Source organism: Exiguobacterium sp. s57 (assembly GCF_018617685.1).
Taxonomy (GTDB): Bacteria; Bacillota; Bacilli; order Exiguobacteriales; family Exiguobacteriaceae; genus Exiguobacterium; species Exiguobacterium marinum.
Map to the genome: position 1 here is coordinate 1 of NZ_JACSKR010000002.1, position 57,671 is coordinate 57,671.

Here is a 57,671-nt window from a genome sequence, read left to right on the forward strand (position 1 = left end):
CCCAAGTCGCGATGCGGCTCCGGGATTGCCTGCGGAAAGCGTGGGCGCCGGAAAGGCGAGCGATATTATTCATGTTAGTCAACAGCCTGAAAGGGACGCTCAGGCGTCCCTTGTCTGTGTCGTATAGCTAGCAATCCATGTTTCAAGTTCTTGAAGCGGCAACGGTCTAGAGAAATAGTACCCTTGCATCTCATCACAGCCGAGTCCACGTAATGCCTCCCACTGCTCAAGCGTTTCGACGCCTTCACAAACCGTCTTCAAGTTCAATCCGCGTGCTAAGTCGACGATGGATTCAACGATAACGTTCCCGGTCGGGTCGTTCTCTGTCACTTGAATGAACTGCCGATCGATTTTGATCTCATGAATCGGATAGTGCTTCAAGTAGACGAATGCTGAGAACCCGGTCCCGAAGTCATCGATGGAAATGGAAAATCCTTCTTCGCGGAAGGCGATGAAACGGTCGATGACGTGTTGCTGGTTTTCCATCCCAACGCTCTCTGTAATCTCAAGAGTCATGTAACTCGTACAGATTCCTTCTTCACGTGCGATTTGGGCAAATTTTTCGACGACCCCTTCAGATAAGAAATGACGCGCCGATAAGTTGAGCGCAAGCTCGTAGCGGTCTCCACGATTATGCCACTGTTTGAGCTGGCGACAGGCCGTTACGAACGCCCATTCTTCTAGGTCGATGATGAGCCCCGTCGATTCGGCGAGCGGAATGAAGTCGAGTGGCGGGACGAGACCACGCTCCGGATGATTCCAGCGCATCAATCCTTCGAACCCTTTCAATTTTCCAGAATCAGCAATAACTTTTGGTTGATAATATAATTCAAACTGTTCTGACAGGACTCCCAATCGTAGGTTCATCTCTAGCCTTAGGCGATCTGATGCTTTCTGTGCCATCTCCTCTTCAAAAAACGCAATGACTCCCCGCTTCCCATTCGATTGACCCGCAACAACCCGAGTTGTATGAATCATGTCTAATGTGGAGCGACCTTCAATTTCGATCGAGATGAACGCGCTCGTCGTCAACACAACATCTAATTCATTAATTCGGTATGGAAGACGTGTCACTTGCTCACATAAGTGTTCCGCAAGCGTATGCACTTTCCTCCGTTCCCCGTAAGGAATCCAAATGACAAATCCAGATTGAGACGTTCGAGCCATTCGAGACTCATCGACCACCTTGCGCAATCGACTCGCCATTTCTTTGACAATCAAATCAGACGCTTCAGAACCGATAGCATCTTCAATCGATCGAAAATCATCGGCTCGAATATAAAGAACAGCACCGAGAAAACCTTCCGTATGAAGACGAAGTGAATCGATTTCATCGACAAACGCGTACTTATTCATCAATCCCGTTAATTCATCCGTATAGGCCAGTTGATGAAGATGTTCATCAACTAACTGGCGGTCGAGTCGAAAGTAAAGGATTGCGATAAAGTCCGCAAGCGTGCTCACAATTAATTCTTCAAGATAGTTCCACTTCCGCGGTAAAAATGTTTCGCAACAAATCACACCTTTAGCGCGATTGTTCGCGTAAATCGGAGCATCGAGCATCGAGTAGATACGCTGACCTTCCACAAAATACTCTGTGTATAGTTCCTTCACCCACGGGTGACTTCGAACGTCCTCGAACGTGAGGACCCGTTCTGTCTGAAGCGCCTCAAAATAGTCCGCTGCGAGTTCACGATGAACCGACAACTTCGGATAATGTGTACCTGATTCGTGAGAATAGGCGACTTGGCACGAAATGGATTGATATGATGTGTCAAAATGCCAAATTGACACTGTATCGACCGCCAGCATATCAGCGACGATCTCACACATATATCGAATCGCCTCCTGTACGGTTTTCTCGGTCACAATCGGCATTCTCACGAGTTCGAACAGTTTCTCTTGATGTTTACGATATGTTCGGTTTGAAAAGTTCTTCTCGATCATCAGTCTGCCACCTCACCAAATTTATTTTGACCTAATGATAGCATGAAACATCACACGTCACGTTTTCCAAAATTCAACAGAAAGTCAATACTTCCTCCTTTTTCGAATCCGTTAAATATCCATTTATACCCATTTATAAATTATTGACCTCCTTTTCAATAAAAGGACGTGAATTGACCTTTTGCCCCATTGCTTGCTCATTTCGTCTCACCGTACAATAAACTTGTATTGTCTCACTTGTTGAATGGTTTCATTCTCACTCTTTGAAAGGATGTGACGCTATGAATTCAAAGTCTGGTCTCACTTACTCATTCGCGGCTCTCGCAGCGGTAAGTATACTTACCCACGCGGACGAAGCTGCGGCTGCGACCACGCATACGGTACGTTCTGGTGATACATTATGGTCCATCAGCCGTTCCTACGATGTATCTGTCGCGACGGTTAAATCTTTGAACGGACTATCCTCTAACAATATTCGCGTCGGTCAGACACTACGTCTCACAGGAAATGCGTCTGCATCGACAGGCGGTTCATCGTTGACCGCTGCGAGTACGAATCGTGTCACGACGACGCATGCGTTGAACATGCGACTCGCCGGAGGAACGTGGCACCGCGTCCTCTTGACGATTCCAAAAGGCAAAACGCTCACCCCGATTCAATCAAAAGGATCGTGGACGAAAGTCAGTTACGGCGGACAGACCGGGTGGGTGCATAACGACTATTTACAAAAAGCTTCCACGTCAAGCGGAGCAGACACGCCTTCGACTGTCACACCGAACGCGGCGACGGCCCAAACGAAAGTAAACTTGAATCTTCGCTCGTCGAAGTCAACAAAGACGACCGTGGTGCTCACGATTCCTAAGGGCAAGACGGTCACCGTCTTAGCTGTCGAAGGCTCATGGTCGAAAGTAAAGTACGGGACAAAAACTGGATATGTCGCCAATACATATTTAACGACATCTGAATCAGCGACATCTACGTCACCGAGTACAGAACAATCCATCAACCAACAGTTCACCACGACCGCAAACTTGAATGTTCGGCAAGGTGCCGGCATCGGCTACGCCCTCGTCACGTCCATCCCGAACGGCACGGTCGTCCAGGCGACGAAACAGTCAGGTAGCTGGTACTATGTCACGTATAATGGTAAATCCGGATACGTGAGCGCCGGTTATTTAAAGCAAACGACCACGACACCGAGTGACCCTGCCCCCAATGAAGGAGATGCCGGTGCTGGCAATGCCACTGTTGATTACATCGTCAACACTCCCTCTTTGAACGTCCGTTCGAGCTCTTCAACGAGTGCGACGATCATCGGTAGTGTCAAAGCGGGACAGACGTTGCGCGTCGTCGAGTCTTCAAAAGGTTGGCTACAAATCTATTACGGGAATACGGTCGGCTTTGTTGCCTCGGCCTATGTGAAAACGGTCCCGAAAGGCTCGGCAGAAGGTCCGGCTTGGGTCGAAGGTTCCTATGACGCAAACTCGTACTATACGTACTATCCGACTTCGATTCGGTCACAGGCGAGCGAGGCGAGCAGTACGGTCGGTTCGACACTCCGCGGAGAACTGTTGAACATCATTGGAGAGACGGCTACGCACTATCGGCTCTCTTCAGGATTTGTCGCAAAATCAGCCGTCACAGAAATCAAAGGACAAAGCGCTCAGTCGACACGACTTTCGACCATCCAGGTCGCTAAACAGTATGTGGGTACACCATACGTGTGGGCATCTTCTAGCCCGGCCAACGGCGGATTCGATTGTTCAGGTCTCATCTATTATGTATTCAATCAATCCGGTGTCAGCATCCCACGTACGAACGTGGCCAATTATTGGAGCGGCGCTTACTTCGGAGCACAATTACCGAAGTCGTTCGTCCCGCAGCCCGGTGATCTCGTCTTTTTCGAAAACACATATACCGCAGGACCATCGCATATGGGCATCATGATTAACTCTGATACATTCATCCATGCCGGTTCATACGGATTAGGTTATAACCAAATCAGTAAAGAACCGTATTGGCAATCACGCTTGATCGGTTATAAGCGCCCGTGACTTTAGTCACGTTAATAAACCCGACAAAAGTCGGGTTTTTCTTTCGTTTTGCAGGAATTTCATCCCGTGACCCGAAATCGGAGTATGATGAAGAAAAAAAGGAGGTGCCGGATGGGCCAATCCCGTTTCGCGAAAATTCCATACCGTATCTACACGATGGCGCTTGCGGTCGCTTGTCTCATCGGTGTCTTGTTGTTTGGGCTTGGAACGAATTTTTATTGGCATGAAAAACAAGAAGCCATCGACCAGACAATCGCGAATTTGAGTCAGGCGGCAGACCTGGCTGGTGTCGAAGCGTATGTGACGCTCTTCGAGGCGGCGACCCGTTACGAGGAACAGTCGAATCAGACGTCATCGTTCTTATCCACACCGTACAAAGAACGGGCACTCCAATACAATGATCGTTTATTGAACGACTTCGAAGCTGGTATAAACGAACGGGAACGAGAGACGCTTCAGACGTTCTCGAACGATTTGAACCGTATTCTCGAAGAAGAGCGATTCGAGACGGTCCCGAACGATGTCATCAGTTCAATCAATCGCCGTTGGCTCTATCAAGCGCTCGAACAAACGAATCAACCGAATGCAGCTTATGAACTGATTGACGCCATTATGCGGATGCAATCGATGCTCATGCGAAACGGCGCTTCTTTACTTGGTGATTCAATTGACGAGAACCAACTGGCCAGTACCGTTGATTTGATTGTAGGCGAAGCGGCAATCATCCAAACAATCATCGCATCGAACACAACGTTACAAACGAAAGCCGTCATCGACGTGGCAGAAAGTGGTCAATCGTTCGCCAATATGGCAAACCGTGAGGCATCTCTCGAAGCTCGTTATGTCAATTCAACGAACGTCTACGAAGATGCGTATGGGGCTCTTCGCTCGATTCGCTCTACTTCAGAGGTCGCGCTACGAGAAGAAAGTAAACATTACCAAATTCTCGCCACTACCTCATTCGTCATGACATTCCTCTTATCACTCGGACTGATTTTCCTGCTTTACTATACGCGCAAGCGTTACAATCACGATTTGGCGCACCTCAAGGCACGAGCGCTTGCTATCGATCCAAGTCTCACGCCGGTTGAAGAAATGTTCCCGAAGACGCATGACTTCCGTGGCATCGAGGACGAGTTACGCGAGATTGCCGCAAGCGTTCATTCGACCTTCCATGAGCTCGAGAATCGCTCACAGGATCTCGTGCGCTATCACGAACGTTGGTCGTCCCTCTTTTCAGAGACCGGGCTCGCCATCGCGCTGATGGATGATTCTTATAATCTGATTGAACGAAATGAGATGTTCCGTCAGTTTTTTGGCGATCGAAATTTATATGAGATCAACCAACTGTTCACCGAGACGGGTCGCCGTCTGTTCGAACAAGCACTTGAAGGCGTGACCGACCAAGGAACGAGCGCCCAATTCATCATCCATTTGAAAGGCGAACATACTCGTTATTTGAACGTGAAATTGACACCGCTAAAACGGGAAGAACAATTGACATATTATTTGATTGTTGAAGATGAGACCGATCGTGTCGAGCGGGAACGAAAAGTCGACCGTCTCGTGCGCTTTGATTTGGCGACCAACCTCTACAACGAGTATGGCTTCATCCGCAGATGGGAGAATCAAGAGATTGACGGTGCATTCGTCTTGATTAGACTGCACGACTACCATCACCTCGTCGATTGGTACGATCCGGCATACGCCGATCTTCTCATGAACGAGTTCGCGCGCACCGTCGAGGCTCGCCTGTCCAAATATGCACAACATCTATTCGGACGGTATCGGGACGACACGTTCATGCTGTATGTCAGAGGCTTCTCTTTTGAGGATGAACATGAATTATTGGAACTGTTCCCGACGGAATTGACAGTCAATCATAAACGACAAAATGTACACATCCAAATCGGTGCAACCGAGACGAAACCTGCGTATAACGATTGTTTGTTCGAGGCGATGAAGGCGTTACAACACGCTAAAGAAACCCGCATTCCATCCGTTTGGTATGACTCAGACATCCTAGCCCAAATGCAACTCGCCGCACTGATTGAGCAGGCGCTTCCAGAGGCGATCCGAAAAGGTGAATTGACGGTCGCCTATCAGCCACAAGTCGAGCTGAAAACAGGCCGTGTCGTCGGAGCGGAAGTACTCGCCCGCTGGACACATCCTGACGTCGGAGTCATTCCACCGAACGAATTCATTCGTGTCGCAGAGCGATCCGATCAAATCTTATGGCTATCGCATAACATTCTCGACCAGACGATCGCACAGCTCGTCGCGTGGCAAGACACGCCTTTCGAAGACATCTCACTGTCGTTCAACTTGTCGGCTCATTCGGTCGACCCGTCGATTGTAGCGAAACTTCGGGACTCCATCGAGCTACATCCTTGGCTACCGGACCGATTGAAGATTGAATTGACGGAGTCGTCAGATATTATGTCGTATGAGAGTGAACTCGAACGGTTAGAAGATATCGCCGACCTCGGATATTGCCTCTCGATTGACGACTTCGGGACCGGATATGCCTCATTCGAAGCGATTTGGCATTTGCCGATTCAAGAAGTCAAAATCGACCGGATGTATGTGAGTGGGAAGGCGAAAGAAAGTACATCCTTCTTACGTGCCGTGTCGCGTTTTGCGAACGAGCAACAGCTGACCGCCCTCGCTGAAGGCATCGAGACCGATGACGACCTGTCACGAATGATTCATGAAGGAGTCGAGCTCGGGCAGGGCTACTACTTCTCACCCGCTCTTGATGCGGCTTCATTTGAAACTTGGGTCAACACGAAGGGACACTCGCATTGAGTGTCCCTTTTTTCAGCGTGATTGAATCTCTTCATATAATGCTCGCGTCGCTTCTGTCGAGGACTGATTGAGATAGATTGGTTCTGCCGACCAATCGAGTCGAATGACCGGTTCGACATCGCGATCGATAAACAGGAGGACATCTTCTCCTGCTTCCGTGCGAAAATGTCCCGTCAGGCGTGTTCCCGTGTCTGCTCCGTTCGTCCGACGCGCGATGTCCGGTAAGATTGTCCATGTCACGTCTTCCACTTCATCGAGCGGGACTTCACGACCATAACTGCCTTCAATGACAATCACCGAGTCTGTTACAGTCACTTCAGTCGGTTGACTGAACCAAAATAGGAGCGCGGGCACACCGACGAGTAATATGACAGAGACGATGATGATTGGGATGAGGCGCTTTTTCCCACCCGGTCTCAAACGACCAGATTCATCAAAGATGTTCCCGTCATACCGCTGCATCCGCCAAAGCATGGCGACGATGAAGACGAATAGGACGAGAAAGAACGGTTCGAGTGGTGCGCTCCATCCAGACAAGTCGATGAGTGCGATCAACAGAAACATCGCGCCAATGCCGTAACACATCCAAGCAATCAGTCGCGCCACCCGCTTGATGTCGACACGTTCTTGCCTCTCTTTAGACATCGTATTATACCCTGAGATCAGATGATACCAGCCGAACCTATCTACCGCGAATCCTAACGCGACGACGATTCCTGCTGCTAGAATGAGAATCCACATATGCCTCGCCTCCTCTCCTTTCTTTACGATACAAGACTTCTGAAGGATTCAAATTACACGAAAACAGGACCGCCTATATGAGCAGTCCTGAACAATATTAGTTTGAAGTCGGTGTGTTCGATGGACGCTGCATCCGTCCGGTTCCTTCGTACGAAACAGCACCCGGGTCGCGCGCAAACTTCCACGCGTTTCGCGCATCAATCAAGCGACGCTGGCGCATACTCGAAAAGGACTCCGGTCTCAAATTCACGAGCTCATCCCATTCCGTGACGAGAACAGCACAGTCCGCACCATGCAACGCCTCTTCAATCGATGCCGCCTGCGGATACTCCCACGTCGCAATCGGATCATATCCGATGACTTCAACGTCTCGGGCGACCATATGGTGCGCGAGTAAAATCGACGGGGCATCCCGCATATCGTCCGTTCCCGGCTTGAATGCCAAACCAAGAATCGCAACCCGCATGTTCGGTTGAAGATTTAGTTTAGACAGCACATATTCGATTTGCGTCTCATTCACTTTTGCCGCCGCTCGGATGACACGCAAGTCAGTCTCGTTCTCTTTCGCGACATGAAGCAGTGCGTTCATATCTTTCGGGAAGCACGATCCGCCATATCCAATTCCTGCGTTTAAGAACGAGCGCCCGATACGCGGATCGAGTCCCATTCCATCCGCAATTGTTGTAATATCAGCACCTGCTTTATCGGCTAAGCGCGACAAGTCATTCATGAAGCTGATTTTCGTGGCCAAAAATGCATTCGATGCGTATTTGATGAGTTCTGCGTTGATGGGTGTCGTACAGATGAGTGGAACGCCGAGACGACCGTATATGCCGGCCAGCTCCTCTGACACTTCAAGGTCCTCACAGCCGATAACGACCCGATGTGGCTTCATGACATCCGCAAGTGCACGTCCCTCTTGTAAAAATTCAGGTACGATCGCAAACGTATGAGAGGGATACATGATGTTCAATAAATCTGTCGTGCCGGGGGGGACTGAACTACGAATGATAATTTTATGCTTCGTTCTCAGTTCCGAAAGGACTGCTTCGATATAGGATAAGTCACAGCTACCATCTGACTTGCTCGGTGTCCCGACCGCAAGAATCAAATAGTCGACCTGCTCCGTATCCGCAACACGATCTGTTAACGTGATTTGATCGGCGTGCTCTTGTAGCACCTCTGCCATGCCTGGTTCATGGAATGGTGGGTGTCCACTCATGAGGAGACGTAACTTCTCTTCGTCAGCCTCGACACCGATGACGTGATGACCGGCTTTTGCCAATCCGCAAAGCGTGGCCAATCCAACGTATCCTAAACCAATAATTCCAAATTTCACATCTGTTCCTCCTTCAATCATCTTTTATAAGCGTACCGAAACACGCCTAAGAAGTGAAGCTTCTAACACTCTCTCGATGTTCTTTGCTATAATGAGTCAAAATGATGGGTGAAAGGACAAATTGCATGGGCTTAATCGCTTTCTTCTTAGTGACCTTGTTCGTTTATTTCTGGTTTCCGGTCCGGGGGGGACTGAAAACTTTTTTACTTGTATTAATCATGGTGAGCGGATGGCTCTCGATTTTTGAACTTGTTGCCATTCTAGAAGCTCGACCGTGGATCTTTGCACCAATCCTAATCGTCATTGCTTCAGTGATTTGGAAAGTACAACGCGACCGGAAGCAACAAATGAAGAAAAGTGTTTGACACTCAGTCAGGCGCTTTTTCTTTTTGTGTTATTCGAGAAATTCTGTAAAACTCCTGTATCCATGCAAAAACAAAAAACGCTCTCAGCGGGTGAGGGCGTCTTCTTTGTGATTTTGTTCGCTACCCATAAATGCTTCCATCGTCGCCGATGTTTCCGAAGAGATTCCATCTCTTTTGAGTACTTTATAGGCGGTTTGAAAGATAATCTTCCAGTCACCTATAAACGTGATGTCGTCGACATATTGCACATCCATCTCGAATCGTTCTTCCCACGATAAACGATTGCGCCCGTTCACTTGTGCAAGACCAGTCAATCCCGGTCTCACCTCATGGCGGCGCATTTGTCTATCGTTATAACGTGGTAAATACTCAACGAGCAGAGGCCGCGGTCCAACGATGGATAAATCACCTTTCACAATGTTCATCAAACTAGGCAATTCATCGATGCTGAGCGAACGCAACTTTTGCCCGAATGATGTCAAACGCTTGTCATCGGAAAGAAGTTCTCCCACCTCGTCCCTTTCGTCTGTCATTGTCCGGAATTTAATCATCTCAAAAATTACACCGTCTTTTCCGGGACGCTTTTGCTTGAATAAAACCGGTCCACCTAGTTTAAGGCGAATCAGAAGAGCAGTCCCCCCTATGAGAGGACTAAGTAACACTAAAGCAACTATTGCTAACAAAAGATCTTGAGGGCGCTTAAAAAAACGACGATACATGTTCATTTGAGTTCTCCCTTCTTTATACGCTTAAACGGAAGAATCGATTGAATCAAATCTTTTTCAAACTGATTCACCGTAAAGAACCAAGTAAACACCGCATAGAGAGCAACAAATCCCACTGCTTTATATAAAAATTCAATCATATTTGAGGATGGATGTAGGTGTTGAATCACCATCCCGATAACTAATGTCAACAAAAGTCCAGGCAGTAGCTGTAAATGACATTCTTTAAAAAATCGCAAAACATCTATCTTTAATATTTTTACGTAGATGATATTCATAAATACAGCATTTCCACTTAAGTAACCAATCATGAGAGCGAGTGCTGCTCCACTCGCGCCATAGGCCCCACTCAAAAATATTGCGAGCACTAAACCGATGACTGCCGAGATTACCATCCCGTAAGCTCGATACCGAATTTGATTTGTCGTTACAAGGTGGATGTTTGCAATTTCTTGAGGAAGCGTAATCACACCCATCGCAATGAGTAACGACGCAACAATATATGATTCGCGAAATGCATCACCTACCCAAAAGTGAATAAATTCCGATCCAATCGCAATGAATGTTACTGTAATGAATCCCACAACATAGAGTTGAATCCTACCAACCCGAATCATCAGGTTTTCGATATCTTTAACATCACCTGAATGGGTGAGCCTTGATACTTTTGGCAAAAAAAGTGAATTGACTGCTGTCGCTATAAGCAATACATAACCTTGAACAACCATCCCGATCGAAAAGATTGCAACGGCAACCCCACTTGCTACAATCACAAGTACTGTCGGCATGATATTCATTAGAAAGTTATGTGTTGCAGCAACAGTCGTTTGCCAAGAGGAAAAAACAAAAATTTCACGGTACATCCCTTTCCCGCTGGCCATGAAGTCTATTTTAGTATCTGTATATTTCCAGATGTATAGTACTTTGAAAATATTATTTAATAATATAACAATCGCATTGATTACAACGAGCGCATATACGCCATACCCCATCACAAGAGCTACGATTGTACAGGTTACAATCACTACTTTCTCAAAAAATAGCAATGAATTGAATTGAATGAAACGCTCATTTACGATAAACACTGCATCGAGTGGCTTAGATATTAGGGTAATCAAAATGTAAAAAGCAACAATTGGGTACATAAATTGTAGTTTCTCTAAATCACCAGCACTCAAATTACCGTAAAGATTATCTAGAAACACATATAAAATGGCTAACACGACCGCTAATATAAAGGTCAGCAAAAAAAATAATTTATAGGCGATGCCTAGAAAGCGGATTTCACCTTGCCGATCCCCATCATTTCGATATTTACTTAAAAATCTGGCAACTACTACTTCAAGACCTAGATTAAATGCGAAAATGGCAATGATGGAAAACGATAAAATGTATAATCCATAATTAGCTTGACCAATCTTTCCGATCATCCATGGCGTATAGAGAAATCCTGAAATGATATTGAAACCAATTGAAACGTAGGATACCAAGGCACCATATTTAATTTGATTCGAACTGACTTCTTCCGGTTCGAGAGCATATTTGGTCGCCATAGGTATCCCTCCTTTTTATTGATATGCATAATAGTAGTTATTTCGATCCTTTCGATACTCACGGCGATTTAACACAAGACCTAGAATTTTGGTGCCTGTCATTGTCAATTGATCACGCGCTTTTACTACTTCATCCCGATCTGAAGCTTCGCAACTCACAACGAGAACTGTCCCGTCAACCTCAGTCGCAATCACTCGACTATCCGCAACTTGCATCACTGGTGGTGCATCTAAAATAATGATGTCAAACTGGGTCTGCACTTGATCTAACATTTCTTTAAAGGAAGGTGCAGAGAGTAGTTCTGATGGATTCGGTGGAATGACGCCTGCCGTCATCACGTATAAGTTTTCAAGTTGAGTTTGTTGAATGGCAAGATCAATTGTGACACGTTTTGCAAGAACATTTGAAAGGCCATTCTTCGTATCTAGTCGGAAGATTTGGTGCATTGTTGGACGACGCATGTCACAATCAACGACTAGTACACGTTTACCTAATTGAGCATATACAACGGCTAAGTTTCCAGCGGTTGTCGATTTCCCTTCTCCAGTAAAAGTCGAGGTTACAAGTATTGTTTGTAGTCCAGTACCGAGCGACGTATATTCAAGATTTGTACGTAGTGTACGATATTGTTCGGAGATTGGCGATTTCGGATCTGAGATTGTAATTAAATTTCGGTTCATATTTCTATGAAAGCTTTCTTTGTGTTTTCGGAACATATTTTTCTCCCTCCTTTACTTGATTCGATGAGTGCGAATTATGTTTATCTGTTTTGAACGATTGACGTTCAAATAGAGGAATCGAAGCAATCACTGGTATTCCAAGTATGGCTTCTGCTTCCGCCTCAGTTCGAATTTGTTTGTTGAAAAGATGTCTAATTAATACGAAGGCGCTACTGAAAATGAACCCGAGGAGTATACCAATTGCAGTGTTCCGTGGAATATTTGGCTCTACCGGTTCAATCGGAACAGATGAAGGTGACAAAATTTGTGTATTATCGACTTTCATTAAGCTTGGAATCTCACTTGAAAATACCAAACCTAATTCATTCGCAATACTTGCAGCCATTTCCCCTGATCCTGCGGTAGCACGAACTGTAATGACTTGCGAATTTTCTTCGCTTTCAATAACAATTTGTTCTTCTAAGTTTTCAGGGGCATTCGGGATATTTTCACGCACTTCATTTAGAATGATTGGACTTTTCATAATAATTCGATACGTATTAATCAGCCCCTGCGATGATTGGATCTGATTACTGTCTAACGCTTCAGTCCCATTTTGTTTTGGTACCACCAAAATTTGCGTCGAAGCTTCATACGTCGGTGGGATTACATACCGACTTAACGAGTAGGCAATCGCTCCTATTAAAATCATCGTCATTAAAATAAGCCACTTTTTAGATTTCAAAATAAACCAAGTATCCTGGATTGACGAGTTGATATCTCTCACGGTGACTATACCTCCCTTACTTTTTCGACTGTCGACACCATTATGAATTAGATAGTGAACCTTTCCCTCTCCGAAAATCATTCAATTCAAAATAGGAAGGAGATACTTATCATTCTTTTGAAATCTTCATTGGCGAGAGAATGACGATGACTTTTTCCCTGTTTCAGCACGATACTGACTATAGGTGACAACGAATACAAGTAAAATCAGTAAATATGCAATAGCTCGTAATCGTAATGATGTACCAATGTTGTCGTTGGTGATGGCAATCAGTCCGTTCCATACAAAAGCTTGTGTCAAAATGAAACCTTGAACTTTCGTCACCCACCCTCTTCTCAACCATAGAAACCCTAAAATCAAAATCATCGGAACCGCTTCAATTACAAAGGCGATTAATGTAGACACGCTCCGAATGTGCCATGGCAAAGGTCCAACTAAGTTACCCAAATAACTGTGTGCATAATTTGCCAAGAAACCTAGATAATTCGTTGCATCAAGTTGAATCCCCATTTGACTACTCCCCCCTAACTGACCTAGCCCGCTGGATCGATACTGTAAGGCAGAGCGAAGTGTACGTTCAACAATAGGAACTTGGATATCCATAAAGAATGAATAAATGACGCCGAATACAATAAGAAACATAATTAGGAATACAACAGGACGCTTAACGAGTGTAACTACAAACCAAATACTCATCGCCAACACAAAAGAAAGAAGAGCGTAAGTTCGGAATTGACCGAGTAGCCAAATTGTCGGAACAAGGAGCATGAAATAGGTCCAATTCTTTTCAAATAACCAACGTGTAGCTAAATATGTGGCAGTCACGAACAACATATAAATCCATACATCCCGAAAAATTGACGTAGTGATATTGAAAAACAAACTAATATAGGCGATATAACTGACAAGTGAGAGGAGATAAGCTCTTTTTCGAATTTCTGTGGCATTTTTCTTTAGAGAAATAGATTCCAATTGGACAGTTACTAATTTCAGTGAAAAGTGGATAAGCAATACGACACCAACAAAGTTAAACATACGAATCGCAAATACACTTTCCGCCCCAATCAGTTGGAGGTATTTCCCAATAATCCAAGGGTATATAGAAGTTCGGATCCACGATAAGTCATAAAAGACATTCATGGCTTGTTCCCAATAAAATAGGCCGTCATCTCCCCCACCAAAAATTTGAAAAGATATACCATTCCCACTTACATAAATGGCAAGCATATAAAAGACTGTCGTCGCAAGTAAGTAATAAATCAGTACTAAATATCGTACGATACTCACTTCTGATCCAAGTTTCATGACGGCACCCCCTCACTTTAATGTCCAGAAGCCTGAACGGACTCGTAAATTCGTCTCATTTCGATTTTTGACTGCTCAATATCATAGGACTTAGCAGTTTTTATATTATTCGACCCCATCTGGTGTGCCACTTTTAAATCAATACGCATCATTTGAATCGCTCGGGCAAAACCTGCGATGTCATCAGGTGCACATTTATAACCCGTCACACCTTCAACTGAATAATCATTGATTCCATGAACATTTGATGTGATTAGAGGCAGGCCCGCTGCCATCGCTTCTAGGGCCGCCATGCCTAGCCCTTCCCTCCTAGAAGGAAAAACGAAGCAGTCGGCAGCTTTCATCACTTCAAATACATCTTCTCGAAATCCTAGTAAATGTACTTGTTCTTTTAGTTCAAGTTCGATAATCATTCGTTCGAGGCGCTGTTTCGAATCGCCGGTTCCGGCAATCCAATATTGAACGTTTCGATCTTTCAACGTCGCAATCGCTCGGATGATCGTTTCATGATTTTTATTTTCATTCAGTTCTCCGACCGACAACAGTACAAAGTTTGAATCTTGGTAAACACCTAAATTATTGCGTTTCTCAGATCGATTGATGGAGATTTGCTCAATTCGATTCGTATCGACTCCAATCCCAGGTATCCGGAACGTACGAGACGTTTTGAACGTCAATGCCCGTTCATAATCCTCTTTATTCACCGTGACCAGTGTATCTGTTAAATGAGCAAGTGTACGCTCCACAGGATAATAAAGTAACCAATTAAGCGAAGGACTACCTCTGAAAAAGTGAAACCCGTGCGCTGTATACATACAGGGAGTCTCGGTTTGGCGAGCAACCAGTCTACCAATCACCCCACCGATTGGAGAGTGGCAATGTATAAATTCATACGTTTGTTGTGAAAGTACATCTTTCAATTGTTGAAAAGCTTTAACATGCCGGTTTATTTTTTTTATGTCACGTTCAAAATCGATTTGGAACATGGAAACCCCTTCTCTTTGAAGACTCTCCCGAATACGTGTGATTTTTTCTTTAGAGTACATACTCCCCCACTCAAAATTCGTTGCAACATGAACCTCATAACCCATTTCCTGTAGTATTCTGATGTTGTCACGATTAAAACTTTCAATCATGGATACAACCGACGCGACCATGAGGACACGTTTCATTATCAACACCCCTTTATACACGTTTCCGTAAATAGTCGACACTCCGTAACATTAGAACGAGTGAAATGGTCTGTTCACGTTTACAAAGTTGGAAGAACGTCCTCCATTTCAAATCGAAGTACTTCATATCAATTTGAGAATATGCTTGGCGAAATTCTTTTTGACGCAACACTTGCTTCAACGTTTCCGCTTGATTCAAAAGTGATTTTTGAGACCAAATCTCATTCAACCCAATCCCAATCATGCTTAGTGCGATTCGATTATAAAGCGCACGATTGTAATCTTCACCGAGATTTCGCTCTTCGATATAACGCATGAGGATGTGAAAAAACTCAATCCGAGAAGCAATCAAATTTTTTTGATACATACTTGTCATCGATGTTACATTCGTCTTCCGATAATGATAAACAGGATAATCGATATAAATAAATCGTTTACAATTCTCCAACGCACGAATTTGATAGTATAAATCTGCGAATGATCCATATGTGCTATCAAAGGATAAATGTTTAATCAAATCACGATGATATAAGGTAATACAATTTGAATTCAGGGCGTCCACTGTTTCCGGACGAGCTAGTTCCTCACCCATAAGTCCGAATAAACGCCGATGAACGTATCGCTTGGTTTCTTCTTCATCGTAAGACAGGAAGTTTGCGTTAAAAATATGTTTAGGTAAAGAACGTCCCTCGTATTCTCGGACATATGTTCCCATAACTGCATCTGCTCGTTCTCTCTCGGCATGTTCTACCATTAGGCGAATGGCGTCCAGATCGAGCCAATCATCACTATCAACGAACATGATGTATTCTCCATCTGCCAAATTGAGTCCTCGATTCCGAGAAAATGAACACCCTCTATTTGTCTGATCATATAGTTGCACGCGTAAATCCGAGTCATACTGCAGTAAAACACCAAAACTGTTATCCGTACTTCCATCATTGATACAGATAATTTCAAGGTTTGGATAGGTTTGATTGACAAGACTTTCAAGGCATTGTTCGATGTAAGGTGCAGTGTTATAAATAGGAACAACTAGACTGACTAACGGCATGCTCTTTGGCATCCTTCTCACTCCTTCTATGCTGTTTGTCTCAAGGTGTACGGGGCAATCAGATATGACGTTATATGTCATTGTTCCCATTCAAAAAAATGGATAAATCCGAATTGAAGAGAGTTCGATATAATTTTTTAGTGAATTATCAAAACAAAAACCCGAGATCCAAAGGCTCTCGAGTCAACGTTCACGATTTGTATGAACTTGTTTTAGATTACTCAAAACGTTGTTGAACAATCGATTATTCACTTGATCAGATACATAGGAGTTATGGGGGGTGATAGACACCCAATCAAAATCATACAATGGATGGTCTGATGGTAGTGGTTCTGATGCAAACACATCAAGAGATACACCAAAAAATTTCCCTTCTTTCAGCACTGAAACAAGAGCGGTCTCATCAATAATCGCTCCCCGTGCGACATTCATCAGAATAGCATCCTCTTTCATCACCCCGAGTGTTTCCTCATCTATTAATTGATAAGTATCTTCCGTCAGTGGAAGCGCAAGAATAATAACGTCACTTTCACGTAATACATCGTGTAGCTCATTCATCAAAACATATTGATCGACAAATGAAACTACTTTTTCACGGTGTCCAACTCCAATTAGGCGAACACCAAATGGTCGAAGTCTTGTTGCTATGGCTTCACTCACATGACCTACGCCAAGCAAGGTCACTGTCTTCCCTGTCAATTCGAGTAAGCGCCGCTCTTTTTCCCACTTACGGTTGGATTGATTTTCACGAAGTGATGCACCATGTTTCATAAAATCAAGAAGTTGCCATATGACCCACTCCGCCATTGGCGCGGCGTATGTATCGCCGGCATTATAAACCTCAATACCACGTTCTTTTAACTCTTCAAGAGGCAATCGATCTAAGCCGGCACTCACTGCTTGAACGATTTTCAGCTGAGGAAACTCCTCGACTTGTCTATAAGCGAAAATATTTTGACAAACGAGCACTTCTACTTTTGTCACATCTTGTAGTGAGATATCGGACTCTTGCTCTAGCATAGTGACTTTGCATCCGATTTGTTCTAGTTGTTCTTTTTGATTTAACGATAGACGCATTCCTGTTACCAATACATTCATAACAAAATCCCTTTCTGTGTTTGAATTTCTGTAGTAATACCTTCAACATCCAAAACGAGACTGCGTCTATTTTTTTCCAACCAGTCTGAGGATACATATTTCAGGTGTTGCTCATATGCCCTTACTTTCCAAACCCCCTCTTTAAAAAGTTGAGTTTGGTATGCGGACATCATTTTGACATTCCCTAAATTACAAAAACTCCGCGATAAAATAATGAGCGAAGAATCAAGACGTTTGTGCTCAGCCAAAATTTTTTCTGCAGGTAATTTGCCCTCCCCTATACGAGCAATTCCACCAAATCCGTAAATAATATCCTGCTCACGTATTTGATTAATGATTTTTTCCACTAATCCGTTTGCAAGTGGTTCGAAAAGAAAAGATTGTCCATAACTTAAATGTAAGTCATTCAACCCAATATGAATAAAATCGATTCCATCTAACTTTAAAACATCAGGCATGCATTCTACAGCTTCTTTCGTCTCACAAAGAAGACAAACTTTGGCACGACCATGAACAAATTCAATCAGTCTCTTTACCTCGTCCGTCGTTTTATAGTAAGGCAACATAACGATATCCGCACCGCGATTAATCACCTCGTCAATTTCTTGACGGGACCCTCGGAAAATCGGGTTTACTCTTACAAGTAGTTTTGAATGTTTCAACACTGCACGTACCCGACTGATGTCTTGAAAGTTATGTCGGGAAATCACTGTATCCAAATGACCTTGCCTTTCCGTTTTCCCCATTATTTCAAGGTCAATAAAAATCCAATCAACTCCATTTTGCTCCGCAACACGTGCTACTTCAGGTTGATTTGTAATGTACATTAACGTCAAAGACATAGTCTCTTCTCCTTCCTGAGCGCGATAAAGGACTTTAACAAAATATCCGTTTTCGAGAACAACGAAACAGAAATAAATAACATCATTTAAAATACCTTTATCTCATCGTTTATCAATCACGATACCATTTCATGTTCGTTTATTCATTGTCATTCTGTTTGAAATCAAAAGAATCGGAAATAATGTCATTACAGACAAATCTATTCGACATTTTTCAACAAAAAAGGAGTGACTTCCGATGGAGTGGATTGTGATTTTTGGTGCAGGCGGTCACGCACAAGTCATTATCGATATCTTAGAATTAATGGGACTCTATCGAATTGCGGGCATTTACGATGACAGTCCAGAACTTGTAGGGAAATTCATCTATGGTTATCCCGTTCTTGGTCTAATTGGTGCTAATTCTATCATTCGAAAAGGAATCATCGGTGTCGGGGATAACGATCGTCGTGCGTCCATCGCAATCAAGGTAGGAGAACGTATGCCAGATTTTGAATTTATTTCAGCGATTCATCCAAGTGCGATTGTCGGACGTAACGTGTCCATCGGTCCTGGGGTCGCCGTGATGGCGGGTAGTGTCATTAATCCAAATTCTGTCCTTCAAGAACATTGTGTCGTCAATACGATGGCTTCGGTTGATCACAATTGTCGTCTTGAACCCTTTAGCTCGATTGCACCTGGTGCACATCTTGGCGGTGGTGTAACAATCGGTACTAGATCTTTCATCGGCATGGGGGCCACGGTCATTCATAACATTCACGTCGGACCCGACACAGTCGTCGGCGCCGGAGCGACTGTTGTCTCCAACCTACCAAGTCAAGTAATTGCTTATGGAACACCAGCTAAGGTCACGCGTAGCCGTGAAGTCCGAGAGACATATTTATAAAAAGGAAGAAATTCGTACTAAACCTTATGAACTGAACCTTGAATATCGACACTTTTTCTAAGTATCGAGCATTTAGGGTTTTTTTTATGTGTAACGAATCGATATAATAAACTTATTCATTCAGACCGCACTGTAAAACAATCGAAAAAGACATTCATCATCGATGTCACCACTTTAGTTCTTCTAAACGACTAGAAAAGAAGTTATTTTTTTCAAGGTTAAACAACATAAGGAAGTAGGCAGGAGTTTATTAGGGTATAAATTATTATAAACATTTAAAAACTACACTTTATCAAGGGGGAGTCTATGCGACACCTTATTTCTATCTCACTCTCATGTTTATTTTTATTGTACGGATGTTCAGATAACAAAGAAGAAACTGAGCTTCCTCAAGACTACGAGAGTGAATTTCCAACAGAATCATTCATTCGGAGTCATCTGTTAACAGAAAAAGGTCTCATCCAAACGAATGTGACCAATCGCGAAAACGAATTTTTATCTGAGTCTCTCGGACTCTATTTGCTATTTTTAGTCGAACGGGATCGCGCAGACGAATTTGCCTCACAAGTCGATGTACTCACCGAGCATTTCTTGCATGCATCTAATTTGGTTAGTTGGCGACTTGAAAGGACGAACGATGAGCTTACACGAAGCCCTGCGAATGCCTGGATTGATGATGCTCGAATCGTTCACGCCCTGTATGAAGCGGGAGATGCGTTTGATGAACCTTCTTACATTGAATTGGCTGAACAGATTGGCACTTCACTCACATCAATTGGGGTCAAAGATGGGATCCCCGTTGACTTCGTCGATTTGGCAACAAAGGAACGTGGAGACGTTTTGACTTTAAGCTACTTAGATGAGGACGCCCTACGCCACATGGCCGTGAGCGACTTGTACGACAACAGCAAACAAGTATTGAGTAATGCGCCGCTGAGCGAACCGTTCTTCGCAAAATCTTACGTCATCTCAACTCAGACGTATCAGTTCGATGAGGAAATCAATATGATTGATCAATTATATGTCGCCTTGCGCTATGAACAGTTCGGGTTATCGACCGCATCGTTTTATTCTTTCTTTAAAGAGACATTCAATGACGGGATTGTCTACGGACGGTACGATCTCAACTCAAAAAAACCAACTGTCAACTATGAGTCTCAAGCAGTCTATGCGTTGGCAATCTTTTATTTACTCGAGCGTGATGAACGGGACTTTGCAGAGCGGGTGATGAATCGACTCACCTCATCGATGGTTTCCGACTCATCATCTGATTACTATGGAGGGTATCTTGATGTAGATACGAAAGAGACTCACGCTTTTGACAATTTACTGCCTTTATTAGCAGAAGGGGGACTAATCGATGGATACCTCATTCCGTAAAACAAGTTTAGTCAGTTTACAAATTGGACTTTTGTTGATCGCTGCCGTTCTATTTATACTGTACATGCCAGACCTAGGAAATGTAACGATTGAAGGGTCTTTACTAATTGCTTTAGCTTTATTTATTAGCTTGTTTGCAGGGATGCGTGCAGGATTATTCACGGCACTGGTAATTTTATTTTTATTCGGAAGCCTGTACTTTTGGAACCTATTCTTCCGACCTACCGACCAAATGTTTTTGTTTTCAGAAGCCACCCTCTTACAGTTTGGTGTCTGGTTGATTGTTTTTGTCATTTTAAGCGGAAGTATTTATGCACGAATCAATCAATTAAACCGATTAAACCTTTCATTACAAGAGAAGGTCAGACGACTCGTATCAATCGATGAGGAGACGGGACTTGACAATAAAGAACGTTTTGAACTTGAACTTCAGTTGGAAATCAATCGTACAAACCGTCACGGAGAATCATTCACCGTCCTGCTCTATCAAATTGACTACTTCACAGAATTTAAACGACTCTATGGAGATGAGGAAGCAACACGTTTTTTAACATTTTTTAGTGAACGTCTTCACCAATCGACACGAACGACCGATAAAAAATTTCGATTGTCCACTGAAGAGTTCGCGCTCATTCTACCTTATGCTTCTGAATCGGATATGATGATCATTTTGAATCGCTTCCGACAATTGATTGGGGACTACGAGCTGTCAAATGGCAAAACGGTATCCTTCACGAACCATATCGCCCACTACACCGTCACAAAAGAAGCAAAGATCGAATCACCTGATGACGTCCTCGGATTATTGAGAAATGAGTTGAAGAGTTATGCGTTATAAAATGATTATTCTCATTCTTGTCTTAGTTGGCATCCCACAAATTTCTTTTGCAGAAGAACCGAACGTTACAATCGTTTTTAGTTCAGAAACAAATGATATTCCACCAGAAGTCTACAAATTGGATGCTCTGATTTCCCACTTTTCGGAGAAAATCGACATCCTTCGCGACACTGAAGTATCAAAAGAATCGTTTAATGGGACAACTCACTTATTTTACTTCGGTGCAAACCCTACGACAATTCCTGAATCAACTCGTGAGCGAATTAACCAGTTAGACGCTCCATTGTATGGAATCGGCTATAGCGTGAATCAACTTGATATCTTTAACAAACTAGAAACAACAACGAAACAAGGAGTCTCCAAATTCCATCAAGCGCGTACCGACCATTTTTTAACTTTCGAATCAGCTGACTCAATCCTGACTGTAGATGACCCCGCCTCAATTGTGCACGCAAGTTCGATGCACAATGATAAAAAACAAGCGGTTATCGTTCAAACAGACGAACATTTTTATTCAGGAATTCACAATTTATTGAACCGTTCTTCTTTACTCGTAGCGGATAGCCTATTTGACTTTTTTCAAGTCGAATCATCAAATGAGCATCTTGGGTATCTTCGACTAGAAGATATTAATCCGAGCACAGACCCAAAACTCCTTGAAGAGGTAGGGAACTATCTGTTAGATCGAGACGTACCAATTCTGTTAGCGGTAATAACAGTGTATGCCGAACCAGGGAGTGAGCAACTTGTTCACTATACCGACCGTCCAGAACTGCTTGATGTTATTCAAAGTCTTGAAAAACGTGGTGCTTCCGTCATTTCACATGGCTATACTCATCAATATCGTTCTTCAGAAACAGGAGAAGGATTTGAGTTTTGGGATGTCGAGAACAATCAGCCGGTACTCGTTCCTTCGAATGAAACGCCTCCCCTTCTAAAAAAACGTGAAGCGTTCAGTAACAATCGTGATTATACTGAATACGTAGCGACGTTATTAGAAGGAGAGACGGCTTATATGCAGTCAAAATTAACGAATTCGATTCATAAGCTTGTGTCACTCGACCTTAAGCCTCTAGGATTTGAAGCACCACACTACACGATGTCACATTCAGGGTATGCTTTAACATCGAACTATTTTTCTAATATTTTTGGACAAGTACAATTTAGTAACACAAATTGGGAAGTTATGGGCTCGACTCCTTATATTGCTAAACCGTCGCTTCTACATGGAATGACCTTATACCCTGAAACAATTGGATACGTTCGAACCGACCTTCCAAGACCGGTCAACGAAATGCGTCGCGCGCGTGACGAACTGATGATTGTACGTGATTCGATGATTGGCGGTTTTTATCACCCTTATCTCGGAACAGAACATTTATCGGACCTCGTCAACATGATGGAGTCCACACCCGGCTTTCGCTGGCTCGACTTACGTGAGCAAAATGAATGGGTTCGTACAGAAAATGTCTCCATCACAGCTACAAACGGCGAGCTTACACTGCAAGACGACCGTTCTCGCGTAATAAGTCAGTTGAGCCTGTACGCCCCGACCTCATTTCTTGAACGAGCTCTCTTAGTCCTTGCCCTCATCACGTTCGTCGCTGTCCTGACATTTTTGTTATATACACTCTACCTGCGTGGACAGCGCAAAAAACGATTATTTAAGGAGCGTGGATAATCATGGCAAATCTCTTATTCCTATTTTCGCTCATCATGATTTGGACGATGCTTCTATACCATATGTTTTTAATGCAGGGTGGATTTTGGCATTACATGACATTTCGTAATCCCATCCCCGAATGGTCAAAGAACATGAAGAACTTGCCAAAAGTCTCGGTCCTGATTCCCGCCCATAATGAAGCGGTTGTCGTCGCCGCTACGCTTCGGGCAATGTCTCGAATCAACTACCCACACGATAAACTTGAGGTTATTTTGATCAATGACAACTCATCTGACCGCACTGGTGAAATCGCCCAAACGTTCGCAGAAAAATTCTCATTTATCCATGTCGTCCAAACAACACCGGATTACGCAGGGAAAGGCAAGTCCTCTGCTTTAAACTATGGATTGACCCAATCGACCGGTGATGTTCTCGTCATATATGATGCGGACAACACTCCCGAAAAGGATGGTGTGTATCACCTCGTGATGGGACTTGTCAACGACCCGGATGCGGGGGCCGTCGTCGGAAAATTCCGAGTGACGAATGCATATGAGACTTTATTGACCCGTTTTATTAATATTGAAACGATTTGCTTCCAATGGATGGCACAGGCAGGCAGGTGGAAATGGTTCAACATCTCCACTATTCCTGGGACAAACTTCGCCATACGCCGTACTATTATCGAAGAACTTGGGGGATGGGACGAAGCGGCACTCGCGGAGGACACTGAATTGACGGTTCGTGTGTACGAACTCGGGTGGCATATCCGCTTTTTCCCGGCCGCAATCACATGGGAACAAGAGCCACAGACGCTAAAAGTATGGTGGAAACAACGAACGCGTTGGGCACGTGGGAATCAATACGTCGTCCTCAAATTTATGCGTCAACTGTTCTCGTTGAAACGAAAGAAAATCGTCTTCGACATCATTTACTTTTTCTTCACCTACTTCTTGTTTTTCTTTGGGGTCATCTTATCGAATAGTTTATTTATCATCAATTTGTTTTTCGACATCGGTCTCGAGGTAGGAAACATCACTTTGGTTTTATGGGTTCTTGCATTCCTTCTCTTTGTGACTGAAGTATTTGTGACACTGAGTATCGAGCGTTCTGAATTTAACATTCCAAACTTCTTTACCGTCATTCTGATGTACTTCACGTACAGCCAGTTATGGATTTTACTCGTCATCTACTCGCTTTATCTCGAGATCAAACGCGTCTTGTTTAATCAAGAAGTGAGATGGTACAAAACAGACCGATTCGAATGAAGGGGAGGATATTATGAAAAAAATCACACTCTACTTATTGACCGTTTTCTTGATTTTCTCAACGTTTTCAGTACAAGCTGCAACAGAGCTTCGCTCCTCATTACCCATCGCTTCCGCAAGCGATGCGGGAGAACGCTTATTGACGACCGGAGATGATGTATTGCCTGGTGAAACGTCCTCTCGAACGTACACATATACCATGCTCGGAGATGAGAAAGCGGCTTCTTCGAAATACGTATCCGTCGACTGGGCCCACTCTGAGCTGTTAATTCCCCCGTCGGCACTCACCATCGATATCGATGGAGAACCACTCAAGTCAGTCGCACTATCTAAGGAGTCCTCACAAGGTAACATACGTGTCCCACTTCAAAATGAACATTTAACGAAAGGAACACACGAAGTCACCGTGCGCTTCACGGGCGTGATTGAAGGGCGCATGTGTGATACCGGAAACACATCGGGAAGTTGGCTGACGGTCCTTCCATCAAGCTTTCTTTCAATCGGAAGCAAAGTCGAACTCGCTTTAAATGATTATCCGAACCCCTTTATTCAAACGACCAACCAGAAGTTGACAATCGTACTCCCGGACTCACCGGACACGATGTCTTTAGAAGCGGGACTTCTTCTGTTCCGACAGCTACAAGGGGACGCAGCCAAACCGAATAACGTATCGCTTCAATATGAAGGACAATTGAAAACATTGGATGGACGGTACGTGTTCGTCGGTCAGACGGATTCGTTCACCGGTCCCGTCCAAACGTTAATTGAGGAACTAGAGACCCTCCCGGAAGGTGAGGATGTCTTGTTTGAGCAAGCTCGAATCGTCAGCGACGATACGGCCGTCGATGCGATGTTCGTCCTCGCAGAAGACGCGGCTTCCTTCGAAGGGACGGTGGACCATCTTCTCATCACGACGCAGCGACAACAGCTGAACGGGAGTCAACTCGCCCTATCAAGTGCACCTTCCGTTCAAAAAAGTGGTGACACGATTGATTTACGTACACTCGGAGCCTCTGACTTCATGTTGAGTGGGACCCAAGCCGTCAGTCAAAACTACTTTTATCCGTTGCCAGTCATCGATCGGCAATCCACCGTGGAGATGGAGGTCCGTTTCAAGACATCGGCGTACGTAACGTCTGAGCAGAACAATGACGTGTCTCCGGAGTTGATTGCATGGGTGAACGGCACCCCGTACTCCATCCCGCTCTCGCCTTTAGAGGACGATCAAGAATGGCAACAACATACGATTCAAATCGATGCATCGACACTTCAAAAAGATACGTTTTTAGATGTATCGTTTGAAGCGAACGGTCTTCGTTCTGAAGCGCCATGTAACGAGAGTGATTTAGATCGCTGGATTTTCATCTCGAGTGACAGTCAGTTGACATTGCCAAAAGGAAGTGGAGAAGCAAATAACAAGGTTTTCTCGAATATGGCCAGTCTGTTTTCGACTGATCCTGGTGTTGTGTTCGTGATCCCTGACGAATCGAATGCACAAACTTTGCAAAATATGACCGGTGTGATGAGTGGCCTACCGGTCACCCCTTTGACGCAACAAGTCGAGTTCATTCGGGCTAAAGACGTGACCGAGGAGGCGGTCTCTAACCGCTCGATCATCTATATCGGAGATCCGGAGCAAAGTCTGCTCTTTAACGAGCAGAAAGAGGGGTGGCTCGTCACAAAAGACAATCAAGTGGATTTGTCGCAGTATGGATTCGTTCCAGAGACGTCCTCTGAATATGCATGGATTCAACCTTCTCCTTGGAACGAGGATAAGGCAATGATTGTTGTGTCAACGAACGATACGATCGATTCAACCCTCATTCAAACACTTGCTTTTCCGAGTGAGACGTTTAGTGTAGCGGTAAAAAATCAGAATGGCGCAGTTTTTACGAATAGTGCGAGTATCCAAAGTGAGCAAGCAGAAGGAGATGTCACGTCTAACGAGTCTACTTCGATGAACCCGACTTGGTATTTCGTCGGATTCATCGCATTGATTGCCCTTATTGTCGCAATCCTTTTCTATCTACGTCGCAACAAAAAGAAATAACCGATGCGTCTACACGCTCGAAAAACCAGAAAGTTAACATTAAAAAACACATCCGATTGTCGAATCGGATGTGTTTTTTAATGTTAACTCGCTGAAAATCGATACACCGTCCGCGAATGATACAATTCACCCGGTTTCAGTTCAATCGAGGTCGCGATGTGTGGATGATTCGGAGCGTCCGGGAACACCTGTGCCTCGAGACAAATCGCGCTATGCTTTTGTTGACCGTCAAGTGTCACCGGTGTCTCTTCACTGAGGAAGTTTCCCGTATAGACGACCATGACGGGTTGATTCGTCTCGATCGTCATCGTCCGTCCGCTCAACGGGTCATGCAATCGGATCGGTTCATCCTTCAAGATGAAAGGATGATCGAGTCCATCAGCACGCTCAATCGCCTCGTCTCCAGACTCGAGCGCTTCTCGGACCGCTTTCTTATCTCGGAAGTCAAACGGCGTCCCGCTCACGTCTCGCAACTCTCCTGTCGGCAACGATTCTGCATCGAGCACCCCGACCGAATCCGCTGGTAGCGTCAGCACATGGTCATGGATGGTCGATCGTCCGCCGAGATTGAAGTAGTTGTGATGATTCAGGTTGACCCATGTCAGTTCGTCCGTCTCCGCCGTCATCGTGACAATCAGCTCATTATCGTCCGTCAGTTCATAAATCACTTTGAAGAAGACATTCCCGGGATATCCTTCCTCCCCATTCGGGCTCCCGTAGGTAAACTGGATACAACGCTCTTCAGCATCCATCTCCCAGTAACGGGCCGTGATGCCTTTGTCTCCTCCATGGATATGATGAGGCGCCTCGCTTGGGGACAAGGTGACACCATCAATCTCTGCGTTTCGGATGCGGCCGGCGATTCGCCCGACGACCGATCCAAGATAAATCGGGTTTTCTAAGTATTGAGAGACGTCCCCGTATTTCAAAATGACCGATCCCAGGTTACCTTCTCGGTCCGGGGCCGTCAGCTCCGTCATCGCACAGCCATAGTCGATGGCGGATAGTGTCATGCCGTTACTGTTTCGAATCGTTGCTTGTTTCATCCAATCACCCATCCTATAAAGTCGTTCCCTATCGATTCCCTCATATCGAACGACTTACACTTCCATTATCTCGGTGACAGGCTGTGAATCCCTTCCACAAAACGCTTTGCAATCTGCTGTGGTCGTGTGATGGCGCCACCGACGACGACTGCATATGCCCCGATTTCAAGAACTTTACGTGCATGCTCCGGTGTAATCACATTTCCTTCCGCAATGACAGGAATCGAGACAATCTGCACCATTTCTCTTAAAAATTGAAAGTCACCTTCATACACTTTCTTACCAACCGTCAACGCCCGGCATGGACGCCATCCCTTTTCTTGATGGCGAGGGCGAGTGCTCCTTTTAATCCGGCGAAATCCCCGAGTGTCGGTGGCACGATATACGTCTCCAACTCATTCACATACGGATTTTGGATATAGCCGTTCATTTTCTGTCGAAACGCTTCACGTACTTTCGGGAACAGGTGTGACTGCTTCATGACACCACCGCCGAGAATCATCCGCTCCGGTGCGAGAATGAGGGCGATGTTGACGAGCGCCTGCGCCAAATAATCCGCCTCAATGTCCCACGCCGGGTCGGTCGGATCGAGCAAGTGTGCCTTCTTGCCATGTCTCGCCTCGATGGCGGGACCTGATGCCAAACCTTCGAGGCAGTCTCCGTGATACGGACAGACGCCGTTCGACATGTCTTCGGGATGACGACGGACAATCACATGTCCCATCTCCGGATGTCCCATCCCGTGGACGAGCTCCCCATCAATGACGGCGCCCGCTCCGATTCCGGTCCCGACCGTCATATAGAGACAACTCGAGACGTCCGTCGCCCCGCCAAACGTCATCTCCCCGAACGCTGCCCCGTTCACATCGGTATCGAATACGATTGGAACTTGAAAGTGTGCCTTCAATACTTCATAGAGCGGATAGTTTGCCCACTTTACTTTTGGTGTCGTCGTAATGTGCCCATACGTTTCACTATCTCGGTTCAAGTCGACCGGACCGAACGTGCCGACGCCGAGTGCCTCGATTGTCTCTCCTTCAAAAAATTCGAACACGCTCGCCATCGTCTCTTTCGGATCTGTCGTCGGGATGGACACGTGGCGTATAATGTCTCCTGTTTCCGTACCGACGCCGCAGACGATTTTCGTTCCTCCTAATTCAATCGCTCCAAACATATGAAAATCCCCTTCCCATCAAAATAGTCTCGGTTCGTCATCACTTCGGGTTGCAATCGCTTACAATGAACTCCATGCTACCTGTAACGATGCGCGGTTGATTGCTCACCGTTACGACGATGTGGTCGCCCTTCTCGAGCGGAACCCCATCTAACGTACCTGTCCCGTCGAGTACACTGATGAGACGGAAGCGGTCTAGCGGCTTGAGTGTGAACCCATCTGTGACATCCATCCGATAGACGTTGAACTCGTCTGTCTCGATCAATGTCTGAATCGTTCCACCCGTCACTTCTGTCGTCGTCGGATGGACGATTGACGGCGTATCCGGTACCGTCGTTACTTCAATCGCTTGAGCCAGGTGGAGCTCACGGGTATTTCCCGCATTGTCTGTCCGGTCAAAGTCATATACCCGATACGTCGTGTCTGAAGACTGTTGCGTCTCGAGGATGACGATCCCTTCCCCAATCGCATGGATTGTCCCGCTCGGCACGAAAATAAAATCACCTGTCTTCACCGGTTGACGACGTAACAACGTGTCCCACTCACTGTCCGCAATCGCCTTTGCCAACTCTTCTTTCGTCTCCGCTGTATGTCCGAGAATCAACTCTGCTCCAGGTTCAGCCTCGACGACATACCAACATTCCGTCTTTCCGTACGACTCCCCTTCTAAGCGCATCGCTTCCTCATCGTTCGGATGAACCTGGACGGAAAGGTCATCCGCCGCATCAAGCAATTTAACGAGAAGCGGGAAGCTGTCGAGTGTATACTCCCCGAAGAGATGGCGTTCCTTCTTCCATAGTTCAGCAAGCGTAAGCCCCACGTACTCTCCAGAAGTGATGACACTCATCCCGTTCGGATGGGCCGAGATGCCCCAACACTCGCCGATGTTCCCTTTTGGAATGTCATATTCGAACATCGTTTCGAGCTTCCGTCCACCCCAAAGTCGTTCTTGAAAGACTGGTTTACATGTTAAAATCGTCATCATGAATCCTCCTATTTTGATTTTTTATTTAATTGCATACCAATAGGACGCTCGTCATGAGCGTCCTATACATTATGCGTATACCGTTTCAAGTTGTATGACGACTTCTTCAACAGTTGTCGCTTCCTTTAATTTGTTACGGAACTCATCGTCAATGAGACGTCGGCTCAAGAGAGCAAGAATCCGTAGATGCTCATCCCCTTCTGACGCTTCCGGTACACCAATCATAAAAATCAATTTAGCCGGTTCGCCGTCAAGACTATCCCACTCAATCCCTTTCGGTGCTTTTGCGAAGGCAATGACTGGACGATTGACCGCATTCGTCTTTCCATGCGGAATCGCGACTTCAAAACCGATTCCCGTCGAACTGAGTGCTTCCCGCGCTTCAAGTGCCGTGACAAATGCAACACGATCATTCAAGTATCCGGCTTCGTCTAATTTTCGCGTCAATACTTCAAACGCTTCTTCACGTGACGTTGCCGCTAAGTCCAATTCAATCAATGTCTCTTCCATGTAGTTCATGAGTTTCATCTCTATCTCTCCTTACCCGACTTGTTTGAGTGATTCCGACTGTTTGACTTTACGCTGTGCCCGTTCTTTTAAGAAGATCGTCGTGAACGCTGTGATGAGCGATCCGATGATAACGGAGATAAAGAACATGATGACATTATCAACAGCACCGAGTACCGCGACGACTGGTCCACCATGAGGGACGTTGTTCGTCACTCCGACTGTGATAGCGATGGCCGCTCCCACCATCGCACCAATCATATTCGCAGGAATGACACGAAGCGGGTCGCCGGCTGCAAATGGGATGGCCCCTTCCGTGATTCCGACTAGCCCCATCATGAAGGCCGCCTTACCAGCTTCTTGCTCTTCTTTTACGAACAATTTTTTACGGATGAATGTAGCGATTCCCATACCGAGCGGCGGGATACAAATCGCGACCGCAATGGCACCCATGATGCCAGTCTGTCCTTCGGCAATCATTGAGGCTCCGAACAAGAAGGCGACTTTGTTGACCGGACCACCCATATCAAAGGCGATCATCGCTCCAAGCAAGAGACCGAGAACGATTTTACTTGACCCTTCCATACCTTGAAGCATCGTCGTAAGGCCTTCCATCAATCCAGCAATCGGTGCCCCGACGACGAAAATAAAGAGTGCCGCGATAGCGACCATGCTGATGATTGGGATGACAAGAATCGGCATAATTGGCTGCATCATCTGTGGAACTTTCCACGTCTTAATCCACCGAACGAGATAACCGGCTGCAAAACCTGCTAAGATACCACCTAAGAAACCAGCTCCTGCCTCAGATCCATAAAAACTACCGTTCGCAGCGATATATCCTCCGACGATACCCGGTGCGAGGGCTGGACGATCTGCAATCGCATAAGCGATATAACCGGCTAGGATTGGAACCATGAACATGAAGGATGCCGCCCCCACGTCTAATACCTTCTGCCAAATCGAACCTTCTGGAATCGCAAGTCCGTTAGCTGTCGGTTCGCCTCCGATAGCGAGAGCAAGAGCAATCAACAGCCCCCCGACGACGACAAATGGAATCATGTGACTGACACCGTTCATGAGAGCTCGATAGACAATGTTTCCATCTTTCTCTTTCTTGACGTCCTTCACTGCTCCCTTTTGAATCGGAGCAGTTTTGACGCGTTCGATCAGTTCTGCCGGTTGTTTGATTGCCTCGGTAACCGGTACCACCACAACACGTTTCCCTGCGAAGCGTTCGAGGTCCACCGTCTTATCGGCGGCGATGATGACCCCGTCTGCCTCCTTGATTTCTTGTTCAGTCAATCCGTTCTCAATCCCGATTGATCCATGTGTTTCGACTTTGACGTCATGACCGAGTTCCGCGCCAGTCTTTGAGAGCTTCTCAGCCGCCATGTACGTATGCGCAATCCCGACTGGACAGGCTGTAATAGCAACAATTTTCATTATCGTATTCCCCTTTCGTGTAAGTATTTGATTTTCACTTGCTACATCTATACTTTACTCGTATATGAAAGGGGTTTCAGATAACGTTTTGCCGTTGTCTACGGCAACAGCAAATTGCGGAACGCCGTATTGTCGTTCGTCTCAATGAGTTTTCGGACGAGGCCCGGGTCTTCTGTAAGAGCTGCAATCTCTTCAAACAAATGACTCGAGAACGTTGCGTCTGAGTCTCGAAATTGAAGAAGAAACACGAGCTGAACCTTCTCTTGTCCCCACTCAATCGGTTCTTTTGAAACGAGTACATCGATTCGGTTCATCGTTGCATGCTCAGGATCTCCATGTGGAATGGCAACGCTTTGTCCAATGGAAGTCGGACCAGTTTGTTCCCTAGCATATACAGTTCCTGCATAGGTCGAATCGATTTTGACTTGATCCATCAATAAACTAAGCGCATGTCCACGTGAAAGTACACTATCAATGAAAACAATATGTTCGATGAGCGAGGCGATCGTGGCATATGAGACACCGCCGATTCCAAACGTCTGCCTTAAATGTGCCACGTCTTGTTCCGTCAATACGGCCGAAACGACGTGTACCGGAACAAGGTCTTGCTTTAAGCTAACGGTCGACAAAATCAAATCAGGAGTGTGAATGGAAACTTGATGTTTAACATCGCGTAATGACGAGAAACCGACAATCTCAACCGTATCGTGGAAATGATTCTTGAGTCGTGCCGCAATCAGCTTGCTCGTACCCATACCGTACGTACAGACGAGTAAGATTCGCTTCTTGTCGACGGGGCGTCGTTCTTCAAGCATCGTTTGGAAATGGAGCGTCAAAAATCCGACTTCAGCCTCGGTCACGTATAAGTCTAGCTCTTCCTCTAAAATCGAAGCGTGACGTAAAACCGCTGCATACGTCGCTGTAAACCGACGTTTGATTTGATCCAAAAGCGGGTTGTCGACATGCGCTTTAATCAGTTGCCGATACACCATAGGTCGAATGTGAGCGAGTAGTGATTGGAATAACTCACGTTGCAAGACACCCCCATAAATCGTGCCAATTACAGCGAGGGCGAATCGATTCGTTGTCCGTGCGAGTTCTGTCGTCACCCGATCTTCTGACGGGAGGAATTCTTGGGCGCCAGCGAGTGCCAGCATCATGTAAGCACGTTCGGCAAACGGGATGGATAGTCCAAGTGCTCGCTCGAGGTCTTCCACAAGTTCGCATAACAATGGATAATCGTTCGTCGCTTCTACCATCTCGTAACCAATTGGTGACAGTTCAACGTGGCTACGTCGTCGCATACGTTTTAGTGTGACGAGAAATCGGGTCTGAAGCAATTCCGCCGCCGAATCGGCGTATCGCTTCCCGACGCGATGTTCCCATTGAAGCAGGAAGGTCTCAATGAGTTGTACATCTTGACTATGAGCCCAATTAAATCGAGCGTGAACAAGTAGTTGTGTCAAAAGCTCACGCTTTACAAGTTCTTCTCCTTCTACGTGAAAGGTACGTCGATTGAATGTCAGTCCGTGTTCAGTGAGCAATCGTTCCACTTCATCCATGTCCTGCTTCACAGTGGCTTCACTCACGTAAAACATTTGTTCAGCAGCTTGCATCGAGTTCAATTCATCAAGTAATAGTTGAACGAGTTCATGCTTGATACGAGAGTCACGATCTTCTGCCTCTGGCGTATCGACATGGCGGTTCTCGATTAATCGAACGCCTTTTCCGCGGCTCGTCTCAATCATGACATCCGGCAGTTGTTCGAGGAGCCGTAACTCGGTTCGTACCGTGCGTTCCGAACACTTTAGTGACCAGGCGATATCTTTTGTCGACATCCAGTCCTTATGCTTTAGCAAATCTAACAGTTTACGTTGTCGTTCCGTCATGGTCCATTCCACCTTTGGCAGTTTTCCACCAAAAGCATAGCATAATTTTTTCATAGGTTTTTGTGTTTCTTGTACAACAAGGAAAAACTTCGATATCGCTATCGAGGTTCAAGCCCGTCTCAAACGAACAATTTGTTCTGCGCTTCGTTCGATTTCAGCCCGTGCGATATGAGGCAACATCGCTTCTTCGAGTGGACGGCATGTGCTTTGAATCGAAAAGACGCCAGCGAATTGATCCGCAAAGTCGCCGAGCTCCATTCCAACGCTGCCAGCCAATGCGACAACGGGGACATCGAGCTCTTGACCAAGTCTCGCTACACCGACCGGTACTTTGCCTTTGGCGGACTGGTGGTCGATTCGCCCTTCTCCTGTGATGATCAAATCCGCTCCAAGACACGCCTCTCTCAGACCAATCGTCTCTGCTACCCAATCGAATCCTGAAATGATACGTCCGCCAAGCGCGAGCAAGCCTGCCCCAAGACCTCCTGCCGCTCCACTTCCCTGGATGTCAGCGATATCCCCGAGCCTATGTCCAAGTAAGTCAAGTTGACGGTCCAACCGTTGAATCTGTTCGACCATGGCTCCTTTTTGGGCGGCGAAGACGTGTGCCGCTCCTGTCTCTCCGGCGAGTGGGTTCGTGACGTCGGTCGCGATGACCAGTTCTGTCGACTGCAACCTGGAATCGAGTCCCGACAAATCGACGTCATCAAACGTCCATAGAGGGTTCGTATCGTGCGGAATAACGCGCCCATTACTAGTAAAGACAGCTCCGAGCGCTTGGAGCATCCCCGTCCCCCCGTCCGTCGTCCCACTCCCACCGAGGGTGACGACGACCCGCGCGGCCGGCAAAGCGTCTTTAATCTGTTGCCCGAGACCGTAACTGCTCACATATGGGACGAACTCAGGGCCAGGGGTGAATTTAGTGATACCGAGCGTCTCCGCACATTCGATGAGTGCGAAGTCGCCGAACCGGGCGTAGCTCGACTCGAACGGTCGATGCATCAAATCTTCTGCGGTGACATGAACTAGCTCATGGGGCAAAAAACTCATTAGTGACTCGAGCGTCCCTTCGCCCCCATCAGCGATAGGGAAGACGACCGCTTCCGCACCGGCCCGAATCGCTCCGTTTGCGGCCGCTTCCCCGACCTCCCGTGAAGAAAGCGAGCCTTTGAATGAATCAATCGCACAGATGACCCGCATGTCACACCTCAATCCAGGCAAAACCATATGGTTGGAGTGTGATCGGGTCTGTCGTGTCCTTGAAGACGTTATTTCCGGACAGGTCCAACTCGACCGTCTCCGGACTGACGTTGGCGACCGCGACAATCGTCGACGTCGCACCGGTCCGCTTCACCGCGAAGACACGCGTGTCCAAATCGAGAACGTCTTGATCGGCATAAGGACTGAACGCATCGTATTGACCACGAAGAGAGATCATATGCTTTAGACCACTGAACACGTTGCGACGGCGTGCATCGCTCTCGAGCTCCTCATGGAGCGTGTCCGCGTCGAGTTTCTCACGGTTGATGCGACGATTGATACCGCTCGATTCGACTGCTGCTTCATCGTTTCGCGAGCCGAACAGCGAATGATAATAAATCGCGGGCACACCGACGACGGAGAGAAGGATGCTATGAGCGGACAACATTTTTTGAGTATGGAGCGGTGTGTCTTCCTCGCCAGCATTCGCAAGCGCATCCATGTAGTTGATGTTCAACTCATATACCGTCTGGCTGCCGTCCGGGTTCGATTTATAGGACACACGTCCATGGTTGTGGACGACCTTGTCGACGAGGAGTTGGCGGTCTGTCTCATCTAAAATCCCTTCGGTCGGGCGCATACCGATGCCATCGTGTGACGCGAGGAAGTTGAAGTATGTCGCCGTCTCCGATACCGGTTTGATTTGTCGCGCCCAGTCAGAGAGCTTCGTCGCATCGTTTGTCGTATAGCTGTAGAGCACGAGTGGCGGAAGTGAGAATTGGTACACTTGGTTCGCTTCGTCGTTCCCGCTCCCAAAGTAACTGATATTCTCTTGGTGTGGCACGTTCGTCTCCGTGATAATCTGTGCGCCCGGTTTGAAGTGGTCGACGAGTTCACGCCACACTTGAATCAAGGCATGCGTCTCCGGCAAATGGATACACGTCGTCCCTGATTCTTTCCACAGGAAACCGATGGCATCGAGGCGGATTGAGGACGCCCCTTTCGCCAAGTAATCGAGGAGCACGTCCGTCAACTCAAGAAACGCCGGAATGTGTGCCACGTTCACATCGACTTGATCTTCACTGAACGTTGTCCACGCTGTTTTCTCGCCGTACGTATGAATCAACGGTGACGTACGGGGTCGCACGACACGGCTCGCATCGAACGACGGGTCTTCCGGGATAAAGAATTCTGCGTAGCGTTCGTCACCGGCGACATAGCCTTTGAACCAGTCACTCGATTTCGACAAGTGGTTGGCGACGAAGTCATACATGAGCCGGAAGTCATGAGAGAATGAGACAATGTCTTGCCACGTCCCGTAGTCCGGGTTGATGGCACGGTAATCCGTGACCGAGAAACCATCATCGGACGTGTAAGGGAACATCGGCAACAGATGCACGTCCGTAATGACCCCTTTTGCTTCTCGGTTCAAGAAGCGATGGAGCGTCTGCAGCGGAACCTCACCTTTCCGTTGAATCGCGTCCCCATACGTGATCAAGTAGACGTTCTTCTCCGTGAGCGGCGACGTCTTGTCAAACGAGACCTGTTCAAAGCGGTCGACGAGCGCGCACATCCCTTCCACCGCCTCATCGGCCCGTTCTTTATACACAAAGCGTAAATGTTGTTCGATCACAGTCCAGTTCATGAGGTTTCCTCCTTGATGTGTAGCGTGGTATATCCGTGTGCCTTGATGACGTCTTGCGCGTCCACTTCAGTCTCCGCGAGCGAGACATGTTGGATTGTCCCTGCCGTCTCGATGCGGAGCGGGACATCCTCGCTTGACGGGTTGAACAGTCGAACGATCCGTCCGCCGTCCGCACCTTGTTTAATGGCCGATACGAAGTGACTTGTCGTCAAGAGCGAGTAAGTCGCCGGGACATGATCGACCGGCTGCGGAATCTCGAAGCGCTCCAACCGTTCCTCGAACGTGTTGAGCGATTGTTTATGGTAGCTGGCACGATTCGCTTTATACGTTTCGGTCCGTTCTGTCCAGTCAACCGCGTCGAAGCAGTCCGCGACGCCGACTGCGTAGTCGAAATTCATATGTCCAAGCATTTGCGCGTCAGGCGTCTCGACGACTTTATTGTTGATTCCCGAAGCGCGACCAGGGCGCCAAGCGAGATTGTCTTTCCCAAGCAAGCCGACAGAGCGGAACAACGTGAGCGCGAGACCGTCATCGAGATGTTCATACTCTTTTAGCCCTTGGGTGATGACGCCGAGTCCGGCGCCGCCTTCCGCGACCACGTAATTCTCGAGTGGATAAATCGAGACGGGCTTCTCGGCATACTTCTCTTCTTTCCAGACGGTGGCACGCGGGTTTTGCTTTCGCTCAAGCGCCGTGTATGCTTGGTCGGCGAATGTGCGTTCAAGCGCCCATGGAAACAAGACACGGACACGATGGTCTTTGACGTCGTTATCAATCTCGTGGTTCACACGAACGAACGCTTCGCCTTGACGCACCTCAAGTTTCGTCACGATCGTCTGTTGCTTCAACTTGTCTGTTCCCCTTGCCTCTAAATCGATTGGGAGCGACCATGTGTGCTTAACGGTCATCGTTGATACGAGATCGCTCTCGGAGACGTCGATTAGTTCAGCCTGTGCTGTCGTGATCGGTGTCTCACCGACGAGCGGTGAGTAATCATACGAGTCGCCCGTGTCCGCCGTATCTTCGAACGTGAACAGTTCGACATCATGTGTTCCGGCCTTCATCGTGACACGTCCTTCTGCGAACGTGACGGCCAGTTGGTCATTTTCGATCCGTGCCACGTCCGTCGCGCCAAGTGTCGCCTTCGTCTCGTTCACGATTCGGTATGCCGCGTACCCTAGGTTCGGCAATGTGACTTCAGCCGCGAGCACCGTCCGGTAATAGCCTGGCACTTCAACTTCTTTCTCGCCATCTGCCGTGACGACGATTTTCTTGCCACCGCTCACATAACTTTGCTCGCGGATGACGGTGTTGACCGTGTCGCCGTCAAACGTCACGAGCCCGACATCCGATTCGTTCGTAAAGACGACGACGTCTTCAATCAGCGTGCGCTGTTTTGGGACATAGTTGAAGAACAAGACGAGCTCTCCTGTTGGCACGTCGACGGCACGGGCGATCTGTTTCTTCAACAAATTGATCAGCCCATCGACGATTCGCTCACATTTTTCAATCCTTTTCTTGATGTCATCATTCGTCGCGTCCGAATTGCAACCCCCAATCGAATCATGGGAATGGACGTCGAACAGTTCTTTCCACACTTGATCAATCCACGCCTTCGGATATCGGAATCCGAGAGATTCAGCGATGACACCGAGCGGCTCAAGCTGGTCAATCAGTTTCGTCTCGACCGCATAGTTCCCTTGCTTCAAGTCGACGCGCTGCGAACGGATTGTGTGGTGCATCCGTGACTTTTGTGAGGCAATCAGCTCGCCTTCAATCGTGTTTGGAATCTCTCTCGCAAACGCCGCTTCCATGAACGTCTCGTAGTCAGACAGTTGGTACGTCCGCTCTCGGTCCATTTCGTTCAAACGACGAACGGCCTCAGGGAAATGCTCACGCACGAGCACCTGGTCCCCACCCGACGGGAGCAACAGTTCATCCGTCGATCTATTCATTGACTCAAGTGTCTTGAGAATTGGATCGAGTCGTTCTGTCTTATATGCGTCCGTCGCCTCTAAGAACTTACCAGGCCCATAGCCGAAAAAGATGTAGTTCGTCTTGACCCGGGCACCGTCAGGAGATTGCCAATGGAAGTTTAAATCACCCTTGATCTCATCGTGATAAATCCCGCGCTGTAAGACACTATAATCAATTCCGAAGTCTTTAAAAAATGAAGGCAGATACGCATTTTGTCCAAAAATGTCAGGGAGGTACCCGACGTTCATTGAGTGACCCATCGCTTTGGCAATCCGTGTCCCACACAACAAATTTCGGATGATTGACTCGCGATTGACGAGAAGCGTATCGGTCTGTGTATACCACGGGCCGACGAAGAGACGACGCTCGGTGATGAAACGTTTCATGCGGTCTCTCTCTTCCGGACGAATCTTCAAGTACTCCTCGACGATTGAAACTTGTCCATCAAATACGTAGGAAACGTAGGTCGGATCTCCTTCGAGGACGTCCAACAGACGGTCCAAATTTTCGACTAGTAAAACATTCGAATCTTCGATTGTGAAATACCACTCCCGATCCCAATGCGAATGTGGGACAACGTGGACGTTCGGTTTGCCTGTTTTCATGGTATACCCTCCTAGAAATAAGAAAGAGACCAGGTTTCCCCAGTCTCTATTCACTGTTTAAAAGATCTCTTCTCCACGGCGCTCGCGACGTTTAATGAACGCATAGCGAATGAAGATATTGGCGAAAGCGATAAACAATACGCCTGATGCTAGGCCAATGAAGTAAGCCCAGAAGTTCTCAACGAGCGGCCAACCCCAAACTGCTGGGAGTGGGTACCACTGAATCGCACCGAGATAGACGGCCGTACATGCCCCGATGATTGCTCCGATGATGTTGATTGGAATCGTGATGAGCGGGTTACGCAGCATGAACGGGATCGCCCCTTCCGAGATGGCAAGGAAACCGAGCAAGAATGCAGTGTTTCCTGCGACGCGTAAGTTGGCGTCAAATACGCGACGTCCGACAACGAAACGGTCAATGATGGTGGCAAGACCGAGTCCCATCGGTGGGATGACGATGGCTAGGACGCGCGGCGTGAGTGGGAAAATCTCATCCGCTGCCATACCAATCGCAATCGCACCAGCTGCTTTGTTTACTGGACCACCTAAATCAAAAGCAGTCGCTGCCGCGATGATAGCCGAAAGTGTAAGTTCACCAGCACCGGTCATGCTCGTGATAAAGGCCGCCATCGAAGCATTCAACTGACCAAAGATTGGATCGACGACGTATTGGTTCAAAATGAAGACCGCGAGCACGGTAATCCCCGGGATGAGGAACATCGGTTTCATCGCTTGGAAGTTTGGCGATAGTTTAATCTTCTGGTTCAAGAAACGGGCCAAGTAACCGGCAGAGAGACCGAGAACAAGTGCGCCAAGGAATCCACTTGGAATTCCACCTTCAATTCCCCAGAACGTGTAATGGAGACCGTTGGCAAATAATCCACCAAGAAAACCAGGTACGAGACCAACACGATCAGCAATCGCATAAGCGACAAACATAGCAAAAATCGCGTATAAGAACTTAAAAATCATACCGCCGAATAAATCTAAGAAGTAGAAGAACTGAATCGCACCGCCAGCTGTCCCGTTGTCAGGATTTGCAAGATCCGCGATATCAAGCCCAAGTCCGTACATCCATGTCAGCTTGGCAATCCCAAGCATGAGACCTGCGGCGACGAGGAGTGGAATCATATACGAAATCCCCGTCATAACGGCTTGCGCCATCTCTCCAAAGAACCCTTTGACACCTTTTTTCTTTGGAGCCTCATCGGTGACGTCACTCGCGTCACCGGCTACTTTTTGCGTCGTTGATGTTGCTTCAAGGAGAAGTTCTTTCGCCCGACGGAGCGGATCTGCTACACGAGTCTGTACGTATGGAAGTCCGGCGTATCGCTCTTGGTCTTTCACTTTCGTATCGACTGCGAAGACGACGGCGTCTGCCTCTTGGATGATCTCTTTCATATGACGATCTTCAATACCGTTCGCCCCTTGCTTCTCGACGAGGACACGAATGCCGAGCTCACGTCCGGCCTGTTCGAGTGCCTCAGCAGCCATGTAAGTATGCGCGATACCAGCCGCGCAAGCCGTGACAGCGAGGACGGTTTTCTCTGCCGCTTCTGGTGAAGACTGGATCGTCTGTTCGAGGCGATCTAAGTTTTGGAGGAACTCCTCGTTTGTCTTCGCCGCATACAACCCTTCGCGATAGGTAGGTTTCATGAGTCGAGTCGATAGTTCGGCGAGCAACGTCAAGTGCGTCGATCCCGCTTCTGCTTCAGGAATAGCAAGCAAGAAAATCAAGTCCACTCTATTCTCAGGGTCAATGGATTCCCAATCTGTGAGTGGTGTCTGAAGTCGAGCAATCGCCACTTTCGCTTCCTTAACGAGTGTGGACTTACCATGCGGGATAGCAAGTCCAGCTTCAAGTCCCGTTGCCGAATGAGCCTCGCGCTCGAGGACGACTTGTTTGAATCCTTCTTTGGAAGAGACGATATTTTGTTCATATAGGGCACCGACGAGTCGGTCGATTGCCTCTTCTTTTGACGCAAACGTTGCGTCGAGAAACAACAGACGGTCATTGGTCATCTGCCGTAGTTCCATGTTAATACCCCCAATACCCATTGTTAGTTGAAGCGCTTTCATCTACACTCTATTTTTATCATGGTAGTGCTTTTCGTTTTGTACGGATTGTGTATAATTGTACAAGGAATAAGGAGGGGTTAGATGGGGAAAATCATTGCTACGTTTCATAATGAAATGGAACAGTTAAGTGAATCAGAGAAGCTTGTCTTATATTATTTGGATAACCACATCGATGATATAGATGCCTTGACACTGGTCAAACTGGCTGAGGCAACGCGCGTTTCTACAACGACAGTCATTCGAATGACACATAAACTCGGACTAGAAGGTTTCTCTGATTTAAAATATAAATTGAAACAAATGAACCAATCAAAAACGATTGCTTATTCATCATTTATACAGGAGTATATCCCATTTTTAACCGAAACATTCGATCAAATCGATCCCATTCGTTTAAAACGAATGGGTAACATTATTAAACAAGCCCCTTCTATTTTTATCGTATCTGTAGGTTTAACAAAAACGGTCGGGGAGTATGCTTCTCAACGACTCATTCAAGCAAACAAGCCTGCCATGCATGCTTACGAATCACATTTAATCGATTTGTTGCCAAATTTACTGAAACCGAACGATGTTGTCATCTTCATTTCGATGAGCGGCGAGACACAAACCCTCATCCAATCCGTAAAAAAGCTCCGTTTCACCGGAGCTCAACTATTCGCCTTCACTAACGCGGCTGATAGTACGGTATCTCAACTTGTCCACTTTAACTTGAGTACGGCTTTCCCAACAGAATCACGATCAGGATATGATATCACGCCTCGTTCTCCATTATTTGTCTTAATTGATGTATTAATCGAAGAATATTTGCGAACTTAACGAAAATGGACCTGACAACGCGACTGCGTCATCAGGTCTTTTAGTACATTCCATCCCAAACCATTACACTGTCCGCGAGTGATATAGCTCACCCGATTTAAGTTGAATCGAAGTCGTGCTATCCGGGGACACCTGCAACTCGAGACAAATCGTACTGTGTTTCTAGCGCCCATCAAGGGTCAGTATCTCTAGTTACCTGTGGCCGACCATGACCGGTTGATTCGTAATCGGGTAGTTTTTTACCACTTCCAACGCCCCCGCCAGTTTTTCTCTGGCAATCGTGGTGGGTTCGTCGCAATCTGTTTATTTGCTAAGATTTGCTCCGTGAAATGGAGGTGTTGCTCCCACATCTCTTCTCCTAGTTCATTGACGACTTCCTGTTTCGCTGCTCGCCAATTGAAATCGCGATGTTCTACATTATGAGCGTCTGACGCGATGATTTGACTCAAGCCGTTACTGATGAACGTAAGCGCCAGTTCCCGCACCTGTCTTCCGAATTGCCCCGTCAAACTGCTTGTCGTTACCTGCGACAATGCGCCAGACGATACGAGATGATGCAATTTTTCAGGATGAAGCGCGAGTTCGCGATTCCGTTCAGGGTGCGCGATGACCGGAATGTAACCCGCCGTTTGGAGTTGAAAAAACAACGCTTCCGTGTACGCCGGTATGCTTTGACTCGGTAATTCCACGAGTACATAGCGGGACCCAGCGAGTGAATGTGCTTCCCCAGACTCAAGTGCTTCAACCAACTCCCCAAAAATTCGAATTTCTTGTCCGACGTATAAAGTTAATGAAATGCCTTCTTCGTCTAGTCGTTGCTGCAATTGTGCGACTTCTAGCGCCACATCGTGATGTCGTGTTTCAAAGTACGGATGATACGCATGAGGCGTCACGACAATCGATGTCACACCTTCTTCCACCGCGCGTCTCGCCAGTTGAAGTGACGCTTCGATTGTGCGTGGACCATCATCCACCTCAGGCAACAAATGACAATGTACATCAATCATGAGGGTTCACTCTCCAATGTGAGATTGTTTTAGCCAAACGTATTCATACGGGCGAAGCGTTACATTTGTCATCCGCTCTTCTGTGAAAAGACTCATCCCCTCACAGTCGGTTTGCACCGTCTCTTCACTCATATTCGTCAATAAGAGAAGCGTCTCATCCTTGTGCTGTCGTTTGACCGCAAAGATACGACGATCGAGACTCACCACTTCTTGACCTATATAAGGTGAAAATGCCGGGTGGAGTCGTTTGACGTTCAATTGACTCAATATGCCCTCATAGACACGAAGGCGGTTCGGATCACGCTTTAGCGCTTGAAGCAACTCGTCTTGCTCGATTGGTTGTGCCGCTCCAAACAGTGTTCGGTAGTCAATCAACGGAATGCCCTGAAGCGAGAACAGCACACTGTGTGCAGCAAGAATCGCATCAGGTGTAGCATCCATTAAATTCTTCTCAAACGGGTCGCGTTCCGCTGAAGATAGGAAATTAAAATACGTTTTATCCGATGATAGCGGATGACCCTGTCTCACCCAGTCTGCCAACCTTGTCACATCCGACTGCGCAAACGCTAAGATTACATGACTAGATAAATCAAAATGACAGACGACATCCGCCTCTTGCTCGTACACGAGAGAAGAATCGACTCGCTCATTGGCGACGACGAGTTGTGCATTCGGCTTATACGCATGCATGACCATTTTCCACAGCTTGAGGACTAGTTTAATTCGTTCTGGTTCGATTCCACGAAACGATTCCACGTGAACCCTGATTTTCGTCGCTCCGTACGCTAAACGTTCAATGAGTGCATCCGTTTCGGTGATCAGGTCAAATTGATGTTCGCTATACGCTTCAGGTACCATCTCGTACATGAGATCAAACTCATCCGTGAAACGCCCCAAATCTTCAAACAGTTGCACGCGTGAGTCGATGGCTGTATCATTTTGTCTCGTTTTGTATGGAAACAGTGAGACGAGATAGAGGTCACTCACTGTCGTTTGGACGTGATCCGCCAACAATTGATGGAGCGCCTCTAAATTGGCTCTTCCGTCCGTGAGGATAAAGCCTGCATCCACTAACAAGATATTTGTTTTTTCAGAAGGGTGCTCATGATCGTGCCAGTGATGATTCGACCACTTCTCAAACAATCGGTTCCAGTCTTGTCGTGCGGTGTCCCCGAGTTCATGGAGCACTTCTTCAATCGCTTCCCATTTCATGATTCATCCCTCCTTGGCATCTCTTTATTTCTCCCACTTTCTGTTCGGTTTGAAACAAAAAAACTGCCTGACCTTAGTCAGACAGCTCACTCCATCAATCGCTTCAATTCTTCCTGTAGGCCACTCAACGAGGTCTCGTCCGGATTCCAATAATAGATTCCATCCCCTTCTAAACCTCCTGTACCTTCTAGTCGTAAGACGCTCGCATTACGAAATGCGTTCATATAGTCTGTCGACAAAGAGACGAATTCATTGAGTTCGATATTCGTCTTCGCTTGATTTCCGACGACATCGAGTAACGCAGTGACCTTGTCGAGAGAGAAGTCCGTCCGCCCCTGTTCGACGATGGCGGCGACGACGTCTCGCTGACGTTCTTGTCGTCCAAAGTCACCATTCGGATCATCATAGCGCATTCGGGTGTAAGCGAGCGCTGCTTCTCCATCTAACTTCACTTCACCGACAGGAAACGTAAATCCGTCTGTCGCAAAGGCGAATTTGTTCATGACCGTGATCCCGCCGAGCGCATCGACCACATCACTAAACGCTTCCATATCTGTTTCGATGACATAATCAATCGGGATATCGAGGAAGTTCTCGACCGTGTTCATGGCCATTTCGGCCCCACCAAATGCATAAGCATGATTGATTTTGTCACGTGTCCCCTTTCCGACAATCTCCGTCTTTGTGTCCCGCGGAATCGACAGCATCGCTCCTTCATCGAGTTCAGGGTTGAGCGTCAGGACGATGATTGAGTCACTCCGTCCTTGTTCGCTCCCCCGACGGTCAATTCCTAACAATAAAATCGAAACCGCTTCTTTTCGTTCGATTGTCTCCACTTGTTTACGTTCTTTGCTAATCTTTAAATTGTCATTCACTTGCGCAACCGTGTCATCGACTTCCTGTACCATCGACCAGACAAATGCTCCACCTGTAATGAGCAACAAGGCCATGACGCCTGCTACAACCCCTAGTACGATTTTCCACTTTGATGGTTTACGTTGTTTCGCCACGTGGCCACACCTTCTTCCGTGAAATAGTACTATTTTATTCCCGGTGGTCGGGTTGTTTTAAAGTATGTTCAAAAAAAATGATAGTCATATCCCCTCATTTGTCACGGAAAGTGCGTCCTCTCCGGTTGACGTGTCATATGGTTCGACCAAGCCGCATTGATTTCCGCACCAATCAGCATCGTCGCAGCCGTCAAATAGAGCCAAATTTGCAGCAAGATGACCGCACCAATCGTGCCGTATGTGTCACCGAGGATTGAGAAACGTTCGACATAGATACTGTATCCGGTTGATAACAATTGCCACGAGATGACCGCAAACACGGCTCCCGGAATCGTTTCCATGAACCGCACACGCTGTTGTGGTGCGATTTTATAGAAAAGTGAGAATGCAATAATCAGGATGAGCGTTGAGACCGTATAGCGTGTCACCGTCGACAACCGGTCAAACTCTTCGACTTCAGGATAAAGAGCATAAATAAGTTGAACAAACTCCTGACCAAATAGATGAAAGACAATCAAGATGACGGCACCTATACTGCCTGCTAAAATCACGAGTAACCCAATCAACCGACGGAAAATGTAACCACGCGCCTCCGTTTCTCCATAAGCGAATACGGTCAGTTTGACGAGTCGCGCCGTCCCGTTCGAAGCAGACCAAAACGCGATAATCGCACTGACTGACAACAAGCCTCCGTTTAAATTCCCACTGACATCATAGACGACCGACAACAGCTCACGGACACTCGAACCTGGAATGAGCGTCTCAATCTGTTCGATGAGAAGTGCATCATCAATTTGAAACCATGCCATCACGGCAAAGAGGACAAAGAACGTCGGGAAGATGGCTAAAAACCAGAAGAAGGCCAGTGTCGCGCTATAGTCATTTATGTGATGATCTTTGAAGCGGTGCCTGACGTCCACCGCCAAACGAAACAAATTCTCTCCCATAGCTGCCCGCCTTTCAATAAAGTATTCATCTATATCATTCTACACCTCAATCAACCTGTCCTTTTGAGCAAGCTGTATTTCGGGTATGCCCTATAGAAGAGTAAATTTTAAAAATGGGGTGGAACGAATGGAAATCGGCATGATTGGACTTGGTAAAATGGGACTGAACCTGGCTCTGAATTTAACGGACAATGGACATAGCGTCCATGGCTATGACCCGGGAAATGTGTCAACGAGTCAATTTGAAACAAAATCATCGCTAGAAGAAGTCGTTTCGGCGCTTCAGGCACCACGTGTCATCTGGGTGATGGTACCAGCTGGCGAAGTGACCGAGCATGTACTCAACGACTTGTATGACGCCCTCTCACCTGGTGATATCGTCATCGACGGAGGGAACTCGAACTATAAAGAGTCGATGCGGCGCGCTGACCATTTCAAAGAAAAACTCATATATTTCTTTGACGTCGGGACGAGTGGTGGCATGGAAGGAGCCCGTCACGGAGCGTGTACGATGATCGGGGGCGATATGGAGGCGTTCGGAAAAATCGAGCAACTCTTTCAAGACGTCTCGACCGACCAGGGATATCTTTACGCGGGGCCAAGCGGAAGTGGTCACTTCTTGAAGATGGTGCATAACGGGATTGAGTACGGGATGATGCAGGCGATTGCCGAAGGGTTCGAAGTGCTCGAAAAAAGCCCGTTCGACTATGAGTATGAGGATGTCGCACGCATATGGAATCATGGATCGGTCATCCGTTCTTGGTTGATGGAGCTGACCGAAAGCGCATTTTCGAAAGATGCGAAGCTCGATGATATTCGAGGAGTCATGCATGCGTCAGGAGAAGGGAAATGGACAGTCGAAACGGCACTCGAGTATGACGTGCCGACACCGGTCATCGCCCTCTCGCTCATGATGCGACAACGTTCGCTACAAGACGACACGTTCTCAGGGAAAGTCGTCGCCGCGCTCAGGAATGAGTTCGGTGGGCATGCAGTGGAGAAAAAAGAGTGAAAATTAGGCCTCGGCGTGTGCCGAGGCCATACTTCATCCCATCGTATTTCCCTCTGCCGGAATCGGATTCGCTTTCAACATTCTCGCGAAGTGCACGAGATTATACGCCATCGTCTCTCCATGTGACTTCGTGAACTCGTTGTCGCGCCCGGCATCGATATATGAGTCACCTGGTCCTGCTTCCCCGACCCAATACGTGTCGACGTTCGGTGGCACGGTGAAGCCGATATGCGACAAAGCATAAAGAATGCCGGCACACGCATGTTTCGCCCCGTCTTCATTCCCCGTGACGACGACCCCACCGACTTTGTTGTAGTAGATCGCCTGCCCTAACTCGTTCGTCAGCCCGCTACCACCGTATAACCGTTCAATCACTTGTGTCGCAACGCTGCTCTTCTCACCGAGCCAAAGTGGTGTGCCGATGACGACGATGTCTGATTCTTTCACCTTCTCAAAAATCTGTGGCCATTCATCCCCGTTTCCTTCGTCCTCCGTCACCCCAAAAGAAACATTATAGTCGACGATGCGAACGATTTCCGATTCGACCCCGAGTAAATCGAAGTGTGGCAAGATATCACGAATCAACCCTTCCGTATGCGACGTCGTGTCGCCACCTTTTAACGTACAGTTCAAGAATAGAGCTTTCATCTAATCCCTCCTTCAAATGAGTCAACACAATTAGCTGTTCCCTTTCCAAAAGTTTTTATACCTGATTAAATCGGCCGTCATATACAAAATATCATCACACCCGTTCTCAACAAAAAAACACCCCGTCAAAGGAACAGGGTGTCCTCAGTCGTTCGGGATCGTGACCCCGTCAAATTGTTCATTTCGGCATAGCGTGATCGCCTGCATCGCCAATTTATAATCCTCTTCCGGTAAAGCAATCAATTCGGTCGGAAGGACCCATTCTTTCGAGTTATACAAATGAATAACGAGTTTGGCGAGGACAAACTCCCGTTTATCGAACGTATTGTCATCGATGATCGTCGACGTTCGAATTTTTCCTGCCTCGAGATCCATGTAAGGAAGCAATCGTTCACGAACATGGGCATTTCCTGCGATTACGTACAGCGCGGCGAAATATTCTCGACTCGTACTGCCGGGATCTGTGAGCCGCTGTGCCAACCATTTGAACTCACTGTAGTGGTCGGAAGATAAAAAATCAATATGGTTCATCGATTCACCTTCTCTCTCTAAGCCTCGCTTTGCCCTCAGAGTTTATAATTTCCACCTTTTTGTAGAAGTTAACCCTGTTTCACTCAAATTCGACGTAGCGAAATCGCTTCTCTCATCTGCTGAAGAGAGGTGCGAGCCGCTTCACCGCGCCGCATCATGACGGTTGTGAACAGTGCGTCGACAAGACTGAGTTCAGCGATTCGAGAGGCAAGCGCCTCCGAACGAAACGCCGTCTCTTGAGACACCGTGTAGAGTGATACGTCCGCAAATTTAGAAAGCGGTGACTTCGCATAGTTCGTAATCGCAATCATCGGTACACCCTTCTCTTTTAGGAGCTTTGCGATGTCGAGCGTCTCTTTTGAGGCACCGGAGTGCGAGATGACGACGGCGACGTCTTCTGTCGTCAATTGCGAGGCCGACATGAGTTGCATATGCGATTCAAGGATCGCGCTCACCTGAAGCCCACTCCGGACAAACTTATGATAGGCGTCCAGTGCGACGACGGCCGACCCGCCGCTCCCAAAAAATTCGATGCGACGTGCTGTGAGAAACAGCTCAATCGCTTTTTCGAGTGAAGACGCCTCTAAAATCTGACGAGTCGACTCAATCGTCTTCCCGTTCGTCGAAAAAATTTTTTCGGCAACTTCAAGCGCCGTGTCCATCTCCGTGATATCTTCATGAATGTCTTGCAGCGGTGCGACGACATCCGAGGCGAGGGCAATCTTTAACGCCTGGTAGCCCTTGAATCCGACCCGCTGACAAAAACGGAACACGGTCGATTCCGCCACGTCGAGGTCTTCTGCCACTTGATTGATTGTATGGTGGATAATTTTTTCGGGTTGTTTCAAGATATAGTCGGCAATGCGTTGTTCTTTCTTACTCAGTGTCGAATAGGCGCCACGGATGTGAGCCGTGCCGTTCATCGTTTCCATCAAGAATCACCCTTTCTCTTCTTCACTTAACGATACCGTTTCGAAAAAAATTCCGCAATGTATGATTCGACCGAAAGATTGACCCTCCTTATAAAAGGAAGCAGGAAGTGGGTTTCTTGAATATGCTACTCTAATAAAGCACTTATTAGTCGTTCATTCTTTGTACAATTTGAAATTGAAAGGACTGTTTCTGATCGAACATCACCTGAGTAGCTCATACAACCTACCACTCGTCATTCTCTCAATTGCTGTCGCCATATTTGCTGCAGGGGTCTCCCTCGATATTAGCAGTCATTTGAAGTATGCAAAACACGCCTCACAGCATGTTTGGGTCGTAGCCGGTGCCTTCAGCCTCGGGCTTGGGATTTGGGCGATGCATTTTATCGGGATGTTGGCATTCCACTTACAAGCCGACGTTACCTACCACTTTGGCATCGTCTTGTTGTCAATCCTCCCGGCCGTCTTCGCCTCTGGACTTGCTTTCAGAATCATCAGTCAACTAGAGACACGACCGACGCAATTCATCTTTGTTTCATTTTTGATTAGTGTCGGGGTCGTCTCGATGCATTACATCGGGATGGAATCGATGCAGATGAATGCTGTCCTCACGTATGACCCTGTCATGTGGATCGCCTCTGTCCTCGTTGCCTTTGCCGCTTCGCTCGTTGGACTTTATATCCTTTTTTATATCCCAAACGTCTCAAGGTTTCATTGGCGTCGTCTCGCCAGTTCGGTCTTGATTGGTGTCGCCGTCTCTGGCATGCATTACGTCGGGATGGGGGCTGCCCGCTTCACGCCGACGGAAGGAGTCGCTCAGCCTTTGAGTGGCTATGCGATCGATCGCACCCTCCTCGCCTATGTCATCGCAGCGAGTGTCATAACATTGTTCGGAATCATGTACATCTCGATTCGAACAGCATCACGGATCGAGGCTCAGTCGGAAGAACTCGAAATGAAGTTCGAGTCGATCATCGAATCTGCCTCCGATGCAATCATCGTCGCCGACCACAATCGAATCGTCATCCAGTGGAACCGCGGGGCGACCGACTTGTTCGGGTACACATCTAAAGAGGTGATTGGACAGTCGATGGCCACCATCATCCCAGAGCGATTCCGAGAAGCGCACGAACGTGGCATGAAACGTTACGAGACAACGGGTGAAAAACGTGTGATCGGTCAAACAGTGGAACTCATCGGATTACGAAAAGATGGTTCCGAAGTACCGATTGAGATGTCTCTCGGGACATGGAAGACGGGAAAGGGCATCTTTTTCAGTAGCATCATCCGGGACATCAGTGAACGGAAACGAATCGAGGCACAAATCAACGACCTCGTCTATTTGGACCCGCTCACCGGTCTCCCGAACCGCCGCTTATTCAGTGATCGGCTCAATGCATTACTCGGTCAAGGCCAATCTGAACAATTCGCCTTGTTCTATATCGACTTGGACAATTTCAAAGTCATCAACGACCGCTTCGGTCATTCGATCGGCGACCATTTCTTGAAACAAGTCACGACCCGCCTCCAATCGACGATTCAAACATCGGACACGCTCGCACGTCTCGGTGGAGATGAGTTCATCATCTTGTCGCCGCATACGAAAAGTAACTTGGCGGCCCATCACGCCCAGGAGTTGATTAACGTCCTCCATCCTCCGTTCGAGCTTGAGCAAGAGGAAGTGTTCACCGGTGCCTCGATTGGCATCAGCCTCCATCCGTCAGATGGGGACACGGCCGATGAGTTGATTAAAAACGCCGACATCGCCATGTATCGGGCAAAAGCAGACGGGAAAAATGGCTATCAGTTCTTCACCAATGAATTGAATGAGTCGGTGTCCCGTCGTTCGAACTTATCGATGGCACTCCGTAAAGGGCTCGGTCGTGGCGAATTCACTGTTCACTATCAACCTCAAATTCAGTTAAAATCGGAGACTGTTATTGGCATGGAAGCACTCGTCCGTTGGCAGCACCCGAAACTTGGGATGATTTCCCCGGGCGAGTTCATTCCAATCGCTGAAGAGACTGGAAGTATCCATCGTCTCGGTGAGTTCGTCTTGAACGAGGCGTGTCGTCAAAACAAGGCGTGGCAAGATGCTGGCATCCCGCCGTTCCGGGTCGCCGTCAACATCTCGGCCATCCAGTTTGCCCAGAAAGACTTGCCGGAAGTCGTCAGCCGTGCGCTCGACGCTTCGGGTCTCGAGGCAGAGTATTTAGAACTGGAGTTGACAGAAAGCGTTATCCAAAGTGCAGACCGGGCCATCGATACGATGCATGAGCTCGTCGCTCTCGGCGTCCATCTCTCAATCGACGACTTCGGGACCGGGTATTCGTCCCTCAGCTACTTGAAGCTGTTCCCAATCGATACGCTGAAGATTGACCAACACTTCACGAAGAATATCGAGAGCGATGAGAAAGACGCCGCCCTCGTCAAAACGATCATCCGCATGGCGCACGAGCTTGATTTGAACGTCATCGCAGAAGGTGTCGAAACGGAGAATCAAGTCGCTTTCTTAAAAGCCGAATCATGCAACCAGGCGCAAGGATATTTCTACAATCGTCCTGTACCTGCGGAAGAAATCGAAGTCTTCTTCCAACAATTCAAAAAAGCATCATCAAGTTGATTCGTTCGACCTCCATAACGGGGGTCGGTTTTTTATTATAAAAAGAAAAAAATTCCGTAAATCCACTTGTAAATCGAATTTATTTTGATATGATGAATGCAGATACGGAAAAAAATTCTTTTTAGGGGTGACATTATGGAAATTGGTTTGATTGGATTAGGAAAGATGGGATATAATCTGGCCCTCAACTTGAGTGATAACGGTCACACGGTCGTTGGAACGGATGTTGGGGACGTCACATCGGATGCGTTCACGATTGTGCCGACACTTGAGGACGTCGTGAGCAAGCTGTCGACGCCACGAATCATCTGGGCGATGGTTCCTGCCGGAGACGTCACAGAAGCAGTGCTCGCCGAACTATATGAGCGACTCGAACCAGGTGACATCGTCATCGATGGCGGCAACTCGAACTACAAACTGTCGGTCGAACGCGCCGAGCAGTTCGCCGAGAAGGACATCAAGTTCTTCGACTGCGGGACGAGCGGCGGGACGGACGGGGCACGGAACGGTGCCTGTACGATGGTCGGTGGTGACGCGGGCGCTTGGTCGACGATCGAGCCAATCTTCAAAGACTTGTCTGTCGAGAACGGCTACCTGTATACAGGACCTGCCGGAAGCGGTCACTTCTTGAAAATGATTCATAATGGGATCGAGTACGGGATGATGCAGGCCATCGCGGAAGGATTCGACATCTTAGAGAAAAGCCCGTTCGATTACGACTACGAACAAGTCGCACGTGTCTGGAACCACGGCTCGGTCGTCCGTTCTTGGCTCATGGAGCTCACAGAGAATGCTTTCAAGAAAGATGCGAAGCTTGATGAGATTCGTGGGGTCATGCATTCGTCCGGTGAAGGAAAATGGACGGTCGAGACAGCACTCGAACTTCAGGCAGCGGCACCGGTTATCGCCCTTTCGCTCATGATGCGCTACCGTTCGCTCGAAGATGACACGTTCTCTGGAAAAGTCGTCGCCGCGCTTCGCAATGAGTTCGGTGGCCACGCGGTCGTCAAGAAGTAAGGAATGTTTGAAAAGGTCACGGGGAGTTGGCCTTTTCCTTCGTAAGAAACTGTAAACGGTTACATATTCGGAATTTAGGGGGAACACTCAATGTCTGGCTCAACACTTATTTTGATCGCCTTAGCCGGAATCTTCTTGCTTTTATTTTTAGTCATTCGCACAAAGCTTCACGCATTCGTTTCGTTGTTACTTGTCAGTCTCATCGTCGGGGTCGCGGCCGGCATGCCACTCGGGGACGTCATCGCTTCCATCCAGAGCGGGATGGGCGGAACGCTCGGCTTCGTCGCCGTCGTCGTCGGTCTCGGTGCGATGTTCGGGAAGATGCTCGAGGTGTCAGGTGGAGCGGAACGCCTCGCCCAGACGCTCGTCAGTAAGTTCGGAGAAGATAAAGCGCAATGGGCACTCGGGATTACAGGCTTCATCGTCGCCGTCCCGGTCTTCTTTGATGTCGGATTCATCATTCTCGTCCCAATCGTATACGGTCTCGCCAAAAAGACGGGACGTTCGCTTCTCTACTACGGGATTCCGCTCCTCGCAGGTCTCGCAGTCACGCATAGCTTCATCCCACCGACACCTGGTCCAATCGCCGTGGCCAACTTGATTGGTGCTGACCTCGGATGGGTCATCTTGTTCGGTGTCCTCGCCGGGATTCCATCCATGATTTTAGCAGGTCCTGTTTTTGGGAAGTATATTGCTAAGAAGATTCATGTGACGATTCCAGACTACATGGAATTCGAAGAAATCGATACATCGAAAGAATTACCGAGCTTCAAAATGATTTTATCGCTCATCTTGATTCCGCTCGTGCTAATTTTAGCGAACACATTATCAGCGGTTCTTCTAGATGAAGGGAACGCCGTCCGTGACCTCTTGACGTTCCTCGGACATCCGTTCGTCGCCTTGACGATCGCGACGCTTCTCACGTTCGTCTTCCTCGGGACACGTCGTGGCTATTCACGTGACGAGGTTCAAGAAATCGCGACGAAAGCACTCGAACCAGCCGGGATCATCATCCTCGTCACAGGAGCCGGTGGTGTGTTCAAACAAGTGCTCATCGACTCAGGTGTTGGTGACGTGCTCGGTGAAATGATGGCCGGTTCCCCACTTCCGGCGATCGTCCTCGCTTTCTTGATTGCGACGGTCGTCCGTGTCGCCCAAGGGTCGGCAACGGTCTCGATGGTCACAGCAGCCGGACTCATCACACCACTACTTGAAATTCAAAACATCACGGGCGCGGCACTCGGTTTGATCGTCATCGCCATCGCCTCAGGAGCGACAGTCCTCTCGCACGTCAACGACTCGGGCTTCTGGCTCGTCAACCGTTACTTCGGTCTCGACGTGAAAGATACGCTCAAGTCGTGGACGATTATGGAAACAATTATCGGACTCACGGGCTTCGCCGTTGTGTTCTTGATTAGCCTATTCATCATCTAAGTTAGGAAGTGATTGTGTGTTTACGATTGGGGTCGATATCGGGACGACGAGTACGAAAGCTGTCCTGTTCAACGGTCATCAACAACTGGCGGTACATAACGTGTTGTATCCGCTTCTCACGCCCGATACGGAGACGGCCGAGCAAGATCCGGTCGTCATCTATGGGGCCGTGCTCGAAGCCGTCTCGGCGGTCCGCGCCAAAGCGGATGGTCCGATTCGCTTCGCATCATTCAGTTCAGCGATGCACAGCTTGATCGCACTCGACGCATTAGGACGTCCGCTCACAAACAGCATCACATGGGCCGACAGTCGTGCGAACCCGTATACGCAAGAAATCAAACGCGACTTTGACGCGAGCGCTCTCCATATGCGTACCGGCACACCCGTTCATCCGATGGCTCCGCTGTCGAAGTTACGTTGGCTGAAGGCGGAACATCCGGATGTGTTTGAACAGACGGACAAGTTCGTCTCCATCAAAGAGTATGTCTTCTATCGGTTGACGGGACGCTTCGTCGTCGACCACTCCATCGCTTCAGCGACGGGACTATTCAATTTGAAACAACGGGATTGGGATGCGGAAGCACTCGAAGTCGCCGGTGTGACGCCAGATCGTCTGTCAGAACTCGTTCCGACGACAGAAATTTTACACGTGACGCCTGAAGTGACCGAGACACTCGGTTTTGACTTCCCGCTCGTCATCGGGGCGAGCGACGGCGTACTCTCAAATCTCGGTGTCGGTGCCTTCGAACAAGGTGTTGTCGCCGTGACAATCGGGACGAGTGGCGCCATTCGAACGGTCGTCTCGGAGCCTGTCGAAGACCCGAAAGGTCGCATCTTCTGTTATGCGCTGACGGACAAACATTGGGTGATCGGTGGACCCGTCAATAACGGCGGCATCATCCTCCGTTGGCTCCGTGACGAGTTCGCGGCAAGTGAGGTCGAGACGGCGAAACGACTCGGGATTGATGCGTACGACGTGTTGACCCGAATCGCAGAAACGGTCAAACCGGGTGCGGACGGTCTCTTGTTCCATCCGTATTTGATGGGTGAACGGGCACCACTTTGGGATTCGAACGCCCGTGGCTCCTTCTTCGGACTCAGCATTCACCATAAACGCGAACACTTCATCCGTGCTGTGTTAGAAGGTGTCATCTTTAATCTCTATACGGTCATGCTCGCACTCGACGAGTTGACGGGCGCACCGAACCGGATCCATGCGACGGGTGGATTCGCCCAGTCGAGCCTATGGCGCCAGATGATGGCAGACATCTTCGATACGCCGGTCGTCGTGCCGGAAAGTCACGAAAGTTCATGCCTCGGGGCCGTCATGCTCGGGGAGTATTCCTTTGGGGACATCGAGGAGTTTCAAGAAGTGCCCCAAGTGACCCATGAGCATGCACCGAACATGGAAGCAACGAACGTATATCGCGAACTCTTACCGATCTACATTCGCCTGTCGCGTCATCTATCGGAAGAATATGAAGCCATTTCAGCCTTTCAGCGGAAGCATGTATGACGTCAAACCGAGTCCTTCGAGGGCTCGGTTTTTTGAAGGATGACAGGAGATTAAGTTACATAAATAGAAAGTAAGTGTGAGGTTGAACTGTCGACACGAAAGAAGGGATTGATGGAATGGCGATTGCAATCGGATATCTCATCGCAAGTTTAGGAGCATTTGTAGCGTATTGGTTCAGTACAGGCGAAGCACGAAACACAAAATTTAAAATATGGGGAGTCGCTCTCATGATTCCTATATCACCAGCCTTGGCCTTTTCAATCGGACTCTCCTACGCAATAAGTGTGCAGAACGGTTGGGCCGCACTAATCATGTGGTTCATTTTTCCTGTGATTTTCTTTAGTGGTCTTGCGCTTCTATTGGTCGGTCTATTCAAAAAAGAAAAGAAGATGGTTTGAATGATATGACCATAACACTCACGACAACCCGCTGTCTCATCCGTCCGTTTGAACGACAAGACATCGAATCGTTCATGACGTATCGGAACGACTTGGACTGGATGAAGCATCAGTCATTCAAAGGACTTAGCTACGTAGAATACGAAAACGCCCTACTCGGCGAACAATCACTTCTTCAAGGCGCGCAACTCGCCATCATCGACCAAGTGACCGGTGAACTGATTGGGGATGTGTATATCCAGCAGGAAGGTACAACATATTGGATCGGTTACACGATTTCGCCCACTCACGCTCGAAAAGGCTATGCGTTCGAGGTGATGTCGGAGTTGATTCGTTACTTGGCCGACCGAGGAGCGGAAGCGTTCAAAGCCGGTGTCTTAGAGGAGAACATGGCGTCCATCGCGCTATTGAGAAAATTGAACTTCACTTATCTCACGACAGAGATGGATGAACAGATTTATCAGCTCGGTGTCTCGGATGTGTGATTAGGTCGGTTACATAGGTCACTTATTTTGACTCAAGGAGGTCTTTGTTCGAATAAATGAAAAGACGACTGTGATTCACCTTGTGTCTCCAACTTCTCGTAAAAAACACATCTCATGAAGATACTTCCTCTTCCCATTGGCAATACCAATTGAGACGAAGATATGAATTCCCTGTTTATTCAAAGTAAGTCGATTATTATCATTCTACATATCACCAAAAAATCGAGCCTTGATTGGACTCGACTCAAATTTAGTTTTGATATGTCACCATCACAAATTGACCGGATGCACGCTGATTCGTCAGTTGAAGTTTCGTCTCTTCCGTACCTTCTGGGAAGAGCGGTATCCCCTCTCCTAACACAATCGGCGCAATCGCAATCTCATACCGGTCAATCAAATCATGTTCCATCGCCGCTTTGATGACTTCACCCCCACCGATAAGCCAAATATCTTGATCGACTTCTTGCTTCAACCGATTGATGAGTTCTTCGATTGGCTCGTCCGTGAATGTGACATGCTCGGCTTCACGGTCAAGCTGACGTGTCAAAATATAGTTCGGGATATTTGAATACGGATATTTTTCTGAGAGTTGCAGTACTTCCTCATACGTCTTCCGTCCCATGATGACGGCACCAATCGTTTTGAAAAATTCGGCATAGCCGTTGTCCCCGTCCCCATCTACCGCGAACAACCAATCAAGCTGGTCGTTCGACCGGGCAATCTTTCCGTCTAAACTCATCGCAATATATAACACTACATTCGACATCGTATCTTCCTCCTTGATTCGTGATATAGTCAGCTTAAACAAAATACACGACAAAAGATGACGGGAATGGTCATGATGAAAAAAAGACATTTACAACTGATTCGGCTGCTCAATCGTGGACGACGTTTTACCGCCGAAGAACTGTCTCAAGAGACAGGCGCCTCCATCCGGACGATTCAACGGGATATGTTGTCACTTGAAGAGCTCGGTTATCCGATTTGGAGTGTGC

49 protein-coding genes (1 of these 49 running past the window's edge) are annotated in these 57,671 nt (G+C 47.5%); 18 read left to right on the forward strand and 31 right to left on the reverse strand.

From position 1 onward, the window contains the following. Positions 1–99: 99 nt before the first annotated feature. On the reverse strand, positions 100–1,947 hold the full coding sequence (locus KNO98_RS06400; protein ID WP_214699981.1) for a sensor domain-containing phosphodiesterase: 1,848 nt from the start codon (positions 1,945–1,947) through the stop codon (positions 100–102). A gap of 281 nt (positions 1,948–2,228) precedes the next feature. Here KNO98_RS06400 and KNO98_RS06405 point away from each other — a divergent pair, with 281 nt between their 5' ends. Both KNO98_RS06405 and KNO98_RS06410 read left to right on the forward strand, forming a co-directional pair. Beyond that, positions 2,229–4,001, forward strand: a complete 1,773-nt coding sequence (locus tag KNO98_RS06405) for a C40 family peptidase (protein ID WP_214699983.1) — start codon at positions 2,229–2,231, stop codon at positions 3,999–4,001. 111 nt (positions 4,002–4,112) lie between these two features. Further along, positions 4,113–6,809, forward strand: a complete 2,697-nt coding sequence (locus KNO98_RS06410; RefSeq protein ID WP_214699985.1) for an EAL domain-containing protein — start codon at positions 4,113–4,115, stop codon at positions 6,807–6,809. A gap of 12 nt (positions 6,810–6,821) precedes the next feature. On the opposite strand, the gene KNO98_RS06415 is transcribed toward KNO98_RS06410, so the two are convergent. Both KNO98_RS06415 and KNO98_RS06420 read right to left on the reverse strand, forming a co-directional pair. Then, positions 6,822–7,550: a DUF3784 domain-containing protein gene (locus KNO98_RS06415; protein ID WP_214699987.1), complete on the reverse strand. Its 729-nt coding sequence runs from the start codon at positions 7,548–7,550 to the stop codon at positions 6,822–6,824. Positions 7,551–7,647: 97 nt separating this feature from the next. After that, positions 7,648–8,889, reverse strand: a complete 1,242-nt coding sequence (locus KNO98_RS06420; RefSeq protein ID WP_214699988.1) for a UDP-glucose dehydrogenase family protein — start codon at positions 8,887–8,889, stop codon at positions 7,648–7,650. 125 nt (positions 8,890–9,014) lie between these two features. Between KNO98_RS06420 and KNO98_RS06425 the strand changes: the two genes are divergently transcribed. Further along, a complete protein-coding gene (locus tag KNO98_RS06425; protein WP_026825214.1) occupies positions 9,015–9,254 on the forward strand; it encodes a hypothetical protein in 240 nt (79 codons plus the stop codon). Between the two features lie 83 nt (positions 9,255–9,337). Here KNO98_RS06425 and KNO98_RS06430 read toward each other — a convergent pair whose 3' ends face one another. The 9 genes from KNO98_RS06430 to KNO98_RS06470 all read right to left on the reverse strand — a co-directional run bounded on the left by KNO98_RS06430 (position 9,338) and on the right by KNO98_RS06470 (position 18,450). After that, entirely contained in the window at positions 9,338–9,979 is a 642-nt protein-coding gene (locus KNO98_RS06430; protein ID WP_305798371.1) for a sugar transferase, read from the reverse strand. Continuing rightward, positions 9,976–11,532, reverse strand: coding sequence for a lipopolysaccharide biosynthesis protein (locus tag KNO98_RS06435; RefSeq protein WP_214699990.1), 1,557 nt, complete (start codon positions 11,530–11,532; stop codon positions 9,976–9,978). The genes KNO98_RS06430 and KNO98_RS06435 overlap by 4 nt, the downstream gene beginning before the upstream one ends. Before the next feature lie 15 nt (positions 11,533–11,547). Continuing rightward, the gene (locus KNO98_RS06440; protein WP_026825211.1) at positions 11,548–12,249 is read right to left on the reverse strand and encodes a CpsD/CapB family tyrosine-protein kinase; all 702 of its coding nucleotides are present in this window, start codon (positions 12,247–12,249) and stop codon (positions 11,548–11,550) included. Further along, positions 12,218–12,979 (reverse strand): YveK family protein, encoded by a 762-nt coding sequence (locus KNO98_RS06445; protein ID WP_214699992.1) that lies wholly within the window; start codon positions 12,977–12,979, stop codon positions 12,218–12,220. Before KNO98_RS06445 ends, KNO98_RS06440 begins: the two co-directional genes overlap by 32 nt. 126 nt (positions 12,980–13,105) lie before the next feature. Next, positions 13,106–14,284: a hypothetical protein gene (locus KNO98_RS06450; protein ID WP_214699994.1), complete on the reverse strand. Its 1,179-nt coding sequence runs from the start codon at positions 14,282–14,284 to the stop codon at positions 13,106–13,108. A 17-nt stretch (positions 14,285–14,301) separates the two neighbouring features. Further along, positions 14,302–15,456: a glycosyltransferase family 4 protein gene (locus KNO98_RS06455; protein ID WP_214798160.1), complete on the reverse strand. Its 1,155-nt coding sequence runs from the start codon at positions 15,454–15,456 to the stop codon at positions 14,302–14,304. A gap of 13 nt (positions 15,457–15,469) precedes the next feature. Then, positions 15,470–16,522 carry a glycosyltransferase family 2 protein gene (locus KNO98_RS06460; RefSeq protein WP_214699998.1) on the reverse strand — a complete coding sequence of 351 codons (1,053 nt, stop codon included), beginning with the start codon at positions 16,520–16,522 and terminating at the stop codon, positions 15,470–15,472. A 171-nt stretch (positions 16,523–16,693) separates the two neighbouring features. Beyond that, entirely contained in the window at positions 16,694–17,608 is a 915-nt protein-coding gene (locus KNO98_RS06465) for an NAD(P)-dependent oxidoreductase (RefSeq protein ID WP_214700000.1), read from the reverse strand. Further along, positions 17,605–18,450 (reverse strand): aldolase/citrate lyase family protein, encoded by an 846-nt coding sequence (locus KNO98_RS06470; protein ID WP_214700002.1) that lies wholly within the window; start codon positions 18,448–18,450, stop codon positions 17,605–17,607. Before KNO98_RS06470 ends, KNO98_RS06465 begins: the two co-directional genes overlap by 4 nt. A 238-nt stretch (positions 18,451–18,688) precedes the next feature. On the opposite strand from KNO98_RS06470, the gene KNO98_RS06475 reads away from it, so the two are divergent. From KNO98_RS06475 to KNO98_RS06500, 6 genes are all read left to right on the forward strand, one after another. After that, the gene (locus KNO98_RS06475; RefSeq protein WP_214700003.1) at positions 18,689–19,336 is read left to right on the forward strand and encodes an acetyltransferase; all 648 of its coding nucleotides are present in this window, start codon (positions 18,689–18,691) and stop codon (positions 19,334–19,336) included. 306 nt (positions 19,337–19,642) lie between these two features. Further along, the gene (locus tag KNO98_RS06480) at positions 19,643–20,716 is read left to right on the forward strand and encodes a hypothetical protein (RefSeq protein WP_214700005.1); all 1,074 of its coding nucleotides are present in this window, start codon (positions 19,643–19,645) and stop codon (positions 20,714–20,716) included. Next, positions 20,697–21,554, forward strand: coding sequence for a GGDEF domain-containing protein (locus KNO98_RS06485; protein WP_214700007.1), 858 nt, complete (start codon positions 20,697–20,699; stop codon positions 21,552–21,554). The genes KNO98_RS06480 and KNO98_RS06485 overlap by 20 nt, the downstream gene beginning before the upstream one ends. Beyond that, positions 21,544–23,235, forward strand: coding sequence for a DUF2334 domain-containing protein (locus tag KNO98_RS06490; protein ID WP_214700009.1), 1,692 nt, complete (start codon positions 21,544–21,546; stop codon positions 23,233–23,235). Before KNO98_RS06485 ends, KNO98_RS06490 begins: the two co-directional genes overlap by 11 nt. 2 nt (positions 23,236–23,237) lie before the next feature. Beyond that, entirely contained in the window at positions 23,238–24,485 is a 1,248-nt protein-coding gene (locus tag KNO98_RS06495) for a glycosyltransferase family 2 protein (protein ID WP_214700011.1), read from the forward strand. Positions 24,486–24,498: 13 nt separating this feature from the next. Beyond that, positions 24,499–26,535, forward strand: coding sequence for a cellulose biosynthesis cyclic di-GMP-binding regulatory protein BcsB (locus KNO98_RS06500; protein ID WP_214700013.1), 2,037 nt, complete (start codon positions 24,499–24,501; stop codon positions 26,533–26,535). Positions 26,536–26,618: 83 nt separating this feature from the next. Here the strand turns inward: KNO98_RS06500 and KNO98_RS06505 are convergent, their stop codons facing one another. The 11 genes from KNO98_RS06505 to KNO98_RS06550 all read right to left on the reverse strand — a co-directional run bounded on the left by KNO98_RS06505 (position 26,619) and on the right by KNO98_RS06550 (position 41,046). Continuing rightward, positions 26,619–27,581: an aldose epimerase family protein gene (locus KNO98_RS06505; RefSeq protein WP_214700015.1), complete on the reverse strand. Its 963-nt coding sequence runs from the start codon at positions 27,579–27,581 to the stop codon at positions 26,619–26,621. 65 nt (positions 27,582–27,646) lie between these two features. Further along, on the reverse strand, positions 27,647–27,856 hold the full coding sequence (locus tag KNO98_RS06510; protein ID WP_353047735.1) for a tRNA-dihydrouridine synthase: 210 nt from the start codon (positions 27,854–27,856) through the stop codon (positions 27,647–27,649). 14 nt (positions 27,857–27,870) lie between these two features. After that, entirely contained in the window at positions 27,871–28,755 is an 885-nt protein-coding gene (locus tag KNO98_RS06515; protein WP_214700018.1) for an ROK family protein, read from the reverse strand. A 40-nt stretch (positions 28,756–28,795) separates the two neighbouring features. Next, a complete protein-coding gene (manA, locus tag KNO98_RS06520; RefSeq protein WP_214700020.1) occupies positions 28,796–29,740 on the reverse strand; it encodes a mannose-6-phosphate isomerase, class I in 945 nt (314 codons plus the stop codon). Between the two features lie 69 nt (positions 29,741–29,809). Next, positions 29,810–30,268, reverse strand: coding sequence for a PTS sugar transporter subunit IIA (locus tag KNO98_RS14695; RefSeq protein ID WP_251129509.1), 459 nt, complete (start codon positions 30,266–30,268; stop codon positions 29,810–29,812). A 12-nt stretch (positions 30,269–30,280) separates the two neighbouring features. Beyond that, positions 30,281–31,693 carry a PTS fructose transporter subunit IIC gene (locus KNO98_RS06525; protein WP_251129511.1) on the reverse strand — a complete coding sequence of 471 codons (1,413 nt, stop codon included), beginning with the start codon at positions 31,691–31,693 and terminating at the stop codon, positions 30,281–30,283. 98 nt (positions 31,694–31,791) lie between these two features. Then, positions 31,792–33,582, reverse strand: a complete 1,791-nt coding sequence (locus KNO98_RS06530; RefSeq protein WP_214700022.1) for a BglG family transcription antiterminator — start codon at positions 33,580–33,582, stop codon at positions 31,792–31,794. A gap of 108 nt (positions 33,583–33,690) precedes the next feature. Beyond that, a complete protein-coding gene (locus KNO98_RS06535; RefSeq protein WP_214700024.1) occupies positions 33,691–34,782 on the reverse strand; it encodes a glycerate kinase in 1,092 nt (363 codons plus the stop codon). 1 nt (position 34,783) lies between these two features. Continuing rightward, positions 34,784–36,427 carry an alpha-amylase family glycosyl hydrolase gene (locus tag KNO98_RS06540; protein ID WP_214700026.1) on the reverse strand — a complete coding sequence of 548 codons (1,644 nt, stop codon included), beginning with the start codon at positions 36,425–36,427 and terminating at the stop codon, positions 34,784–34,786. Beyond that, positions 36,424–39,009 carry a glycoside hydrolase family 38 N-terminal domain-containing protein gene (locus tag KNO98_RS06545; RefSeq protein WP_214700028.1) on the reverse strand — a complete coding sequence of 862 codons (2,586 nt, stop codon included), beginning with the start codon at positions 39,007–39,009 and terminating at the stop codon, positions 36,424–36,426. The genes KNO98_RS06540 and KNO98_RS06545 overlap by 4 nt, the downstream gene beginning before the upstream one ends. Positions 39,010–39,066: 57 nt before the next feature. Beyond that, positions 39,067–41,046 carry a fructose-specific PTS transporter subunit EIIC gene (locus KNO98_RS06550; RefSeq protein WP_214700029.1) on the reverse strand — a complete coding sequence of 660 codons (1,980 nt, stop codon included), beginning with the start codon at positions 41,044–41,046 and terminating at the stop codon, positions 39,067–39,069. A 123-nt stretch (positions 41,047–41,169) separates the two neighbouring features. Between KNO98_RS06550 and KNO98_RS06555 the strand changes: the two genes are divergently transcribed. Next, positions 41,170–41,907, forward strand: coding sequence for a MurR/RpiR family transcriptional regulator (locus tag KNO98_RS06555; protein ID WP_214700031.1), 738 nt, complete (start codon positions 41,170–41,172; stop codon positions 41,905–41,907). A 239-nt stretch (positions 41,908–42,146) separates the two neighbouring features. Here the strand turns inward: KNO98_RS06555 and KNO98_RS06560 are convergent, their stop codons facing one another. From KNO98_RS06560 to KNO98_RS06575, 4 genes are all read right to left on the reverse strand, one after another. After that, positions 42,147–42,914, reverse strand: a complete 768-nt coding sequence (locus KNO98_RS06560) for a tyrosine-protein phosphatase (protein ID WP_214700033.1) — start codon at positions 42,912–42,914, stop codon at positions 42,147–42,149. Positions 42,915–42,920: 6 nt separating this feature from the next. Beyond that, entirely contained in the window at positions 42,921–44,126 is a 1,206-nt protein-coding gene (locus KNO98_RS06565; RefSeq protein ID WP_214700035.1) for an alpha-amylase family glycosyl hydrolase, read from the reverse strand. Between the two features lie 86 nt (positions 44,127–44,212). Beyond that, positions 44,213–45,136: an LCP family glycopolymer transferase gene (locus tag KNO98_RS06570; protein WP_214700037.1), complete on the reverse strand. Its 924-nt coding sequence runs from the start codon at positions 45,134–45,136 to the stop codon at positions 44,213–44,215. Positions 45,137–45,237: 101 nt separating this feature from the next. After that, positions 45,238–46,083 carry a YihY/virulence factor BrkB family protein gene (locus tag KNO98_RS06575; RefSeq protein ID WP_026825178.1) on the reverse strand — a complete coding sequence of 282 codons (846 nt, stop codon included), beginning with the start codon at positions 46,081–46,083 and terminating at the stop codon, positions 45,238–45,240. A gap of 85 nt (positions 46,084–46,168) precedes the next feature. On the opposite strand from KNO98_RS06575, the gene gnd (KNO98_RS06580) reads away from it, so the two are divergent. Then, the gene (gnd, locus tag KNO98_RS06580) at positions 46,169–47,095 is read left to right on the forward strand and encodes a phosphogluconate dehydrogenase (NAD(+)-dependent, decarboxylating) (protein ID WP_256442706.1); all 927 of its coding nucleotides are present in this window, start codon (positions 46,169–46,171) and stop codon (positions 47,093–47,095) included. A gap of 33 nt (positions 47,096–47,128) precedes the next feature. On the opposite strand, the gene KNO98_RS06585 is transcribed toward gnd (KNO98_RS06580), so the two are convergent. The 3 genes from KNO98_RS06585 to KNO98_RS06595 all read right to left on the reverse strand — a co-directional run bounded on the left by KNO98_RS06585 (position 47,129) and on the right by KNO98_RS06595 (position 49,206). Next, on the reverse strand, positions 47,129–47,743 hold the full coding sequence (locus KNO98_RS06585; protein ID WP_214700041.1) for a flavodoxin family protein: 615 nt from the start codon (positions 47,741–47,743) through the stop codon (positions 47,129–47,131). Between the two features lie 144 nt (positions 47,744–47,887). Continuing rightward, positions 47,888–48,274, reverse strand: coding sequence for a hypothetical protein (locus KNO98_RS06590; RefSeq protein WP_214700043.1), 387 nt, complete (start codon positions 48,272–48,274; stop codon positions 47,888–47,890). 83 nt (positions 48,275–48,357) lie between these two features. Continuing rightward, positions 48,358–49,206, reverse strand: a complete 849-nt coding sequence (locus KNO98_RS06595) for a MurR/RpiR family transcriptional regulator (RefSeq protein ID WP_214700045.1) — start codon at positions 49,204–49,206, stop codon at positions 48,358–48,360. Between the two features lie 160 nt (positions 49,207–49,366). On the opposite strand from KNO98_RS06595, the gene KNO98_RS06600 reads away from it, so the two are divergent. The 6 genes from KNO98_RS06600 (at position 49,367) to KNO98_RS06625 (ending at position 56,676) form a co-directional block, all read left to right on the forward strand. After that, a complete protein-coding gene (locus KNO98_RS06600) occupies positions 49,367–51,826 on the forward strand; it encodes a bifunctional diguanylate cyclase/phosphodiesterase (protein WP_214700047.1) in 2,460 nt (819 codons plus the stop codon). Between the two features lie 135 nt (positions 51,827–51,961). Then, positions 51,962–52,843, forward strand: a complete 882-nt coding sequence (gene gnd / locus KNO98_RS06605) for a phosphogluconate dehydrogenase (NAD(+)-dependent, decarboxylating) (protein WP_214700049.1) — start codon at positions 51,962–51,964, stop codon at positions 52,841–52,843. Between the two features lie 90 nt (positions 52,844–52,933). Further along, entirely contained in the window at positions 52,934–54,277 is a 1,344-nt protein-coding gene (locus tag KNO98_RS06610) for a GntT/GntP/DsdX family permease (protein ID WP_214700051.1), read from the forward strand. 16 nt (positions 54,278–54,293) lie between these two features. Continuing rightward, positions 54,294–55,793, forward strand: a complete 1,500-nt coding sequence (gene gntK / locus KNO98_RS06615; RefSeq protein WP_214700053.1) for a gluconokinase — start codon at positions 54,294–54,296, stop codon at positions 55,791–55,793. 116 nt (positions 55,794–55,909) lie between these two features. Next, the gene (locus KNO98_RS06620) at positions 55,910–56,191 is read left to right on the forward strand and encodes a hypothetical protein (protein WP_026825168.1); all 282 of its coding nucleotides are present in this window, start codon (positions 55,910–55,912) and stop codon (positions 56,189–56,191) included. A 5-nt stretch (positions 56,192–56,196) separates the two neighbouring features. Continuing rightward, the gene (locus tag KNO98_RS06625) at positions 56,197–56,676 is read left to right on the forward strand and encodes a GNAT family N-acetyltransferase (protein WP_251129513.1); all 480 of its coding nucleotides are present in this window, start codon (positions 56,197–56,199) and stop codon (positions 56,674–56,676) included. A gap of 250 nt (positions 56,677–56,926) precedes the next feature. Here the strand turns inward: KNO98_RS06625 and KNO98_RS06630 are convergent, their stop codons facing one another. Beyond that, the gene (locus tag KNO98_RS06630; protein WP_214700057.1) at positions 56,927–57,442 is read right to left on the reverse strand and encodes a dihydrofolate reductase family protein; all 516 of its coding nucleotides are present in this window, start codon (positions 57,440–57,442) and stop codon (positions 56,927–56,929) included. Positions 57,443–57,517: 75 nt separating this feature from the next. On the opposite strand from KNO98_RS06630, the gene KNO98_RS06635 reads away from it, so the two are divergent. After that, positions 57,518–57,671, forward strand: partial view of a helix-turn-helix transcriptional regulator gene (locus tag KNO98_RS06635; RefSeq protein ID WP_214700059.1) — the beginning only. It continues 737 nt past the right edge of the window; only the first 154 of its 891 coding nucleotides appear in the window; its start codon is at positions 57,518–57,520; the stop codon falls past the right edge of the window.

Bases quoted from the DNA above. Each gene is read 5' to 3' on its own strand.
- gnd (WP_214700049.1), top strand. From the start codon at position 51,962: ATGGAAATTGGTTTGATTGGATTAGGAAAGATGGGATATAATCTGGCC.
- KNO98_RS06565 (WP_214700035.1), bottom strand. From the start codon at position 44,126: ATGAAATGGGAAGCGATTGAAGAAGTGCTCCATGAACTCGGGGACACC.
- KNO98_RS06620 (WP_026825168.1), top strand. From the start codon at position 55,910: ATGGCGATTGCAATCGGATATCTCATCGCAAGTTTAGGAGCATTTGTA.
- KNO98_RS06465 (WP_214700000.1), bottom strand. From the start codon at position 17,608: ATGAATGTATTGGTAACAGGAATGCGTCTATCGTTAAATCAAAAAGAA.
- KNO98_RS06475 (WP_214700003.1), top strand. From the start codon at position 18,689: ATGGAGTGGATTGTGATTTTTGGTGCAGGCGGTCACGCACAAGTCATT.
- KNO98_RS06410 (WP_214699985.1), top strand. From the start codon at position 4,113: ATGGGCCAATCCCGTTTCGCGAAAATTCCATACCGTATCTACACGATG.
- KNO98_RS06440 (WP_026825211.1), bottom strand. From the start codon at position 12,249: ATGTTCCGAAAACACAAAGAAAGCTTTCATAGAAATATGAACCGAAAT.
- gnd (WP_256442706.1), top strand. From the start codon at position 46,169: ATGCCCTATAGAAGAGTAAATTTTAAAAATGGGGTGGAACGAATGGAA.
- KNO98_RS06535 (WP_214700024.1), bottom strand. From the start codon at position 34,782: ATGCGGGTCATCTGTGCGATTGATTCATTCAAAGGCTCGCTTTCTTCA.
- KNO98_RS06525 (WP_251129511.1), bottom strand. From the start codon at position 31,693: ATGAAAATTGTTGCTATTACAGCCTGTCCAGTCGGGATTGCGCATACG.
- KNO98_RS06560 (WP_214700033.1), bottom strand. From the start codon at position 42,914: ATGATTGATGTACATTGTCATTTGTTGCCTGAGGTGGATGATGGTCCA.
- KNO98_RS06435 (WP_214699990.1), bottom strand. From the start codon at position 11,532: ATGGCGACCAAATATGCTCTCGAACCGGAAGAAGTCAGTTCGAATCAA.
- manA (WP_214700020.1), bottom strand. From the start codon at position 29,740: ATGATGACGATTTTAACATGTAAACCAGTCTTTCAAGAACGACTTTGG.
- KNO98_RS06555 (WP_214700031.1), top strand. From the start codon at position 41,170: ATGGGGAAAATCATTGCTACGTTTCATAATGAAATGGAACAGTTAAGT.
- KNO98_RS06490 (WP_214700009.1), top strand. From the start codon at position 21,544: ATGCGTTATAAAATGATTATTCTCATTCTTGTCTTAGTTGGCATCCCA.
- KNO98_RS06545 (WP_214700028.1), bottom strand. From the start codon at position 39,009: ATGAAAACAGGCAAACCGAACGTCCACGTTGTCCCACATTCGCATTGG.
- KNO98_RS06575 (WP_026825178.1), bottom strand. From the start codon at position 46,083: ATGGGAGAGAATTTGTTTCGTTTGGCGGTGGACGTCAGGCACCGCTTC.
- KNO98_RS06630 (WP_214700057.1), bottom strand. From the start codon at position 57,442: ATGTCGAATGTAGTGTTATATATTGCGATGAGTTTAGACGGAAAGATT.
- KNO98_RS06515 (WP_214700018.1), bottom strand. From the start codon at position 28,755: ATGTTTGGAGCGATTGAATTAGGAGGAACGAAAATCGTCTGCGGCGTC.
- KNO98_RS06485 (WP_214700007.1), top strand. From the start codon at position 20,697: ATGGATACCTCATTCCGTAAAACAAGTTTAGTCAGTTTACAAATTGGA.
- KNO98_RS06425 (WP_026825214.1), top strand. From the start codon at position 9,015: ATGGGCTTAATCGCTTTCTTCTTAGTGACCTTGTTCGTTTATTTCTGG.
- KNO98_RS06405 (WP_214699983.1), top strand. From the start codon at position 2,229: ATGAATTCAAAGTCTGGTCTCACTTACTCATTCGCGGCTCTCGCAGCG.
- KNO98_RS06595 (WP_214700045.1), bottom strand. From the start codon at position 49,206: ATGGAAACGATGAACGGCACGGCTCACATCCGTGGCGCCTATTCGACA.
- KNO98_RS06505 (WP_214700015.1), bottom strand. From the start codon at position 27,581: ATGAAACAAGCAACGATTCGAAACAGTAACGGCATGACACTATCCGCC.
- KNO98_RS06500 (WP_214700013.1), top strand. From the start codon at position 24,499: ATGAAAAAAATCACACTCTACTTATTGACCGTTTTCTTGATTTTCTCA.
- KNO98_RS06550 (WP_214700029.1), bottom strand. From the start codon at position 41,046: ATGGAACTACGGCAGATGACCAATGACCGTCTGTTGTTTCTCGACGCA.
- KNO98_RS06530 (WP_214700022.1), bottom strand. From the start codon at position 33,582: ATGACGGAACGACAACGTAAACTGTTAGATTTGCTAAAGCATAAGGAC.
- KNO98_RS06610 (WP_214700051.1), top strand. From the start codon at position 52,934: ATGTCTGGCTCAACACTTATTTTGATCGCCTTAGCCGGAATCTTCTTG.
- KNO98_RS06450 (WP_214699994.1), bottom strand. From the start codon at position 14,284: ATGAAACTTGGATCAGAAGTGAGTATCGTACGATATTTAGTACTGATT.
- KNO98_RS06400 (WP_214699981.1), bottom strand. From the start codon at position 1,947: ATGATCGAGAAGAACTTTTCAAACCGAACATATCGTAAACATCAAGAG.
- KNO98_RS06430 (WP_305798371.1), bottom strand. From the start codon at position 9,979: ATGAACATGTATCGTCGTTTTTTTAAGCGCCCTCAAGATCTTTTGTTA.
- KNO98_RS06590 (WP_214700043.1), bottom strand. From the start codon at position 48,274: ATGAACCATATTGATTTTTTATCTTCCGACCACTACAGTGAGTTCAAA.
- KNO98_RS06460 (WP_214699998.1), bottom strand. From the start codon at position 16,522: ATGCCAAAGAGCATGCCGTTAGTCAGTCTAGTTGTTCCTATTTATAAC.
- KNO98_RS06470 (WP_214700002.1), bottom strand. From the start codon at position 18,450: ATGTCTTTGACGTTAATGTACATTACAAATCAACCTGAAGTAGCACGT.
- KNO98_RS06585 (WP_214700041.1), bottom strand. From the start codon at position 47,743: ATGAAAGCTCTATTCTTGAACTGTACGTTAAAAGGTGGCGACACGACG.
- KNO98_RS06625 (WP_251129513.1), top strand. From the start codon at position 56,197: ATGACCATAACACTCACGACAACCCGCTGTCTCATCCGTCCGTTTGAA.
- KNO98_RS14695 (WP_251129509.1), bottom strand. From the start codon at position 30,268: ATGAAACTCATGAACTACATGGAAGAGACATTGATTGAATTGGACTTA.
- KNO98_RS06480 (WP_214700005.1), top strand. From the start codon at position 19,643: ATGCGACACCTTATTTCTATCTCACTCTCATGTTTATTTTTATTGTAC.
- KNO98_RS06455 (WP_214798160.1), bottom strand. From the start codon at position 15,456: ATGAAACGTGTCCTCATGGTCGCGTCGGTTGTATCCATGATTGAAAGT.
- KNO98_RS06540 (WP_214700026.1), bottom strand. From the start codon at position 36,427: ATGAACTGGACTGTGATCGAACAACATTTACGCTTTGTGTATAAAGAA.
- KNO98_RS06415 (WP_214699987.1), bottom strand. From the start codon at position 7,550: ATGTGGATTCTCATTCTAGCAGCAGGAATCGTCGTCGCGTTAGGATTC.
- KNO98_RS06495 (WP_214700011.1), top strand. From the start codon at position 23,238: ATGGCAAATCTCTTATTCCTATTTTCGCTCATCATGATTTGGACGATG.